Origin of the sequence: Gordonibacter sp. An230, assembly GCF_002159915.1 — a bacterium.
In the GTDB taxonomy this organism is placed as follows: Bacteria; Actinomycetota; Coriobacteriia; order Coriobacteriales; family Eggerthellaceae; genus Rubneribacter.
In genome coordinates this window covers 1-52,720 of record NZ_NFJP01000027.1, presented here as the reverse complement: position 1 = coordinate 52,720, position 52,720 = coordinate 1, and the positions used below count along the sequence as shown (strand labels likewise).

Here is a 52,720-nt window from a genome sequence, read left to right as displayed (position 1 = left end):
CCTCCCTCCCTCCCTCTTTCTTTCCTTCGTGCTGCCATGCTTTGCGCTCGTTGCCCTCCGCGAGGGATGCGGGGCGACTGCGACGATCATGGCTTTCCGTCGAGGGGGTCATCGTTAAGCGGCGCGGATCGCGTTTCGTGCATAGGTTTTCATCGATTCGCGCCGTCTCTTTTTCGGTTTTCCGAATAATCCCAGGTTGAAGAAAGCGAGGATCGTGCGCATCGCCTTATATCTATGCACGAAACGCGATCCGCGCCATTTCGAGGCGCTTGCCGCGTCTTTCGTGGAAGGGAAGGCGAAGACCGACGTTCGCGCGATGCGCGCGGCATGCGGAGGCCCGTACGCATCGACCCTCGATCGCTTCTTGCTCCTCGTGCGCTTCGGACCTGCTTCGGTTTTCCTTCCTGCCATGCGGGAGGTACAATGCGTTCGAAGCGTCCGCAAGGGGCGCACTCGTGTCCGCCGCCCGCAGAAAGGAGCCTTTCATGGCCGCCCGCACAACTCTCGATGCCGCCGCATGCGCGCTTCGGCGCGGCGAGGCGGTCATCTTTCCCACGGACACGGTGTACGGTCTGGGGATATCCGTGGAGGCGGCCTCGGGGCCCGACGTGCTGTATGCGTTGAAGGAGCGGGATCGCGGAAAGCCCATCGCTTGGCTCGTCGGAGATCCCGCCGACCTCGATCGTTACGGTTGCGATGTGCCCTCCATCGCGCGTCGCGCGGCCGCAGCTTTCTGGCCAGGGCCGCTCACGCTCATCGTGCGCGCTTCGGATGCGGTGCCGCCTGCATTCCGCTCGGCCGCTGACACCGTCGGCCTGCGTATGCCTGATGACGCGTGCGCGCTTTCGCTTATCGACGCTGCGGGCGCGCCGCTGGCCACCACGTCGGCGAATCCTTCCGGGCAGGCGGCTCCGTGCACGTTCGACGAGATCGACGAGGCACTGCTCGCTCGGGTGCCCGCCGTGCGCGCGGAGGACGTCTTCGCAGCAGGGCCTGCGGCTCGTGCGGGCGCTTCCGTGCGGGCCGCCTCTCCCAGCGGCCTTGCTTCCACCGTTCTCGATTGCTCTGTCGCATGCCCGCGCGTGCTGCGCGAAGGGGCCGTCGCGCTTTCCGCCATCGAGGCGCTGCCGTCGGATGCGGACGGAGTCGAGGGAGGGGAGGGACGGCCATGGTAGCCGCCGGCCCGGATAGTGCGCGCAGCGAGGTGGAGTATCCCTCGGTTGATGGAACGACCCACGTCAAAGGGTTGATATGGCGGCTTTCCGAAGCTGCTTCGGACACCGTCCCGCCGCGCGGCATCGTGCAGATCGTCCACGGCATGTCCGAGCATGTCGCGCGCTATGACGAGTTCGCGCGCTGTCTCGCCCGCCGAGGGTTCGTCGTGTGCGGCGAGGATCACGTGGGCCACGGGCGTACGGCCGCCACGGCGGACGATCTCGGTCATATCCCGCTCGAAGGCGGCAAAGACCTCCTCATCGCCAACGTTCATGCACTGCGCCTGCTCGTCGCAGCGCGTTTTGCGCCGCAGACCCCGTACTTCCTGTTCGGCCATTCGATGGGCAGCTTCATCGTGCGCGCCTACCTCGCGCGCCATGCCGCGGGCCTGGCCGGAGCCGTCATCTGCGGCACCGGCCAGCAGCCCCGCGCGCTTTCCGCGGCGGGGAACCTGCTCGCGCGCCTCATCGCACGCGCGAAGGGGGAGCGCCATCGCAGCACGCTCATCGATCGCATGGGGGCGGGCTCCTTCGGCAGGCGCATCAAGGGCGCGCGCACGCCCTTCGACTGGCTATCCGTCGATCCGGCTGTGGTGGACGCCTATCTGTCGGACGAGCTGTGCGGTGCGATGTTCACCGTGGGCGGCTATGCGGCCCTCACCGACCTCACCGGCGAGGTCGCCGCTCCTTCGTGCGCGGCGCGGGTGCCGCGCGATCTGCCGCTGCTGTTCATTGCCGGTGCGGAGGATCCGGTGGGGGATGAGGGGCGGGGCGTTCGCGCGGCGGCGGCCCTCATGCGCCGTGCGGGCGTCGAGAGCGTCGAGGAGGTCGTCTACGAAGGCATGCGCCACGAGATTCTGAATGAGCCGGGGCGCGACCAGGTGATCGAGGATGTGGCGTGCTGGCTAAAGGCGCATGCGCCGGGCTGCGGCGCTGCCCCAGGGCGCGCATGCGCACCATTCGCGCAGGACGACCATGCCGATGCCCCGCTCGTCGACGCCGCTGCCTCCGGCGCGGCTGCTGCATCTTTCGGTCGGCCCGCTCCTGTGGGGCGAGGCGCGGCTTCCCGAGGAAAGGATCGCCTGTGACTGTTCGCTACGTCATAGCGCTCGACCAGGGCACCACCTCGTCGCGCGCCATGCTCGTCGATGCCGACGGGCGCGTCGTCGATGCGGTGCAGAACCCGTTCCCGCAGCGCTACCCGCAGCCGGGCTGGGTGGAGCACGACCCGCTGGACATCCTGTCGTCCCAGCTGGGGGCCCTGGCCGAGCTCACGGTGTCGCACGGGCTGGGGCCCGCCGACATCGATGCCATCGGCATCACGAACCAGCGCGAGACCACCGTCGTGTGGAACCGCGAGACGGGCCGGCCCGTGGGCAACGCCATCGTGTGGCAGTGCCGCCGCACGGCCCCCATCGTGGAGGAGCTCTGCGGCGATGCGGCCGTCGCCCGTCGCATCGCGGACACCACCGGCCTCGTGCCCGACGCCTACTTCTCGGCCAGCAAGGTGAAATGGCTGCTGGACAACGTTCCCGGCGCCCGTGCCGACGCCGAGGCCGGCAAGCTCGCGTTCGGCACCGTGGACAGCTGGCTCGTGTGGTCGCTCACGGACGGGCAGGTGCATGCCACCGACGTCACGAACGCCAGCCGCACCATGCTCTACGACATCCACGAGATGCGCTGGGACCCGTGGCTGCTCGACCTGTTCGGCATACCCGCCTCGATGCTTCCCGACGTGCGCCCCTCGTCGGCCGACTACGGCGTGACGGCGAACCCCGGCGTGGTGCGCGGCGTGCCCATCCGCGGTGTGGCGGGCGACCAGCAGGCCGCGCTCTTCGGCCAGTGCTGCTTCGAGGCGGGGCAGGCGAAGAACACGTACGGCACCGGCTGCTTTTTGCTCATGCACACGGGGCGCGAGGCGTGCCGCTCCACCCACCGGTTGGTCACGACGCTGGCCGCCTCCGCGCCCGGCGCGCCCGGGCCCGAATACGCGCTCGAGGGCAGCGTGTTCATGGCCGGCGCCCTCTTGCAGTGGCTGCGCGACGAGCTGGGCCTCATCGACGACGTGGCCGAGACGTGCGCCATCGCGCGCAGCGTGCCCGACACGGGCGGCGTGTACGTGGTGCCGGCCTTCACCGGGCTCGGCGCGCCGTACTGGGACGCCGAGGCGCGCGGCGCCATCTACGGCCTCACGCGCGGGACGAACCGCGCCCACATCGTGCGCGCCGCGCTGGAGTCGCTGGCCTACCAGGTGCACGACCTGGCCGTGGCCATGGAGGCCGATGCGGGGATGCCGCTCAAGGTGCTCAAGGTGGACGGCGGCGCGTCGGCGAACGATTTTCTCATGCAGTTCCAAAGCGACCTCTTGCGCACGCCGCTGCACCGTCCCCAGAATACGGAGACGACGGCGCTCGGCGCAGCCTACCTGGCCGGCTTGGGAACCGGCTTCTGGGAGGACACCGCCCGCCTCGCCGACCTGCGCTCCTCGGACACGGTCTACGCGCCGGGCATGGAGGACGCCCGCCATGCCCGCCTGCTGGAGGGCTGGGCGCGCGCCGTGCGGCGCACGATGGTGCCCTGATCGGGCGGAGCGAGCCGAAGAACCCACCACTACGAAAGGAACCGCCCATGAACATCAGCATCGCCAGCGACCACGCGGGCTTCGAGCAGAAGCAGGCGCTCGTGGACTACCTGGCCGCGCAGGGCCACGACGTGATCGACCGCGGCCCGGACACCGACGACCGCGTGGACTACCCGGACTTCGCCGAGCTCGTAGCCCGCGACGTGGCGGGCGGGGCGGCCGAGCGCGGCGTGCTCGTGTGCGGCACGGGCATCGGCATGGCCGTGGCCGCGAACAAGGTGGACGGCATCCGCGCCGTGAACGTGGTCACCCCGCAGTTCGCCGAGCTGTCGCGCGAGCACAACGACGCGAACGTCGTCACGCTCTCCGGTCGCTTCGTGGACGAGGAGACGAACCGCGCCATCCTCGACGCGTTTCTCGCCACTCCCTTCGGGGAGGGCCGCCACGCCGGCCGCGTGGAGAAGATCATGGCCCTCGAAGCCAAGTGAGGCCGAACCGACGGCCCGCGCCTGCTCAACCGGCGCGGGCCGTTGTGCTAGCATAAGCCGCATCATCAGCGACGCCGCCTTTCGCGCGACCCGCGCCCGTATCCCGAAAGGAACCGCCATGCCCTTGACCTACCTGCCCGAGCAAGACCCCGCCGTCGCCGACGCCCTGCGCCAGGAGCTCGCCCGCGAACGCGACTCCGTGGAGCTCATCGCGTCGGAGAACTTCACGTCGCCCGCCGTGCTCGAGGCCGTGGGCAGCGTGCTCACGAACAAGTACGCCGAGGGCTACCCGCGCAAGCGCTACTACGGCGGCTGCGAGAAGGTCGATATCGTGGAGGACCTCGCCCGCGAGCGCGCCTGCGCCCTCTTCGGCGCGAACTTCGCGAACGTGCAGCCCCACTGCGGAGCGAACGCGAACCTGGGCGCGTACGAGGCGCTCATCGAGCTGGGCGACACGGTGCTCGGCATGAGCCTGGCCGAGGGCGGCCACCTCACGCACGGCTCTCCGGTGAACTTCTCGGGCCGCCACTACCATTTCGCCAGCTACGGCGTGGATCCCGAGACGGAGACGATCAACTACGACGAGGTGGAGCGCATCGCCAAGGAGGTCCGCCCGAAGCTCATCGTGGGCGGCGCGAGCGCCTACCCGCGCATCATCGACTTCGAGCGCATGGGCGCCATCGCGCGCGAGGTGGGCGCGTACTTCATGGTGGACATGGCCCACATCGCCGGCCTCGTGGCCGCAGGCGCGCACCCCAGCCCCGTGCCGCACGCCGACGTCGTCACCTCCACCAGCCACAAGACCCTACGCGGCCCGCGCGGCGGCTTCATCCTCGCAAACGACGAGGACATCGCCAAGCGCGTGGACAAGGCCGTGTTCCCCGGCTCCCAGGGCGGCCCGCTCATGCACGTCATCGCCGGCAAGGCCGTCGCGTTCGGCGAGGCCGCGCAACCTTCGTACAAAGAGTACATCGGCCATGTGGTGGAGAACGCCGCGCGCCTCGGCCAGGGCATGATGGACGGCGGCCTGCGCCTCGTGTCCGGCGGCACCGACAACCACCTGTGCCTCGTGGACCTCACGCCCGCCGACGTCACCGGCAAGGACGCCGAGAAGCTCTTGGAGAGCGTGGGCCTCACGGTGAACAAGAACGCCATCCCGGGCGAGCCGCGCAGCCCCTTCGTCACGAGCGGCATCCGCGTGGGCTCCGCCGCCGCCACCACGCGCGGCTTCACCGCGGAGGACTTCTACGAGGTGGGCCAGCTCATCGCCTACGCCGTGTTCAACGCCGATGACGAGGCGAAGCTCGCCGACGTCCGCGCCAAGGTGGACGCTCTGCTCGCCGCCCACCCGCTTTATCCCGGGCTCGACTACTAGGCATTCCGCCGTCCTGACGGGCGGCGGAACTGCCCGACGCTGCAGCCTCCCGCAGCACCCCGCTTTGCCGCTTTTGGCCTTGCGCGACAAGCGCGCAAGGCGCGACCGCTCGGGCGCATAGCGTTGCACAGAACAAGCCACTGGCTTGTTCAGCACGCGCGAAGCACGCTCGGCCGCGCAACACGGCAATTCGGGGCGCTGCGGAAGCCCTCGCTGACTTCACTTGACCTGCGTGAAAGGATTTGCCCATGACGAACCGCTACGACCGCGTCACCGTCGTCGACCATCCCATGGTGCAGCACAAGCTGTCCAAGCTGCGCAGCAAGGACACGTCCTCGAAGGACTTCCGCGCCCTCGTGCGCGAGCTCGCCCTGTTCGAGGGCTACGAGGCCACGCGCGACCTCGCCCTCGAGGACGTGGAGGTGGAAACGCCCATCTGCAAGACCACGTGCAAGCAGGTGGCCGGCAAGAAGATGGTCATCGTTCCCATCCTGCGCGCCGGCCTCGGCATGGTGGAGGGCGTGCAGGAGCTCATGCCCTCGACGTTCGTGGGGCACCTCGGCATGTACCGCGACCCCGAGACGCACGAGCCGCACGAGTACTACGCGAAGATGCCCGACAGCATCGCCGAGCGCGACGTGCTCGTGGTGGACCCCATGCTCGCCACCGGCGGCTCGGCCGTGGCCGCCATCCAGTACCTGCGCAAGATCGGCGTGAAGAACGTCAAACTCATGGTGCTCGTGGCGGCTCCCGCCGGCATCGAGGCCGTGCTCGCCGCCGACCCCGACGTGCGCATCTACACCTGCGCCATCGACGAGGGGTTGAACGACCATGCCTACATCGTCCCCGGCCTCGGAGACGCCGGCGACCGCATCTTCGGCACGAAATAGCGTCCGGAGACTGTTGTTTCCCTGGCTATGCGTCCGAGCGGGGACAGAAGCGTCCTGCCGGACGGTGGAACTGCTCGACGCTGCGAAGCGTCGATGCGCCCGATCCCGCCCGCCCTCGCGTGTAAAAGCACGCTCGCTCGCGAAACGGGGCGATCTCGGACACCTCGACGCTTCTCGCTGACTTTGCTGGACCAGGAAGGATGAAAACCATGACCGAGCCGCTTGACCACCGTCCCAGCTGGGACGAGTACTTCATGAAGCTGGCGAACGAGGTGGCCACGCGCACCACGTGCATGCGGCGCGGGGTGGGGGCCGTCATCGTGAAAGATCGCCGCATCCTGGCCACGGGCTACAACGGCGTGCCCACCGGCATGCGCCACTGCGCCGAGACGGGCTGTTTGCGCCAACAGCTCGGCGTGCCGAGCGGCCAGCGCCACGAGATCTGCCGCGGTCTGCACGCCGAGCAGAACGCCATCATCCAGGCGGCGCGCTACGGCATCAACATCACGGGCGCGTCTATCTATGTGAACACGCAGCCCTGCGTCGTGTGCGCGAAGATGCTCATCAACGCCGGCATCGAGGAGATCGTCTACCAAAATCCGTACCCCGACGAGCTGGCTATGTCCATGCTCGAAGAGGCCGGCATGAAGCTGCGCGTGTTCGAAGGGTGACGCGGAAGGGGAGCGCTGGAGGTTCTGCTTCGGTGTCAGTCCGCTTTCCCGTTTCGCTTCCGTTCCTTCATGGCATTTGAAGCTTTCGTCGAATCCTTCTTTCGCGACACGGTAAAGAATCGGCTGATTTCCGACGATATTGCACCGTGCCGTTAGCTCCGAGGCGTTCTTGCGCGCGTTGCGGTAAATAAATGGGAGTTTTTTCGAAATAATGTACCGAAACGAAGGGGAAAGAGGCTTTCCCAGGCGCTTTGAGTTGTCTTCGCGCGGCTTGTGGTACAATATCGGAAAATTTCAGCCGATTCATTACCGAAGCGGCTCCTCTTAGGGTCGCGGTGCGGAAACGTCCGGTTGGCGACCGCGGGGGTGGCTTTGCTTGCTTGCAAATGACGGATCGGTAATCGCCGTATTCGGAAGGACGCGGCGGCTGAGGCGACGCCGCTTTTCGCGCTCGCCTCTCGGCGCGAGAATCGCCCGCTTGCGACATCGCAAGGCCCTTCATGTCGCCCGCATCGTTCGTCTGCCGGCAAAATCCCAGGAGGGGAATATGGACGCGCATGGCAACGCAGTGGGAGCCTCCTTTTCTGGGCCTTGCGAAGCGCTCGCTCGTCTGTTCGTAGCCCGCGCCGCCCGCGTCTGCCGCTTGTCGTCCGCGCCCAAGCCATTGCTTGCGTGCGACGATTTGCGCGGCGCATCGAGCCCCGCGCTGATTCGTCGCCCTCTATGCCAATCCGAAATCGACACGGGCTCGTGTTCGCCCAGTATCGAGTCGAGCTTCCCTGGCCGGGCGCTTCGGAAGTCCCCTTCTCGCCCGAAGGACGGGGCCTTCCGAAGCGTTGGCAGGATCTCGCTCGGCGGGCTGACCCGGCCTCTGCCAATCCTGGCTTAACATGGAGTCGTCGCCCGCGCATCGAAAATATGCGGTTATTGGGATCATGTCGCCCGCTTTATGCAGTTTTCTGCCCGGTTTTAAGACCGCTCGCCCGATTTTTGTAGGAATTTGTTACCTTATCGTGAGCGGGGCGGTAAGTTCGGCTATCATACGTTACGGCTTGATAGGATTCGCACGCGCATGCCGTGCGGCCGGCGGGAAAGCAGGACATGGCAGCAGCTATCGTGGTGGGCGCGCTCTTTGGCATCGCGGGGTTTTTGCCCCTGGTCGCAGGGCTGCGTATGACGAGACGAGTAACCGATACCAGCAACCTGGGGCACGCAGGGGCCCTGCTTCTTGGCGTGCTGGTCTCGGTTATCGTGATTTTCGCCGCCGCCATCGCCTGCGTGGCCCTCGCGCGCGATCTGGTTTTGCCGTTCGTTCTCGCCGAGGTTGCGGCCCTGTGCATTGCGGCCGTGGCCTTCGGTTTCAGTAAACTGGTGCGGAAGTAGGATGGAAAGGTAAGACACGTGAACCCTCTTGAGTCCCTTGCGGAGCAGGTGCCCCATCTCCAGCATTCGTTCGATTCGGCTTTCGTGTTCGGCTCGGGGTCGTTCGGCATGACCCAGTACGTGCTGTGGATGATCATCTGCTTCCTCATCACGCTCGCGGTGGTGCTCGCCGCCTCCAAGCGTCTCACGCTCATCCCCACGAACAAATTCGCGAGCATGGTCGAGTACGGCTACGAGTTCGTGAAGAAGGACATGGGGGAGAGCGCCATCGGCCACGGCTACAAGAGGCACCTGCCGTTTCTGGCCACGCTGTTCTTCTTCATCCTCATCAGCAACTTCGTGGGGCTCATTCCGGGCTGCAAGACGCCCACCGGCTCCATCTCCATCACCTGGGCGCTGGCGGCCATCTCGTTCGTGTACTTCATCTACTGGGGCATCAGGGCCAAGGGGCTCGGCGGCTACCTCAAGTCGTTCGCTCCGTCGGGCCTGCCCGTGGTCATGGTCCCGCTCGTGTGGTTCCTCGAGCTGTTCTCGACGGTGCTGCGCGTGCTGACGCTCGCCGTGCGACTGTACGGCAACATGTTCGCGGGCCACATGGTGCTCGGTATCTTCGCGCTGCTCACGAGCATGTTCATCGGCAGCGCCATACAGGGGGCGCCGGTGGACGGGGCCATCTCTATCGCTTGGGTGCTGTTCCTGTTCGCCATGTACGCGCTCGAGGTGCTCGTCGCGTTTCTGCAGGCGTACGTGTTCACCATCCTGAGCGCCGTGTACATCGGCCTCGCCACGTCCGACCACTAGGTCGCATCCGCGCGGCGCACCCGCCGCACCCGTTTCGGTTCCTTCGGCATGCAACGCCGTGGACATAGTCGTACTGGAGTCTTTGGGAGAGGCCCAAAGACGGTAAAGGAGGAGACACATGGACGGAACTCTCGTCATCGACGCTCTGAAGCTCGTGGGCTACGGCCTGTCGACGATCGGCCCTGGCCTGGGCATCGGCATCGCCTGCTACGGCTGCTGCGTCGCAACCGCCCGCCAGCCCGAACTGCAGGGCCGCCTGTTCACGAACTTCATCATCGGCGCCGCTCTCGCCGAGGCCCTCGGCCTCATCGGCTTCGTGCTTACCTTCATCGTGTAGAACGAGCCTCATTCGGACATTCGCCGTTTAAGGCTAAAAGGAGGTACGTACGTGAAAGCTAGAGCGAAAGAGGCACGGCACCGCATCGGCCTCGCCGTCATCGGCGGCGTGGGCGCGACGGCGGCCTTCCCTGCGCTCGCGTTCGCCAGCGAGGGCGAATCGGGCGGCATCAGCGCGATCCTGCCTGATCCGCTGGAATTCGTCCCCATGCTCGTCATCTTCATCGTCCTGTGGGCCGTCCTCGCCAAGGTCGGCTGGCCGAAGTTCGAGGCCATGCTGGAGAAGCGCGAAGAGACGATCAAGGATTCCCTCGAGAAGTCCGAGCAGGCCCGCATCGAGAGCGAGCGCGTGCTCGAGGAGTACAAGCGCCAGCTCGAGGACGCGAAGGCCCAGGCCGCCCAGATCGTCGCCGACGCCAAGAAGACCGGCGAGGCCGTGAAGGCCGACATCACCGACAAGGCGCAGGCCGAGGCCGCCACGATGATCGAGAAGGCCCATGCCGCCATCGAGGCGGAGAAGAAGGCCGCCATCTCCGATCTGCAGGGCTCGGTTGCCGACCTGTCCGTCGCCGTCGCTTCCCGCCTGATCGGCGAGGATCTGAGCGACGAGGCGCACCGCAAGGTCATCGAGCGCTACGTGAACGAGGCGGGCAGTTTCAATGCCAACTAGCCGCCATGTTCTCAGGGAAAAGGTCGCGGCGTATGCGTCGGCCCTTCTGGACGGCGCATACGAGGCAGGTGGCCAAGACGCCGTGCTCGAGGTCCGCGACCAGGCCGAGCGCGTCATGCGCGCCGCGCGTTCGAACATGGACCTCTCCAGCGCCTTGGAGGACAGCTCCTATACGCCCGAGCAGAGAAACGGCCTTGCGCGCAGCGTGTTCGCGCAATGCCATCCGGTCCTCGTGGACGTTCTGGCCGTCATGGCCGAGCGCGGGGACTTCGCGTTGCTGTCGCGCGTATGGGCCAGCTACGGAGAGCAGCTCGAACGCAAGCTGAACGTCACCGTCGTCGACGTCACGACCGTCGTCGAGCTGGACGATCATCTGCGCGAGGTCATTGTAAGGAAAGCCGAAGCCGACTTGGGCACCAAGGTCGTGTTGCGCGAGCACATCGACAAGTCCCTGCTCGGCGGCATATTGATGAGTGCGAACGGCAAGCGCATCGACGCAAGCGTCCTGTCGCAGCTGGAAAACGCTCGCAACGTGCTCAAACTATCAACAGATGGAGGTGAATGCTAGTGACTGAAATCACCGCGAAGTCTATTGACGAGGCACTGCGCCAGCAGCTCGACGCGCTCAACACGAGCGTCGAATCCCGCGAGGTCGGCACGGTCATCCAGATCGGCGACGGCATCGCGCGCGTCGACGGGCTGAAAGACGCCATGGCGGGCGAGCTGCTCGAGTTCGTCGGTTCCGACGGCCAGACCGTCTACGGCATGGCCCAGAACCTCGAAGAGGACGAAGTCGGTGCCGTGCTTTTGGGTGACGTCACCGCAATCAAGGAGAACGACCAGGTCAAGACGACCGGTCGTCTGGTTCAGGTGCCTTCGGGTAAGGGCTTGCTCGGCCGCGTGGTGAACCCGCTCGGAGTGCCGATCGACGGCAAGGGCCCCATCCAGGCCGAGGGCATGCGCCCGGTGGAGTTCAAGGCCCCCGGCGTCATCTACCGCCAGCCCGTCGAGGAGCCGATGCAGACCGGCATCCTGGCCGTGGACTCGATGATCCCGATCGGCCGCGGTCAGCGCGAGCTCATCATCGGCGACCGCCAGACCGGCAAGACCGCCATCGCGGTCGACGCCATCATCAACCAAAAGGGCAAGGGCATGATCTGCATCTACGTCGCCGTGGGCCAGAAGGCTTCCACGGTGGCCGGCGTGGTGGAGACGCTTGAGAAGCACGGCGCGATGGAGTACACGATCATCGTGAACGCCTCCGCGTCCGACTCTGCCCCCTTGCAGTACATCGCCCCGATGGCGGGTGCCGCCATGGGCGAGTACTTCATCTACACGGGCGAGAACGGCGAGGTGGCCGGTCCGGAGAACCCGGGCCGTCATGTGCTGTGCATCTACGACGACCTGACCAAGCAGGCCGTGGCCTACCGCCAGATGTCGCTCACGCTGCGCCGCCCGCCGGGACGTGAAGCGTATCCGGGCGACATCTTCTATCTGCACTCCCGTCTGCTGGAGCGCGCAGTGAAGATGTCCGACGAGATGGGCGCGGGTTCGCTCACGGCGCTCCCGATCATCGAGACGCAGGCCGGCGACGTGTCCGCCTACATCCCGACGAACGTCATCTCCATCACCGACGGCCAGATCTACCTGCAGACCGACCTGTTCTTCCAGGGCCAGCGCCCCGCTGTCGACGTCGGCATCTCCGTGTCGCGCGTCGGCGGGTCCGCGCAGGTGAAGGCCATGAAGCAGGTTGCCGGCACACTGCGCCTCGATCTGGCCGCCTACCGCGAGCTCAAGGCGTTCACGCAGTTCGGCAGCGACCTGGACAAGGCCACGCAAGACCAGCTGAACCGCGGCGCCCATATGACCGAGCTTCTGAAGCAGGGCCGCTACAACCCGATGCCCGTCATGGACCAGGCGGTCGCCATCTACGCGGGCGGCCACGGCTACCTCGACGACATCCCGGTCGGCGACGTCGTGCGCTTCCGCGGCGAGCTCATCGACTACCTCCACGCCTCCAAGGCCGAGGTGTTCGAGGCGCTTGAGAAGGAACGCAAGTTCACCGACGCCATCGAGACGGATCTGAACGCGGCGATCGAGGCGTTCAAGCTGCAGTTCGCTCCCTCGGCGTAAAGGCGGTGGATGATGCCCAACCTTCACGACATAGAACGGCGTATCAACTCCGTCTCCTCGACGAAGCAGATCACGCGCACCATGGAGATGGTGGCCGCGGCGAAGATCCGCCGCGCGAACGAGCGTGTGCAGGACGCCACGCCCTACTCCGAGTCCATGGTCGAGATGCTGGCCGACGTCGCCAAGCGTGTAGGTGGCTCCGAGAACGCGCTTTTGCGCGCGCATGACGAGGTCAAGAACGTGCTCGTGGTGGTCGTCGTGTCGGACCGCGGTCTGGCCGGCGGCTTCAACAGCAACGTGCTGCGGCACGTCGACCGCCTTATGAGGGACAGGCAAGCGGCGGGCGCGGCCGTGAAGGTCGTCGCCTGCGGCAAGAAGGCCGTCGGGTACTACACCTACCGCAAGGTGGAGCCGGTGCTCAAGTTCGCGGACCTGTCCGCCGACCCCACGGTGGAGGAGGCCTCGGCCATCGCCGCCTTGGCCATCGACGGGTACGTGAACGGCGAGATCGACGAGGTCGTCGTCGTGTACAACCATGCGAAGAACGCCGCCGAGCAGCAGCTTCGCGAGGAGCGCGTGCTGCCGGTGGACGCTTCGGCGCTCGAAGCCGGCGCCGCGACGGGGGAGGGCTCGAAGCTCGAGAGCGACGTGATCTTCGAGCCGAGCGCCGACGCCGTCTTGGATCGTCTGCTGCCGGCCTACGTGCGCACGACGCTCTACCATGCGCTCATCGACTCGGCTGCGGCCGAGCAGGGCGCGCGCCGCAACGCCATGATGTCGGCGACGGACAACGCCACCGAAATGGTCGAAACGCTGACCAGACTGTATAACCGCGTACGCCAGGGCGCTATCACGACGGAGATCTCCGAGATCGTCGGTGGCGCAGCGGCTTTGGAGGAATAAATGGCTGAACACATGTTTTCGAAGGAGGAGCTCGAAGCCACCAAAGGCGCGGCGGGGCGCATCGTGCGCATCGTCGGCCCGGTCGTGGACGTCGAGTTCCCTCCCGATCAGCTGCCGGCGATCTACAACGCGCTGACGGTTGATGCGAAGACCTCCGCGGGCGACCTTCACGTCGTCCTCGAGGTCGAGACCCACCTGCCGGGCAACCTCGTCCGCTCGGTGGCCATGAGCTCGACGGACGGCCTCGTCCGCGGGCTCGAGGTCGTCGACACGGGCCATCCCATCATGATGCCGGTCGGCCCTGAGACGCTCGGCCGCATCTGGAACGTGATGGGCGAGCCGGTCGACGAGAAGCCCATGCCCGAAGTGTCGGGCTACATGCCCATCCACCGTCCGGCTCCCGACTACGACGAGCTGACCACGACGACCGAGATCTTCGAGACCGGCATCAAGGCCATCGACCTCGTCGAGCCCTTCGTCAAGGGCGGCAAGACGGGACTCTTCGGCGGTGCCGGCGTGGGCAAGACCGTCATCATCCAGGAGCTCATCAACAACCTGGCCCAGGAGCACGGCGGCACGTCGGTGTTCACGGGCGTGGGCGAGCGCACCCGCGAGGGCACCGACCTGTACCTCGAGATGAGCGACTCGGGCGTCATCAACAAGACCTGCCTCGTGTACGGTCAGATGAACGAGCCTCCGGGAGCGCGTCTGCGCGTGGGCCTCGCGGGCCTCACCGAGGCCGAGTACTTCCGCGATCAGGGCCAAGACGTGCTTCTGTTCGTGGACAACATCTTCCGCTTCACGCAGGCCGGCTCCGAGGTGTCCGCGCTTCTGGGCCGCATGCCCTCCGCCGTGGGCTACCAACCCACGCTGGCCACCGAGATGGGCGATCTGCAGGAGCGCATCACGTCGACCTCCACCGGCTCCATCACGTCGGTGCAGGCCGTGTACGTGCCCGCCGACGACCTGACCGACCCGGCGCCGGCCACGACGTTCACGCACCTCGACGCGAAGACGGTTCTGTCCCGCTCCATCGCGGAGCTGGGCATCTACCCGGCCGTCGACCCGCTGGAGTCCACCTCCCGCGCGCTCGACCCGCAGATCGTGGGCGAGGAGCATTACCGCGTGGCGACGGGCATCCAGGAGCTTCTGCAGAACTACAAGGACCTGCAGGACATCATCGCCATCCTCGGCATGGACGAGCTGTCCGAAGAGCAGAAACTCGTCGTGAACCGCGCCCGCAAGGCGCAGCAGTTCTTCGGCCAGTGCTTCCATGTGGCCGAGCAGTTCACGGGCCTGCCGGGCAAGTACGTGAAGCTCGAGGACACCATCCGCTCCTTCGCCGCCATCCTGGACGGCGAGTGCGACGAGATCCCCGAGCAGTGCTTCCGCTTGAAGGGCTCCATCGACGACGTCTACGCAGCGTACGAAGAGATGAAGAAGGAAGCGTAAATGGCTGGGTTCATGTGCGACATCGTGACGCCGAGGGCCAGGCTCGTCTCCGAGGAGGCGACGCTGGTCGTCGTGCCCGGCGTCGAGGGCGAGATGGGCTTTCTCGCGGGCCATGCGCCTCTCGTGTCGGTGCTGGCCGACGGCGAGGTGCGCATGAGCGCTGCCGACGGCGAGGTGAGGCGCTACGCCTTGCAGGGCGGCTACGTGGAGGTGGGCGACGGCAAGGTGATCATCCTCGCCGACCGCGCGCTCCCCTCGGCCGACATCGATGTCGCTCAGGTGCGCGAGCGCCTGGCAGCCATCGAGGCCGAGCTTGCGACGCTCTCCGAGCAGGAGGCCGCCAAGACGACGCTTCCCGCCGACAAGGCGTGGTGCGACGTCCAGCTCAAGGTCGCCCAGGCCGCGTAAGGCGCGAGCGCTCCACGATCCGCAGCGTGCGATCGTTTGGCAACGCGAGCGTTCGATGCGCTGCGGTTGTGAAAAGAAGCGAAGGAAGGCTCCCGCGAGGGGGCCTTCCTTGCGTTCGCGCCCGTTGTCGCCCGAAAGACACGATTTTGGTCGCGAAACCGTGTCTTTCGGGCGACAACGGGCGCGAGGCGCTCCGTCCGCAACCTTCTTTTGAAAACCATCGTTTGTTCGATGCGGGGAACAAGGGATGCTGGTATCATGGCAACGACACAAGAGCGCATCTGCGACCGATTCGAGGCACAAGATATGGCATTCGTTCACCTGCACAACCACACCGAGTACTCCCTGCTCGACGGCCACACGCACATCTACGACATGGTCAGACGCGCCGCCGATCTCGACATGCCGGCGGTCGCGGTCACCGACCACGGCGTGATGTCCGGGGTGCCGCAGTTGTGCGAGATGTGCGACAAGGTGGAGGCCGAGACGGGCAAGCGCGTCAAGCCCATCTACGGCTGCGAGGTGTACTTCACCACCGACGAGGAGCTGCGCAAGGACGTCAAACCCAAACTCTACCACCTGCTTCTGCTGGCCAAGACGAACGAGGGGTACCACAACCTCGTGAAGCTCGTCAGCGAGTCGCACGTCGATAACTTCTACTACAAGCCGCGCACCACGTTCTCCATGCTGCAGAAGTACGGAAAGGGCATCATCGGCTCGTCGGCGTGCATCGCGGGCATCATTCCGAAACTGCTCGACAACCGCCAGTTCGACGAGGCGGTGGCGTGGGCCAACAAGTTCGCCAGCTGCTTCGAACCGGGCGACTTCTACATCGAATTGCAGAACCAGGGCATCCGCACGGATGCGGGATTCACGCAGACCGAGCTCAACCACATGCTCACCGACGTGGCGAAGGCCGCCGGCCTCAAGACCATCGCCACGAACGATTTCCACTATCTCACGAAAGAGGACGCGAAGGCCCAGGACTACCTGCTGTGCATCAGCTCGGGCGCGGCCGTGAACGACACGAACCGGCTGCGTTTCGAGAACGATCAGTTCTACATGAAGACCGAGGAGGAGATGCGTACTGCCCTCAAGGACTTCCCCGAGGCGTGCGACACCACGGTGGAGGTGGCCGAGAAGTGCGACGTCGTGCTCGAGCGCGATTCCATTCTGCCGCGGTTCCCCCTGCCCGAGGGCGAGACGGAGGAGAGCTGGTTTCGCAAGCGTGTGCAGGAGGGCCTCGTCAAGTGCTATGGCGACCCGGTGCCTCCGGAGGCCCAGGAGCGCGCCGACTACGAGATGGGCATCATCATCCAGCAGGGCTTCCCGGCGTACTTCCTCATCGTGCAGGAGTACATCGAGTGGGCGCGCAGCCAGGGCATCGGCGTCGGTCCGGGCCGCGGCTCGGCCGCAGGCGCCATCGTGGCCTACGCCATGGGCATCACCGCCCTCGACCCGCTTTCGAACGGGCTGCTGTTCGAGCGCTTCCTGTCTCCCGAGCGCGTGGAGATGCCCGATATCGACGTCGACTTCGAGCAGGGTCGCCGCGAAGAGGTGATCAACCACATCAAGGACGTGTACGGAGAGGACCACGTGTCCCAGGTCATCACGTTCGGCACCCTCCAGGCGAAAAACGCCGTGCGCGACGCCGCGCGCGTGATGGACTATCCCTACGGCGTGGGCGACCGCATCTGCAAGATGATCGGCGACGAGCTGGGCATCACCATCGACAAGGCGCTCGAGACGAACCCCGACCTCAAGAAGGCCTACGAGACCGAAGAGGACGTGAGGGTCATCATCGACGCCGCGCGCTCCATCGAGGGTCATATACGCGGTGAGGGCGTGCACGCGTGCGCCACCATCATCTGCCGCGATCCCATGAGCGATCACGTGCCCATGAAGCGCGACACCAAAGGCGGCGGCATCATCACCCAGTACGACGGCCACTACACGCCCGATCTGGGGCTTCTGAAGATGGACTTCCTCGGCCTGCGCACGCTCGACGTGCTGACGATGGCGTGCCGCAACGTCGAGCGGCGCTTCGGCACGAAGATCGTGCCCGAGGAGATCCCCATCGACGACGAGAAGGCGTTCGCGCTCATGCGTTCCGGCAACATGGACGGCCTGTTCCAGGTGGAGGGCGCGCTGTACGTGGGCCTGTTCTCCCGTCTGCCACCGCATCGTTTCTCGGACATCGTCGCCTCCATCGCGCTCAACCGTCCGGGCCCGCTCGAGTCCGGCATGGTGGACGACTACGTGAAGGTGGCCAGCGGCAAGACCGCCATCCACTACTACGACGAGCGTCTTCGCCCCATCTTGGAGGAGACGTACGGCACCATGGTCTACCAAGAGCAGATCATGCAGATATCCATGGCCATGAGCGGCTTCTCGGCCGGCAAGGCCGACAAGCTGCGCAAGGCCATGGGCAAGAAGAAGCTCGATGTCATGCGCGCGCTGCAGGAGGATTGGAACACCGGCGCCGTGGAGAACGGCTATTCGCTCGAGATCGCCAAGCAGATCTGGGACGATGCGGAGAAGTTCGCGAAGTACGCGTTCAACAAATCGCACTCGGCCGCCTACGCGATCCTCGTCATGCGCACGGCGTATCTGAAGGCTCACTACCCGAACGACTTCATGGCTGCCGTGCTGTCGTCCTACATGGGCAACACCGACCGCCTCATCCGCTACATTTCCAGCTGCAACCACAACGGCACGCCGGTGCTGCCGCCGGACATCAACTCCTCGAACGCGGAGTTCACGCCCACCGACGACGGCATCCGCTTCGGCTTGGTGGGCGTGCGCGGCGTGGGTGCGAACGTGGCCGAGGCCATCATCGCCGAGCGCGAGGCCAACGGCCCGTACACGAGCCTGCACGACTTCGTGAACCGCCTCGACGCGAAGTGCTACAACCGCAAGACGCTCGAAGCTCTCATCAAAGGCGGGGCGTTCGATTCGACGGGCTACACGCGCAAGCAGCTCATGTACTTCGTGGACGAGACGCCGCTTCTTGAGAGCGCTTCCAAGCGCCAGAAGGACCGCGATAGGGGCCAGGTGTCGATGTTCGACCTGTTCGCCGACGATCCCGACTCGGGCTTCGAGGAGGAGGTGCCGAAGCCGGACGGCGTCGAGTGGCCGAAGCGCCAGCTTCTGTCCTACGAGAAGGAGATCATGAAGATCTACGTCTCGGATCACCCCCTGCGTCCGTACGAGAACGCCATCGCGCGCATGACGAAGTACCAGCTGGGCGACTTGGCCGAGCGCACGAAGGAGATCAAGTCCGCGGTGTTCGTGGGCATGATCTCGAACGTGGTGACGAAGCTCACGAAACGCGGCACGAAGATGGCCACGTTCACGCTGGAGGACACGACGGGGCACATCGAGGCCATCTGCTTCAAGTACGACGAGAACGCCGAGGCCATCCAGGAAGACGCCATCGTGAAGGTCAAGGGCAAGTTCGAGCACAACGACCGCGGCAACCAGATCATGGCGTTCGAGGTGGAGGCCATCGAATTGAGCGATGCCGACGCGCGCCCCTCGCACCTTGAGCTGCGCGTGCCCATGGCCGACTTCGACCAGGCGAAGTCGCTGCGGCTCAACCGCATCCTGCGCTCGTATCCGGGGCGGGACGGGGTGGTGCTGTTCGTTCAGCAGAACGACGGCCACAAGTTCCGCGCCGAGCTGCCTGTGTCGGTGGACTCCCGCAGCCCCATCATGCGCTCCGAGCTTCAGGAGCTTTTCGGAACCCAGGTGTGGCGAGCCTCGTAAGGGTCTGCCGTTCCGAGACGGACGGGGGAGCGGTTTGGCGCTGCGAAGCGCCGCAACGCTTCCCGCTGGCGTTGCGAACGACCTGTGCGCGCATATAACAGTTTGGCAAGCGGCGGGCGGCTCGGTCTTGCGGATCGAGCCGCTTCGTTTATCATTACGGGCTATGAATACGCATACCATGACACCCATTCCCTCGGCCAACGCAGCGCGCGAGCGCGATGACGCGCATGCGGCCGTTGCCGACAAACCCGTCCGCGAGCACACGCTTGCGCTCACGCTCTCCTACAACGGCGCGCCGTTCGCCGGGTTCGCCCGGCAACCTGGGCAGCTGACCGTGCAAGGCGATCTTGAAGACGCTTTGCGACTGCTGTTCAAGCGCGATGTGGAGACGACGTGCGCCGGGCGCACCGATGCCGGCGTGCATGCGCTCGGCCAAGTGGTGAGCTTCGATGTGAACGACCTCGATCTGGGAGGGCGCTCGCTTCCCTCGCTGCGCCGCTCGCTCAACGCGCTCACGCACGACGCCGTCACCGTGCGGGAGGTGGAGCCGAAGAAGCCCGGCTTCTCGGCCCGCTTCGACGCCCAGGCGCGCGAGTACCACTATCATCTGTGCGTGGACTCGACGAGCCCTATCTTCATGAAGGACTTCTCGTGGTTCGTGCCCGGTGGGCTGGACATCACGGCCATGGAGGCCGGGGCGCGCCATCTGCTCGGCGAGCACGACTTCAAGAGCTTCTGCATGGCGGCCTCTGCTGAAGGCAAGCCGACGCACCGCAACATCCGCGAGATATCATTCCATCCCGAGACGGTGATGGGCGAGAACATCATGGCCATCAAGGTGGTGGGCAACGCGTTTCTGCACTCGATGGTGCGCACCGTCGTGGGCACGCTCGTGATGGTGGGCCGGGGACAACGCGACGCCGCCTGGGTGAAAGAGGTGCTCGAGGCGCGCGATCGTCGCGCGGCGGGCGAGAACGCCCCTGCTCAGGGATTGGTCTTCTGGAGGGTCATCTACTGACATGCTACAATAGGGCCTTCCAAGAAAAGGCGGCTTGCATGTTCGGTGGTTCAACGGAAAAGCGCGTGGCGCGCGAGGTGGAGAGGATCGTGTCCTTGAAAGAGGATCTGGACGCCCGCTCGTGGAGCCGCGTGCTCGAGATCGGCAGGCTTTTGGAGCGGGCAGACGACGAAGCGCTCGCAGAGCGCGGAAGCGAGCTTGCGTCCATCGCCCAGTCGAACCTGTCGTTGCGCTCTCGCTTAGGGGTCGGCTTTCAAACGTCGTCAGCGCAGATGATGGCATCGGGGATGGAAGTGTTCGAAGGCGGCCTTGCCGCTGCAGCGCTTGACGGCGCACGCGGCGAGGAGGCTGTCGCAGATGACGACGCCTCGGAGGTTGCGACGGATGCGCGGGACGAGGGGTCTGCGGATGCAGGAGCCGTGACGGTCGAAGGTGCCGCGGGGGAGGAGCCAAGTGCCATGGTTGAAGCCGAGGCGAATGAAGAGTCGGACGCAGCGCGCATCGCCTCGGCGGCGGTGCCGGAGGGCGAAGGGCCTGAGTCTTGGGGGCAGGGCGAGGGCGTGCCTCCTTGCTCCGTTTCGGGTTCCTCGTTCGTGCGGGAGGCCGTTCGAGAGGCCGTCGAAGGCGCCGCAGACGGCGGGGAGGGGGGCGTGGAGGATCCGGAGGGTTCTGCGGAAGAGCCGGAAGGCTTCTCTCCCGCGGGCGAAGGCGCCCTGCCCGCGCCCGCGCCGACGCGAGCCGAGCGCTTCGCCCGCTTCCGGCACCTGTACGAGAGCCGCGACGGCGGCCTGTGCGTGTTCGAGGACGAGCACGGCCATCTCGTGGCCGTCGACGCGTCGAAGCTCGCCTGAACGAAGAAGGCCCCGCGAAGGGGCCTTCTTTCACGCTGCGGGCTTTTCGGGCACGGCGCGGTCCACGAAGTAGATGCGGTACCACATGAGGAACATGTAGACGATCCAGATCTTGCGCGAGCGGTCGGCGCCGGCCTTGTGCTCGTCGAGCAGTCGCACCAGCTCGTCGGTGTTGAAGAACGCCTCTGCCTCCGGGCCGGTGAACCACTCCTTCAGCAGGGCGTAATAGCGATCCTGCCGCAACCAGTTCACCACGGGCACGGGAAATCCCAGCTTCTCCTTCTGCGCCCAGTCGTGCGGGATGGCGCGCTCGGACGCCTCGCGCAGGGCGATCTTCGTCTGCTCGGCGTTCACTTTGAGCGCAAGCGGCACGGTGCGCGCGACGTCGAACACCTGCGTGTCCAGGAAGGGCACGCGGCTTTCCAGCGAGTGGGCCATCGACATCTTGTCGGTTTTGAGCAGGATGTCGCCCACCAGCCAGAAGTGCAGGTCGACGTACTGCATGCGCGTCGTCTCGTCGAGGTGTGCCACCTCGGCGTACATGGGGGCGGTGAGGCTTTGCGGCGTGGGGACGGCCGCGCCTGCGGCGGCACCCGCAGCGGAACCCGCGTTTGCGTCCGTGCCCGCCGCGCGCTTGCCGGCGCGCAGCCGCTCGCGCTCCTCGGGGCTGAACGCCACGCCGTTCGCGTTCGTGTAGTACCAGTCCTCGGGCGTCTCGCTCGCGCGCTCGAGGTAGTTCGCGCCGCGCACGCCGAGCGCGCGGGCCGCCTTCGACGCGCCGCGCAGCAGGCCCTTCGGCACCCAGGCCAGCTTCTCGTTGGCGAACGGCGTCTGGTAGATGCGGTAGCCGCCGAAGAACTCGTCGGCCCCTTCGCCGGACAGCACCGCCTTCACGCGCTTCGCGGCGATCTGGTCCACGAAGTACAGCGCCACGGCGCTCGGGTCGGCCGAGGGTTCGTCCATGTGCCACTGCACGCGCGGCAGGCTCTCCCAGTACTCGTCCTCGCCGATGTGCTTGGAGTCGTTCTCGATGCCCAGTTCGTCGGCCAGCTCACGCGCCCAGCTGATCTCGTCGCGCTCGTCCTCGTACTCGGCGAAGCCCACGGTGAACGTCTTGATGTCCGGGTTCTCCTTCGCCAGGCACGCCGCCATGTAGCTGGAGTCGATGCCGCTCGAAAGGAACGACCCCACCTCCACGTCGGCCACGTTGTGGTAGCGAACGCTCTCGCGCAGCGCTTTGTCGATGGCATCCACGGTGTCCTTCCGGCTGCGCCGCTCGTCGAAATCGTAGGCGGGGCGCCAGTAGCGGCGCATCTCGACGGTGCCGTCGGCGCGTACGGTGAGGCAGTGCGCCGGGGGCAGCTTGAAGATGCCCTTGAAGAACGTCTCGTCGAGCGCGCTGAACTGGAAGCACAGGTACTGCTCCAGCGCGTCCTCGTTGAGCTTGCGCTCGTAGGCGGGGTGCTCCAGGATGCACTTGATCTCGGAAGCGAAGATGAATCGGGGGGCGGTTGCCGCGCTGGTCCCCGCGCTGCCGTCAGCCGCGCCCGCGCATGCCGTTGCGCTGCCCGCCTCGGCGCTCTCGCCCGCCGTTGCATCCGCGCTGCCGCCTTTCCCCTTCTGCACCGTGTAGTAGAACGGTTTGATGCCGAAGAAATCCCGCGCGCAGAACAGCTCGCGTGTCTCGCGGTTCCAGATGGCGAACGCGAACATGCCGCGCAGCCGCAAAAGGACGTCTTCGCCCCAGGCGAGGTAGCCCGTGAGCAGCACTTCGGTGTCTGAGTGCGTCTTGAACGCCCAGCCTTGCGCCTCCAGCTCGGCGCGCAGGTCGCGGTAGTTGTAGATCTCGCCGTTGAACACGATGGCGTACTGTCCGGTGGCCGCCGCGTCCTCCGCTCCCGCGAGCGGGGTGCCGTCGAGCGCGAGCGCCGGCGAGGTGGTGCGGGCGTCGCGGCCGCCGTCGGCGCGCACCATCGGCTGGTTGCCGCCTTCGAGGTCGATGAGCGACAGCCTCCGGTGCCCCAGTGCCACGCCTCCGTCGAGGTACTGCCCCTCGCCGTCGGGGCCGCGATGCGCCATGATGTCGCACATGGCCTTCAGGATGGGCAGGTCGCCTTGCGAGGCGCCGGTGAATCCGCAGATGCCGCACATGGGTGGGTTCTCCTTGTCCGTCTTTTCCTTCGCGCATCATGATAGCGTGACGATGTCTGCTCTGTCGGGTCGCGTTGTCGCCCGTGTGAAAAAAACATCGCCGCAATCGGGTCGTTTGCCGTTACAATTACTGTTTCGGGCCATGATGCGGAGGCGGGCTGCGAACAAGCGCCCCTTCCGCTTTTGCCGCGGCGGAGCCGCGGCGCCTTTCCTTGCAGGTTTCGTTTCGACATGGAGGTTTTTCGCGATGGCTTCAACCGGCGCGCCCCTGCGCTCGCTCTGGTCGAGCAAGTGGGCGTTCATTTTGGCGGCGGCGGCGTCCGCCGTGGGCTTGGGCAACCTGTGGCGCTTCCCCTATTTGGCGGCGAAATACGGCGGCGGGGCGTTCCTCATCACCTATATGGTGCTCGTGGTGACGTTCGGATTCTCGCTCATGATGCTGGAGGTGGCCATCGGCCGCAAGACGGGGCAGAGCGCCATCGGAGCGTTCAGGACGCTGAGCAAGAAATACGCGTTCATCGGCTTCTTCACGTCCGTTATCCCGTTCGTCATCGTGCCGTATTACTGCGTGATCGGCGGCTGGGTGACGAAGTACGCGGCGGCCTATCTGCTTGATGGTCCGGCCGCGCTGGCCGATGGGGGCGCGTATTTCGCCAGCTTCACGTCGAACAACCCCGAAAGCTATCTGTGGATGCTGCTGTTTTTGGCGGCGACGTTCATTGTCGTGGGCCTTGGCGTGAAAGGCGGCATCGAGAAGGCGAACAAGGTTCTCATGCCCATCCTCATCCTCATGACGATCGGCTTGGCGGCGTACGTGCTCACGATGCCGGGCGCGCTCGACGGCTTGGCGTACTACCTGACGCCCGACATGAGCAAGTTCGGCCCCGAGCTGGTGATCGCGGCGATGGGGCAGATGTTCTACAGCTTGAGCTTGGCGATGGGCATCATGATCACCTACGGCTCGTACCTCGGCAAGAAGGACAATTTGGAGCAGTCGGTGCGCCGCATCGAGCTGTTCGATGCCGGTTTCGCCTTCTTGGCCGGTTTGGTGATCGTGCCCACGGCGTTCGCGGCTATGGGGTCGAGCGAGGCCGTGGCGGCGAAATCGGGCCCGTCGCTCATGTTCGTCATTCTGCCCGACATCTTCAACCGCATGGGGGACGTGGCGGTGCTCGTCGGGTTCCTGTTCTTCCTGCTGGTGATCTTCGCGGCGCTCACTTCGGCGATATCGCTCACCGAGACGTGCGTGTCCATCGTGGCGGATTCGCTGCGGTGGAGCCGCCGCAAGGCGTTCGCCGCCGTGGTGGCGTTCATCGCCTGTGCGGCCGTGGTGGTGAATCTCGGTTACAACCAGCTGTCGTTCATCCAGCCGTTCGGCGAGGGAACGGCCATCCTCGATTTCCTTGACTTCATCTCGAACTCCGTGATGATGCCCATCGCAGCTTTGATGGCGTGCGTGTTCGTGGGGTGGATCGTGAAGCCGAAGGTGGTCGTCGACGAGGTGAAGTCGTCCGGGCCGTTCAAGTCCGAGAAGCTGTTCGTCGTTATGATCAAGTACATCGCACCCGTGCTGGTGACGGTCATTTTGATCGCGTACGTGGCCCAGCAGTTCGGCTTCTTCGTGATGTAGCCGGACGCACCCCTTCGCCCGCACGGGCGAAGGGGTGCTATCATGAAGCGGTGTCTTTCGAAAGGAACTCTCATGTCGCTATCCATCGGTATCGTCGGCCTGCCCAACGTGGGCAAGTCCACGCTGTTCACGGCCCTCACCAACAAGGGCGGCCTTGCGGCCAACTACCCGTTCGCCACCATCGAACCGAACGTGGGCGTGGTGCCCGTGCCCGACGCGCGGCTCGACGCGCTGGCCGCCATCGACCATCCGGCGCGCATCGTGCCGGCCACCGTGGAGTTCGTGGACATCGCAGGGCTCGTGGCGGGCGCGAGCCAGGGCGAGGGGCTGGGCAACCAGTTTTTGGCGAACATCCGCGAGACGGACGCCATCTGCGAGGTGGTGCGCTTCTTCGGCGACCCCGACGTGGTGCACGTGGCGGGGCGCGTTGACCCGCAGTCCGACGTGGAGACGATCAAGACCGAGCTGGTGCTGGCCGACATGGCCACGGTGGAGAAGGCCATCCCGCGCCTTGAGAAGGAAGCCAAGCGCGACAAGGCGGGCGCGGCCAAGCTGGCCGCGGCGAAGAAGGCGCTGGAAGGGCTGAACGAGGGCCATCGCGCGCGCACGCTCGATTTGACGGACGAGGAGCGCGAAGCCCTTTACGACCTGCATCTGCTCACGATGAAGCCGATGCTCTACATCGCGAACGTGGACGAGGACCAGCTGGACGCCGACCTGCCCGAGATCGACGGCTGCCAGCCGGTGCCCATCTCGGCGAAGGTGGAGGCCGACCTGGCCGAGCTCGACCCCGCCGAGGCGAAGGAGTACCTGGAGGCCATGGGGCTTGCGGAGAGCGGCCTTGCGCGCCTCGTGCGCGAGGCGTACAAGCTTTTGGGGTTGCAGAGCTACTTCACGAGCGGCGAGACGGAGACGCGCGCGTGGACCATCCCCATCGGCGCGAAAGCGCCGCAAGCCGCCGGCGTCATCCACACCGACTTCGAGCGCGGCTTCATCAAGGCCGAGACGGCCGCCTACACCGACTACGTGGAGCTGGGCGGCGAGGCCGGGTGCCGTGCGGCCGGCAAGCTGCGCCAAGAGGGCAAGGACTACGTCGTGCAGGACGGCGACGTGATGCACTTCAAGTTCAATGTGTGAGGGAGCTGTGGAAGGAAGACGGGACATAGATTCCCTCCTTGAGGCGGCTGTGTCGTGCATGAGGAAGCGCAACATCGCGGCGGCTGTTCTGTTCGGCTCCTTCGCGAAAGGCGCGGCGCATTCTACAAGCGACATCGATATCGCCGTATGGCCTGGCAGGGGTTGGACGGTTCGCGATTGGGATGCCCTGCAGGACGACCTCGAGGCGCTCCCGACGCTCAAGAAGTGGGATATCGTTCGCATGAACGGGCTGGTGAGCCCAATGCTGAAGGAGGCGATCGACCGTGACGGAATCGTCTTATACGGATCGTCTGGCCAATCTTAACGGCTTGATCTGGGAGCTTGGCCAAGCGTACGACAAGCCTGTGTTCGAAGACACCTATGTGCTCTCCGGCTTGCTCAGCAAGTTCAAGCTCGCCTTCGACCTTTCATGGAAGCTCATGAAAGACGTGCTGATCCAGCGCTACGGCATCGTCGACTGGGCGAAGGGGAGTCCCCGCGAGGCCATCGAGCAGGCGGCTTACAACGGCATCATCGAGGATGACGCGCGCTGGAACGAGATGCGCCTTGTGCGTAACGAGCTTTCCCACAACTACAACGCCGAGTTCGCACTCGACTGTGCCCGCAGAGTGCTCGACGATTGGATTCCCTTCCTGCAAGCGTTCGGGAAGGACATCAACGCGAAGGTGGACGCATGGCGAGCGCAGGAGGAATCTTCCGGCCAGGGCGGGGAAGAGGGTTAGCCTATGGCATGTGCCGCTTGGCCGCGGCTCCTGCTTTCGGCAGCGACGTAACGAAGAGGCCGTGCTTTCGGCGAATTTGTCTAGGGTGCGATTCGCATGAGGGGATGGGGCTTTGGATGAAAAGCAGGGGCGGGCCGAAGCCATCGCAGGGTGGATTCGTGCTCAATGGGGTTTTACTCGCCTCGCTTCCTCAAAGACGAAAAGGCTTCACCTGTTGTTTTTGGCGCTTCGGCCAGAACCGCTGTCGCTTCGCCAGGCTTTGCGTTTGAAGTGTTCGGATCGATGCCGGAGAGGGGGAGTGCGCGAAGATGCCTGCGCAGACGCTCGGCGCTTGGTTTGAACGATGCGTACGTCAATCCACCCGATATGGCTCCGCCTATCACGGGAACGATCTTGCTGACTGTTTTGGAAAGCGCGTTCTTGGTGAGGTTGACGCCTATCGCCCGCAAGATTTTTTTCGCCAAAGGGTACCATGACGTTTTCGTGAGGGCTTGTCTTTCTATCGCCTTTGCGACGCTGGCTTTTGCGACATCTGTTGCGAACTTTGTGACCCGGGATGCTGCGCCTCCGACACCAAGCATCACACCCATGAGGATGACGAGTTCCAGAATGGTTTGGTCGTCTATCTCGTTGTCGCTGTCAAGGAAGGTTTGCCAGCCGTACAGATAGGCAAGTTTCTGCTCGACGCGCATGACGTGCGCGAAATACTGTGCGAGGTCTGCGGGAACCGTCCCTGCAAGTGCTATGCCGCCGGGAATGCCCGCTGCGAAGGAAATCGCAGCGCACTTCCTCGTTTCGAAATCGATGACAGCGCGCGCAGCTGCATCGACTTCTTGAGGGGCGGCACCGGCAGAGATCGGGCTTGTGGCGATGGCGAGGTCGGGATCGGTGGAGGGACTGTGCTTTTTCAATTCCGCGCGAAGAAATGCGGCGCGATCGATTTTCACGCCTGTGAGCGAAACTGCGCGCCGGATGACCGCGTATGCGAACTCTTCCGCTTCGTCGTTGTGTCTGCTTTGCCCGATGGGGGATCCGGGGATTGCGGCCGAAGCGTTCGCGGACGCAGCCCCTCTGTCCGTTTCGCTCTGCGGTTTGGGGGCGAGCGCGCTGTCTGGAACTCTTTGATCGTCCATATCCCAATCCTCCATCCTCTCTAAACGGGGCCTTTGCCTGATGGGCATCAACGCCGGTCGCTTGCTAACGTGGTTTTGCGACGTTGAGCGTGATGGACTGGACGCTTTGCGTGGCAACGAGGCTGTCGTATTCCTTTCCTTCGGAATCCGTTCCAAAAGTCATGGATATCTCCGTATTTGGCTCAATGCTCTGCCCGGTAACGACGTATTGGCTCATCATCTCTATGTCGGAGGGGTCGATGTAGGATCCGTCGTCGGAGACAAGTTCAAGTTTCACGTTTCCTTTGCCATAGTAGTCGCGGTAATCTCCGGCCATGGAGATGTATCCGGCAGAGGCGACGTTCATTCCGACGTAATCTTTCACATAACGGACGTACTTGTCGGGGGAAGGAAGTATCGGCGTCAGGTTGACATCAATAGCCTTGCTTTGCCCCGGTTTCTCCACGGCAAGCACTATGTCGTTGTAATTGGCGACATCTACGAGGTTGCTGTATTCCCCTCCGTCCGGATCTTTTGCATATGTGAGTTTGATTTCCGTGTTGGGAGCGAGGTTCTGGCCGGTTACGACATATTCAGCCAACTGCTCGTTGTTGCCGGGGTCAAGGTAGGTCCCGTCGCTCGAAACGAATACGATTCTGACGTTCGCATCTCCGTATGCATCTCGCCGATCACCCGCCATCGATTCATATCCTACCGAAGCGGCATTCATTCCCTTGTAGTTTTTAACGTACCAAGTGTATTTGTCCGGAGAAGGTTTGATTTCCATTGCGTCTTGCCTTGCGGCAGACGGGCCTTCTGAAAGCTGCTCTTTTTGCGCTGATGATGACTGGTCGATTGCCGTGTTGCTGCATGATGCAAGTGCCATTGCCATGATGGCAGACAGCGCAAATGATGCGACTACGGAAACCCTTTTCTTCATAATCCGGCCTCTCTTTTGCTTTGGAATATGCCTTGCGGTTTTGGGGAGCGCTTTTACGATAGGCAAATACCAGCTCGATTTCCTCAGTTGCCAACTGAATTTTGAGGGGGGCGGGGAAGAATCGAAGGCGGCTTTGCGGCTCTCACCACACCTGCACATACACGTCGATGCTGCTGTAGGCAGGCACTTTGCCGCCGGCGACTTCGAAGGAGACGCTTCTTTCTGCTGTCGGGCGGTTGGCAAAACCGATTGCGCCATAGACGATGTACCCTGATTCGTCGCGCAAAATTACCGTTACGGCTATCTGCCCCATGCCGGCGCTTTCGTACTCGCCGCTTTCCAGGGAGGCCTCGCCAGTGAAGTTCACGCCGCCGAAGCCGTCGGGCACTGCGGAAACGTTGCTCGTTTGAAAGGTTGGCTCGGTGCCTGTTGGTTGGGATAAAGCCCAGTCATGAGGTTCTATGGGGGCGAACTCCACGAAGTCCGGTGCCGTGCCGTTGCCGGCAATGCCTCCGAAATAGAGTGTTTGACCCGGTTGAGCAACGGAAACGATCTGATCTTGGGAAAAGAGGATGCTCCCGTTTTCGTCTCGGCCGGTTATCGTTACGCCGGGGTAGGTGATGGCGAATTCGGACGTGTTGTTGTAGATTCCCACACCGTAGCATATATAACCTGAAGATTCGACACACCACCCCGATTCGGCAACTTCAAGCAGTCCGGAAGTCGATGTGGCGCCTCCTGTGACATCGGCGGGATTTTGGTCGAAGGGGTTGCTCGATGAGCTTTCCGAGCGGATTTCCGAAGTGTTTTCGACCTCGGTGCCTATGTGTCGAAGGCTGAGTCTGTCCAAGAGGGGTTTCACGCCGAGCGCGATCATCGCGATACCCGCTGCGACGATTGCGATAGCTGCAACCCCGATAACAACCCCTCGTGCGATTTTATGGCGTCGGGTCTGCGATGCGGAAGAGCGCGACCGCGCGTTCGGCGCGTCGGCGGGAGCTCCCTGCGGAGTCGTCACGCTCGAAGCGCTCGGGACGCTCGTCGTAGCTGCTGCGTCCAAAGCATGTTCGGCGGCGTCGGCGAGCTCGGCGGGGGTCTGGCAGCGCATGCTCGGCTCGAAAGCGCTTCCCCGTCGTACGACGTCGGCGAGGGCGGGCGGCACCGTTGCGGCATCCGAGAGCAGCCGATTGTAGGCGTCGTTGTCGGGCTTGGCTCCGGTGAGCAGATAGCCCAGCACGCAGGCGAGGGCGTGGACGTCGGTGCGTCCATCGACGTTCGCGAAGCCGTACTGCTCTGGCGCGGCGAAGCCCCAGGTGCCGAAGGATCCGATATCGTCGGTGGGATTCTGGCCGATCGAACGCGCTATCCCCAGATCGATGAGGTGCGCCCCGTCGGCTGCGAGGATGACGTTGGCGGGCGAGATGTCGCAGTGCACTATCCCGTGCGCGTGCAGGTCGGCGGTCGCCTCGCAGAGGTCGCGCACCACCTGCACCGCCTCCTGCGGCGAGAAGCGCCCGCGAGCGGCCATCGCGTGCTCGAGCGTGTCGCCGGGAACATAATCGTAGACGACTGCGAACCGGTCGGGCATCTCGTAGGTGGCCGCCACCCGCGGCAGACGCGGGCAGGCGCATTCCGCGAGCGCGGCCCACGCGCCGCGGTTCGCAAACGAAGAGGGGATTTTCTTGCGCACGAACGGGCCCGACCCGTCGATGGTCACGCGTTCCGTTGTTCCTGTGCGCCCTTCGGCGAGCACGCGCTCCACCCGATAAGCATCATCGATGCCCATCGCGTGCATGACCCGCTCCTCGTTCAACCTGGCTATCCTCGTTCTCGGCATGTGTTTCGGAATCACCTCCCGCGCCGGACGCTCGCGGTCGCAGACGCCGCGGAGCCGCCTTCGGTCGAAGCGGTCTCCGGAAAGGTGATGAGCCAGATTGTAGACGGACTTCGTCCGTCGTTCCTCAGCCCGCAACTGAATTTCTCCCGCCACTGGGATGACGCCGACGCTGCGAAGCGGGCGCAGGGTCTTTCAATCGGGCTGCGAAGGGTCCGGTGCGGGCCGTGCATGCGTCTCACCTGAGCGCGTTTGTGCCGAGCAGCGTCTTCTCGCCGAAGCGCCACAGCTCGTCATCGCAGGCGGTGCGGGTGAGCCCGCGATCCATGCACCATGCGATGATGGCGTCGCGGCGCACCTTGGGCCACAGTTCGGCCACTCCTGCCAGCCGCAGCAGCCGCTGGGCCTCGCGCAGCGTGCAGCGAACGCCGAATGCGAGCATGATGGCGTTGTCCCGGCCGGGACGGCTCTTTCCGGCGAAGATATCGTAGACCACTGTCGGATTGAGCCCGGAGGCGCGCACCACTTCGGCACGTTTGATTCCCTTCGCGGCTAGCAGCTCGTGCAGGTAGTTGGAGAGGCTGCGGTCGAACGTGGTCCCTTCGTCGAGGTATGCCTTCGGGCTTGCCGCCGCGAGCAGTCGTGCGAGCAGGTCTTCTGTCAAACGCTCTTCGGTCACGGTGGTCCTCCTGGCGTGCATGCGTTGTCGTAATGTCACGGGCGCTTGTCGGAATGTGGTACAGTTCCATGATACTCGATATCGCAAGACACCTTCTCGAACGGTTTGGCGAGGGCGGGCGCGGATATCGGCTTCGACGGCTTGCCGGGGCGAGGGCTTGTGCGGGTGCGCCGCGCGACTCGGTTTCGGAGACGGCGAGGTGCGGCAGGTGCGGCGAGAGAAGGAGCGGACATGACGAAGCGTGCGGAAGGCGGGCGTTCGGTGGGTCCCGGCCAAGAGGCGGGGGTCGAGCCGCTGGCGGCGTTTCTCGCGCGCACGCCGCGGTTTGCGGTGGCGTTCTCGGGCGGGTGCGACTCGTCGTATTTGCTGGCGGCAGCGCTGCGGGCGGGCTGCGCCGTGAAGGCCTACGCCGTGCGCACGGCCTTCCAGCCCGCTTTCGAGATCGCCGACGCGCGGCGGCTGGCCGCCGATCTGGGAGCCGATTTCGAGCTGATCGACGCCGACGTGCTCGCGCGGGGCGAGGTGTGCGCGAACGGGCCCGACCGCTGCTACCGCTGCAAGCGCTTCATCTTCTCGACCATCCGCGAGCGCATGGCGGCCGACGGCTATGAAGTGCTGGCCGATGGCACGAACGCGAGCGACGACCCCGCGCGCAGACCGGGCTTTCGCGCACTCGCCGAACTGGGCGTGGCGTCGCCCCTGCGTCGCGCGGGCATGACGAAGGACGACGTGCGCTCCGCGTCGCGCGCCCTCGGGCTGTTCACGGCCGACAAGCCCAGCTTCTCGTGTTTGGCGGTGCACGTGCCGGCAGGGGAGCGCCTTACGCAGAAGGCCCTCGACGACGCCGCGGCGCGCGTCGGCGTTGCGGACGGACGGCGTCCCCGGCCGCGCGCGGTGCTCGAGACGGACCGTCTCCTCCTGCGCGAGATGACCCAGGACGATTTCCCCGCGCTCTGCTCGATGCTGCAGGATCCCGAGGTCATGTACGCTTACGAGGGCCCGTTTTCGGATGCGGAGGCGCAGGAGTGGCTTGACAGGCAGCGGGCGCGCTATCGCGACGACGGCATCGGATTGTGGGCGGTTGCGCTCAAGGAGACGGGCGAGATGGTCGGCCAGTGCGGCCTCACGTGGCAGGACTGCGCCGGGCGGCGCGTGCTCGAGGTGGGCTACCTCTTCTGCCGCGCGTTCTGGCACCGCGGTTTCGCCACCGAGGCGGCCCGCGCATGCCGCGACTACGCGTTTCGCGAGCTGGGCGCCGACGAGGTGTTCTCCATCATCCGCGACACGAACGCGCCGTCTCTGCGCGTGGCCGCCCGCAACGATATGACCTACCGCCTCACGTTCACCAAGCACTACCGCGGCGTCGCCATGCCCCATTTGGCCCACTCCATAACTCGCTGCGAATGGGAGCGGCTGCAGGGTCGCTGACGGGCCTTCCGGAAAGGCTTCGGGGCCGTGTTTGCCGCTGCGGGCGGCCGCATCCGCGCTCCGGTGGATCATTCGGGAACCTTGCGCGAAAGCCGCGTGGATCTTGCGGGCGACTTTCGCGGGGTCCCTGCGGATCTCACGCGATTCCAATGCGGTTCAAGCATGAAGCTTGCAAAAAGTAATCCCAGATCAAGTGCTATATTTGCGCTGGAAAAGACAGGGGTTGCGTGTTAGAATCTTCCGCGTCGGCGATGTCCGTGCCCGGCGGGTGGCGCCTCGAGAGAGGAGGAACCCTATGGATAGTTTCAACGTGGTCGCAGGAGTATGCTCCGTGCTGTCGTTTCTCATGGCGGCAGCCGACTGGGTGAGGCGAAGGCGGAAGACGAAGGGCAGCGCGAAAGCGAAAAAAATAGGCGGCTAGAGAGGCAACTCTAACCGCCCAATCTACCCAGCGTCACCCGTCCGGAGCTTACAACCTCACGGGCATCGCCGATGCCTTCATTATACATATCGGCCCGCACGGTGCAAGGCCGTCCGCGAACATCGCGGAGAAAGCGCGTCGGGAGGAGCGGCTGGGCGGCGGGGTGCTATGATCGAGGCGGGCAGGGTTCGAGCGAAAGGGGCGGGAATGGCGGGCATCGAGGCGGCACAGGCGGCGCGGGAGGCGCTACGGCGGCATTTCGGATACGGAAGCTTCCGGCCGGGGCAGGAGGGCGTGGTCTCGGCCATCCTTGGCGGCCGCGACGCGCTGGCGGTCATGCCCACGGGCGCGGGCAAGTCGATCTGCTATCAGGTGCCCGGCATCGTGCTGGACGGCCTCACGCTTGTGATCAGCCCGCTCGTGTCGCTCATGGGCGATCAGGTGCGCGCGCTCATCGACGCGGGCGTGCGCGGGGCGTATCTGAACTCCACGCTCACGCCCGGCCAGCAGGCCACCGTGCTGCGCCGTGCGGCGCAAGGGGCCTACCAGATCATGTACGTGGCGCCCGAGCGCCTTTCCGATCCGCGCTTCCTCGAGTTCGCCCAAGCCGCGCGCGTCCCGCTCGTGGCTGTGGACGAGGCGCACTGCGTGTCGCAGTGGGGGCAGGATTTCCGCCCGTCGTACCTCGCCATCGGCGACTTCATCGCGCAGCTGCCCACGCGTCCGGTCGTCGCGGCGCTCACCGCCACGGCCACCGCGCGCGTGCGGCGCGACATCGTGCGCCTTCTGGGTTTGCGCGACCCCTACGAGGCGGTGACCGGGTTCGACCGCCCGAACCTCTTCTTCGGCGTGGAGCGCTTGGAGCCGAAGCGCAAGCTGGCCCGCATCGCCTCCTACGCGCTGGAACACGCCGCGGAAAGCGGCATCGTCTACTGCTCCACGCGCAAGGATGTGGAGAAGCTGCACGAAGCGCTGGTGGCGGCCGGCGTGCGCGCGACGCGCTACCACGCGGGGCTTTCCACGGCCGAGCGGCAGGAGAACCAGCGCGCGTTCATCGCCGACGACGCGCCGGTGATGGTGGCCACGAACGCGTTCGGCATGGGCATCGACAAATCGAACGTGCGCTACGTCATCCACCACAACATGCCCGGATCCATCGAGGCGTACTACCAGGAGGCGGGCCGCGCCGGGCGCGACGGCGAACCGAGCGAGTGCCTGCTGTTCTGGAGCGACGGAGACGTATCCACCTGCCGCTTCTTCATCGAGCGGGAGCTGGGCAACGAGGAGCTTTCACCTGTGGAGGTCGATGTCGTGCGTGCCTCGCGTCGCCGCCTCTTAGAGGCGATGTGCGGCTACTGCCTGACGACGGGCTGCCTGCGCAAGTACATCCTGGAGTATTTCGGGGAGCGCGAGCGGGAGGAGGAGGCGGAAGGGGGAGCCGCCGAGGAAAGCGGCGCGAACGGCGGGTCCGCCTCGGTGGAGAAGGCCGACGGAACCTGCTGCTCTAACTGCTCGGGAGACTTCGAGGCGGTGGACGTGACCGAGATGGCGCGGGCCGTGGTGCGGTGCGTGCACGAGCTGCGCGGGCGGTTCGGCAAGGGCGTCGTGGCCGACGTGGTGCGCGGCGCGGACACCGCGAAGGTGCGGGAGCTGCGCCTTGACGCGGCGGCCAGCTACGGCACGGCCGACGCGCCCGCCGCGCAGCTGAAAGAGGTCATCGAGCTTCTGGCGGCGGCGGGCTACCTCGACATCACGGAGGGATCGTACCCGGTAGTGGGCTTGGGCGCGCGCTTCCGCGAGGTGGGCGGCGAGGGCTTCAAGTTGGAGATGAAACGCGTGGCGCGCAAGCCCGCCCGCACCGGTGCGGGCGCGGGGCGGGTGTTCGGCGGTTCCGGCTCCGCGGCGTCCTCCGAGGCCGACCCTGCGCTGTTCGAACGGCTGCGCGCCCTGCGCAAGCGCATCGCCGATGCGGCCGAAGTGCCGCCCTACATCGTGTTCTCCGATGCGGCCCTGCGCGACATGTGCGCGAAGCTGCCCGCCACCGACGACGAATTCCTCGAGGTCAGCGGCGTGGGGGCTACGAAGCTCGCTCGATACGGTGAGGCTTTCCTCTCTGAAATCGCCGCATACGGCCGCGAGCGCGGCATCGAAGGGGAGTGAGCGGGCGAAAGGCGGGGTCTGCGGGAGGATGGGCGATCCGGCGCGTTCGGTCGCTGCGCGGGCGTGGAAGTCCGCGAGGGACGGGGTAGGGTCGCCCTTGACGTCAAGATGTCCGTTCAGTGTTGGTCCATTGTGTCGAGCAGGTCGAGAAGCTGCTGCTTGCTGTGAATGTCAAGCTTGCCGTAGATGTTCTTCACGTAGGTGCGCACGGTGTTTTCGGAAATGAACAGCTTTTCGCCAATGGCGGTCTTGCTACGGCCCTGCGCCAGGTGGCGGACCACTTCGCATTCGCGTTCGGTGAGGAAGCGCCTTTCCCGTAGCAAAGCGAGTTTCGCATCGAGGGGGTCGGTCAGCGCAGGGGGCTCCTTCTTCGAGGAGCCGAACGCCGCCTGAGCGGTTCGAACCTGATCGCTCGGATGGAGCAGTTCGGCGAACAGGGGACGGGCAACGGGCGTTTTATCGCTGAGGAGGAAAGCCATGCTCGCAGCCAGCAGAAGAACGATGACGGCGGCGACGGCCATCGCCGCTTCGGTGCGGGGCTCGGCGGCCCAGATGAGCGCTCGGCCCGTCTCGCGCGGCGCGATATGGGCGACCCACGCCAGACCCAGCACAATGGGGGCGGGCAGACTCGTGTGGCGGGCGAGATCGTAGCAACTGAACCACAGAAGCCCGACGGCGAAGGTGTTCGCCACCGCCACCGCTGCCGCACCCCAAGGCTCCACGTTCGGCTGCGCGGCGGCCAACGTGAGCGCTCCCAAGACGATGAAGGTCATCGAGACGTTCCACAATGCCGAGAACCCCAGCCTTCTTTTGGCAACGAGCGCTCGCCAGATCACGTATGCGCAGAGGATGGCGACAGACGCCTGATGGATCGCTTGAAAAGGCGTGGGAAGATCGATGGACGAGCCGTGGGGAAACCCTCTGGCCATGCCGAGCGCGAGGTTGAACAGGACGATGCCGAATATGAGGCGGACGAACGTCGAGCGCGGCTCCTCGTCGTACACGGTGTCGCGTGGGGCGTCGAGGTTCCGCTCGTCGAGAAACCTCTCGGCCCGTTCGTAGGCCAGATACGAAAGCGGCGGCATGAGCATGGCCAAGAGATAGGTGACGTTCTCGGGCATGAGCCCAAGGAGGAATCCGACCAGCGCGCTCGCTCCGAGCGAGGCGAACGCGTACAACAGGGCCTCGTCGGTCGAAAGTCGCACGTACAGGCATATCCACCGCCCGCCGCCCCAGGCGATGCCGAACCCGGCCAGAAGGCATGCGGTCCACAGCAGCGAAGGGGAGGGGGCCGCCGTGTTGGCGAGGAAGAGCGCGCTCGCAAGGGTCATGGCCGCTATCGACGCGGCGAACAGGCGGCTGCGGGCGCGCTCGGTGAACTCGCGTTTCATGACGAGGGAGATGAGGGCGAGGATGACCATGACGCGAAACAGGTTCGACGCTATGGTGACGATGCCCGAATCGGTGGAGAGGTAGCGGTCGTAGAGATTGCATTGGATCCAGATGCGAACCGCCACGAGCCCGAACAGACTAAGGGAAAGCGCCGGGGCGCACGCGATGATGCGCCCCAAAGCGCTCTCTTTCCTCTGAGCGTCCATGCCCCTCCTCGACCGTTCGCCGTAACGGGGAAAGCATATCACAACGTTGGGCTCTAACTCGGCTTGTCAAGGCTCGGAAGGGAAGCCGGGTTTCAGCTTGGAGCGTTTACCTGGAGATGCCGAGGTAGGCGACGGCGCTTTCGGCTGCGCGATGCCCGAACACGTTGATGTCGCAGATGGCGTTGCCTCCCAGCCGGTTGCCTCCGTGGATGCCCCCGGTCACCTCTCCTGCTGCGAACAGGCCGGGGATGGCGTTTCCCGCGGTGTCGAGCACCTTCGCTTCCGTGTCGATGCGCACGCCTCCCATGGTGTGGTGGATGCCTGGCGCCACCTTGACGGCGTAAAACGGCGGCTCGTCGATGGGGTAGCGGCTTTTCCAGCGTCCGAGCGGATCGTCTGCTCCCGAAGAGATGGCCCCGTTGTACGCCTCCATCGTAGCCAGGAACGACTCAGGGACGGTCTCCATCTGGGCGGCCAGGCCCTCAAGCGTGTCGGCCGAAAGGGCAAGCCCCTTCTTCTCGAACTTCTCTTTGATGCTCTTGTTCTCGTCGTACACCTTTCGGTCGAATACGGCGTACGCCCAACCGCCCGGCTGTTCCCATTCCGCAGCCGATACCACGTCGCGCGTGAGCAGCTCGTCGGTGAAACGGTTTCCCTCGCTGTTCACGAGCACCGCGCCGTCTCCGCGGATGCCTTCGCTCAGCAGGATGGACGTGCTCTGTTCCACGGTGGGGTGCACCTGGATCTGCTCGATGTCCACGACGTCGGCGCCCACCGCCTGCGCGATCAGGATGCCCTCGCCTTGAGCGCCCGGTTGATTCGTGGTCACGGCGTTCAGAAGCTCGGGGCGGTACTGCGCGAGCATTTCGTGGTTCGCTCCGAATCCACCGGAGGCCACGATGACGACCGGGGCGCGGTATTCGGTGACGTGGCCGTTTCGGTCGTCGAGGGCCCGCACGCCTGCCACCTTGCCCTCTTCCATGATGATCTCCTTGGCCGATGTGCGGGTGGCGATTTCGATGCCCTGCTCTTGGCAGCGCGCGCAGAGGTGCTTCACCAGGTATTTGCCCACGGCGCTGCCGTCTTCGGGGCGGTGGATGCGCGGCACGCTCGCGCCCCCGGATGTGGAGAGCTTCGTGAGGGGCATGCCCCGCTCGGCCAAGCGCTCGAGCGCCTCGTTCGAGTGCTCGCACATGTAGGTGACGAGATCCGGGTTTCCCAGATTGTGGCCTCCTGTGAGCGTGTCCTCGACGAAGAGCTCGACGCTGTCCTCGATGCCCTCATCGGATTGCGGTTGCGTGCAGCAGGCGTTCATGCCCCCTTCGGCGAAACAGGTGTTCCCGCCCGGCACGAACATCTTCTCCAGCACCATAACGCGCGCCCCCGCATCGCTCGCTCCCAGGGCCGCCGTCATGCCCGCCCCTCCTGCTCCGACGATGACGATGTCGAACGTTCCTCCCGAATGCACCTCGCTCGCGTCTGCCGCGCGCGGGGCGCAGCCCGTTAAGCCTCCCAATCCAAGCGCTGCGAGCGCGGATGCCCCAAGCGCGCCGGCAAGGAGCGTGCGGCGGTCGATGGGCCGATGCGGATGGCTTTCGGCACCTTTCAAGACCTGCTCTTGTTCTTGGCGCATGATGGAATCCCCTTTCTTCGAACGCGGCTGGCGCGAACGGCCGACCGCATGCCTTGCAACAAAGGGAAAGGCTAGGCCGAATCGCGTTTTCGCGGCAGCGAAGATACGGGGGAGTCCTACACCCGAATCGGGTGGTTTCTGGTTGATTCAGCTTTTTCCTCAGGACGGGCGACTTTTCCTGACGAAGGAAGGCGGGCGGCTCGCCTCTTCCCCTACTTTCCGCCGAGGGCCTTCACGACGTCCTCGGCCGACGCGCCCAGACCGTCGGAGAGGGCCGAGGGGACGGTGACCACGGTGCCCCGGACTTCTTGATACTCTCGTACAGAAGGTGCATCGTGCGGATCTTCAAGGCGGCCTCGTTGCCGTCGTAGACGCCGCTTGCGCTCGCGATCATCTCGGAGATGTCCTCCTCGGCGCTGGCCAACACGAGGCGCGCGTTCTTTTCGCGCTCGGCCTGGGCTTCGAGCGACATGACCTCCTGCAGCTCGGCGGGGATGACGATGTCGCGCACCTTCACCGACAGGATGGCGATGCCCCATGGCTCCGTCTCGCGTTCGATGGACTCTTTGAGTTCCTTGTCCAGCTGCTCGCGCGACAGCGCCACCTCGGCCACGCTCATGCGCCCGATGGCGTCGCGCATGGCGGTCTGCGCAACATAGAGGACGGCGGCGGGGTAGTCCTCCACCTCCATGCACGCCTTCTGCGCGTCCCACACCATCCAGAACAGCACCGCGTCGATGTCCACGGGCACAAGGTCGGAGGTGAGCGTCTTCTCGGCGCCGAACGGCGTGGTCACGGTGCGCAGGTCCACATGGCACGCGGCCTGCTCCACGATGGGCACCATGAAGATGAGGCCCGGCCCTGCCACGCGGTTGAACGCGCCGAAACGGCAGATGACCACGCGCTCCCACTCCATGGCGATGTGGATGCACAGCGCGAGCGCCACGGCCAAGACGAGCGCCAGCGCAAGCACCCACGGCCCCATGATGCCGAACCCGAAATACGCCACGGCCACCACGGCCGCGAACACGGCGGCCGCGAGCGCGAGCGAGAACAAAACGACGCCGTTTCTCGTGGCCTTCATGGGCGCGAACGGAGCGGATGCGGGCTCCACAAGGGCCGTCTGGCCGGACGGGCGCTCTGCCGGGGCGGGTTTCGTGCGGTGTGCGTTCATGGCTTCCTCCGATGCGGTCGATCGTGCGGACGGCGGCCGAAGGCCGCTCACGCGTCCCCTTTGAATCCCTCGAGCGCCTTCGCGAAGCGGCGCTCCACGTCGTCTGCGGTCATCCCCAGCTCAAGGCATTGACGGATGGCTTCGACGAGCACGGCGTCGCCCGACGTCACGTCCTCTTCGGCGTCGCCCTCCTTGCTGACGAACGCCCCGCGTCCGCGCTTCGAGCTGATGTAGCCGTCGTGCTCGAGGCTCGTGTACACCTTGTTCACCGTGTGGTAGTTCACATTGAGGTCGGCGGCCAGCGCCCGCACCGTGGGCAGACGGTCGCCGTTTCGGTAGTGGCCTGAGTCGATGAGGTACATGAGGCGGTTGCGCAGCTGAACCCAGATGGGTATGCCGCTGCGTTCGTCCACCTCGATCAGGGCCACGTCCTCACCTTTCCTCGCACCTTCGGGATCCATCGCCGAGCCGCCCGTCTCGCGCTACGTCCAGGGCACGTTGACGATGCAGTACCGCAGGAAGAAGCCGCCTGCCAGCACCAAGGGCACGGCGGCGGCAGCCAGCGCGACGCGACCGCATCCAGTGTAGGAGAAATCGAGGGCGAGCGGGAGCGCGAGCGCGCACGCGACGAACCCAATCCAGAAGAACCACATGCCCGGGCCGAACAGGAACGCTTCCACCGCCTCGGCCTGCCCCGATCCGAATGCAGCCGAGGCCAGATAGGCTGTCAGCACAAGCGCTTCGACTGCGATGACCACGCTGTCGGCCCGCGCGAGCGCGCGCAGAAGACGCGGCGCGCGGCGCGCATCGGGCAGCGCCGCCGCCATCGTGCAGGCGACGCCCACGGAAAGCGACGAGCAGGTGAACAGTGCGGGCAGGAGGGGGCTTCCCCATAGGGGAACGAACCCGATCTGCGCGAGCAGGACACCGGTGTAGGCGGTGGTGGCCAGGCCGAGCGCAAGGGCTGCCCACTCGAGTGCCCGCACGAGGACGACGGGCGTCCGCGCGCTTCCGAACAGCGCGACGCCGCCGAGCGCCGCCGCGCAAACGATGGTGGCCGCCAGCACGTACGAGCCGAACGTCAGCACGGAGGCCGTGGGGAGCGCGAGCACGTACAGGAATCGCTCGGGACGCCCGAGCTCGAACAGCAGGCAGAGCGCGCCCAGGACGAGCGCGACGGTCGCTGCGAGGTAGCCGCGCGCGAAGAGGGGCCGCGAGAGCTCGTCGGTCCAGGCGAGGCGATCGCTCCGGCCGAGCCTGGATCGGTGGGCGAACAGCAGGTCGCATGCGGCCAGCACCGCCGCCGCTCCCGCGCCGCCGCCTCCGAGGAACAGGTACCAGATGATCGAGTCGCCGAACACGGATCCTCCCTACGCCCGCCTCTGCGCTTTCGCGCGGCGATCGCGGTTTCGCTTCGCCGCGAGGCCCGCGGCTGCGGCCAGCGCCGCCGCGGCCGCTCCCGCGCCGGCCACGACTGCGGGGTTTCCCTCGCCGACGCGGCCGTCGGCGGTCTGCGATCGCGATGCGGGCGCGTAGTAGCGCTCGGTCACCACGCGCCCTATGTCGAGCCCGCGCCCGCCGTCGGCGTAGAGGACGCCCGTGCCGGGGACGGGCCGCGCGCCCGTTTCGGCGGCGAAGGCGCTCGCGGGGCTTTCAGGGTCGTCGAGGTCGCCGAAGGCGCGCGCCTCCACAGGGCATGCCTCCACACAGGCCGGAAGCAGCCCGACCTGCACGCGCTCGATGCAGAAGGTGCACTTCTCGGCCACGCCCACACGCCCTTCTCCTTCTATCTCGTAGGGAGCGGGCGACGGCGCGCCGAAGTGCCACGCGTCTTCGCGGTTGAGGGTCCGCGCGCCGTAGGGGCAAGCCGTCAGGCACACGCCGCAGCCGATGCAGCGCGCCTCGTCGATGCCCACTGTGCCATCGTCGCGCTTGTGGCTGGCGGCGGTGGGGCACACGCTGACGCAAAGGGGCTCGTCGCAATGCAGGCAGGCGTGGGGGAGGAAGGCGCGATCGGCATCGGGCCAGCGGCCCCATTCGAGCGCGTCGACCGCGCACCACGCCACGCCGGGCCTGAGCGCATGGTGCATCTGGCATGCCACCACGCAGGTTTGGCAGCCGGTGCAGCGCGCCATGTCGATGGCCATGCCGAACCTCGTCACGTCGCCTCCTTCGATTCCCTCGAAGGCATTCTACCAGGTGCCGGGCGAAGGCGCCATCGTCGGCGCTCCGCCGTGCGGCTCGTCAGCCGAGCAGCTGTTTCACGAGCGCGCGGTCCTCGCGCAGGTGCGCGACGAGGAGGAGCGCGACGCCGCGGTAGAAGTCCGTCCGGGCGGTTCGCCCCATGGCCTCGGCGAACGCGGGCACCCAGTTCAGAAGATGCCGGTCGAGAAAGCTCGCCTGCTTCGACAGCAGGTCGTCTGCGGTCTCTTCGTCGTTCGCCGAGGCCGCCTCGGCCGTGCGCGCGGCGAGCGTCTGCATGAACTCGAGCTCGAGCGCCACGTGGTCCTCTCCGAGCCGCCACGCGTCGGCGGCCCTCACGCCCTCGGCGCGAAAGAGGGCGCGCACCTCGTCGCGGGCCCCGTCCATTCGCAGGTGCTCTTTGGAGGTGTGCACCGACTCGTTGGGGTAGGGGGCCACGCTCTCCGAGCGCTTGCGCACGACGAACAGGCGCGCGAAGTCGACGGCCAGGTCCGTGAGCGCGCGCTGCGCGTCGCCGCTCTCGTTCCCGATTCCGGCCAGGTAGCCTCCCATGAGGCGGTTGCCCTCGTCGAGATCCGCGCTGTACGCGGCGATGGGGAGATCCGCAGCGTTGTCGCGTCTGCCCGGGTCGTTCGCGTCGTTCACGCCGTTCGGGCCGTTCGGGCGAACGGCTTCGTCCGCGGCGAAGGGCAGCGCGCGCAGTTCGGCGAGCAGCTCCTCGTCCACCTCTCGGTTGAGCAGGCGCGCGAGCAGCCCGTAAGCGGTCGTGCGGCCTTCGAGCACGCTGCACAGCATCTCGTCCATGTTCGCTCCTTCCTCCATCGCCCTTCGTCGTCCTTCATCGATCTCGCTTCTCGCGGTCGCCCCCGAGGGCGTCTTCGACGCCGTGCGACCGGCGGGAACCCGTTCGGCGCCGGCTCTCGGCCGCGCAAGGGAGAACGGGCTCCCGTCGATCCGGCCTTTCCGCCCTTGTACGGCGGGCCGTCCCGACCTCGCGCCGAGGGTGCGGCGCGAGGTCGGGGGAGGGGCCGAGCGCTAGATCTTCTCGATCTCGCAGAGGGCGTCTTTGAAGGTGGGGAAGCCCGATATGGGGTCGAACGTGCGGTCGATGAGCAGGCACGAGTTCGCCTGCTCCCAGCCGTGGAGTATCTCCACGTTGCCGGGGTGCAGCATGTTCGTGACCTCCACCTTGGCCTGGATCTCGCCCAGCTGGTTGAACATGCGCGCCCGGTCGCCGTCGGCAAGCCCGCGCGCTTCGGCGTCCTCGTGGCTCATGCGGATGAGCGGCTCGGGCATGAACTGGTTGAGCCAGGGCGTGTGGCGGTACTTGCTGTGCACGTACCACGGCACGCGGTTGCCCGTGGTGAGGATGAGCGGGTACTGCTCGAAGAGCTCGGGCGTGGACACGGGGCTCACCGAGGGCTCCTCGTAGACGGGCAGCCCCTCGAAGCCCAGCTGCTCGAGCATGCCCGATTTGAACTCGACTTTGCCCGACACCGTGCCGAACCCGGTTTGCTCGTACTGCCTCGGTTGCCACTCGCCCGACATCGGCAGTTCGTAGACGCCGGGCAGGGCGGCCTGGATGTCCTCAACCGTGGCGCCCGATCCGCCGGCGTCGAGGTAGGCTTGCATGCACGCATGCAGGTCGCCGTGGAAGCACTCCTCCTCGAAGCCGAGCGCGCAGCCCAGGTCGAGCAGAAACTGCCAGTCCTCCTTGGCTTCGCCGGCGGGCTCCATGGCGGCTTGGCTGCCGATGATGCCGTTCGGTTGCGCCTGGAAGGGGGCGACGCGCTCCCAGCACACGGCGGCGGGCAGCACCATGTCCATGTAGTCGTGCGTCCAGGGGTTCAGGTGAATGTCGCAGGCCACGGCGAAGTCGAGCGTGGAGACGGCCTCCTGCAGAAGCGGGGTCTGGGCGAAGTTCATGAGGTTCGTCCCCAAGAACAGCCCCGCGTGGATGAGCCCGTCGTTGATGTACTCGAGCAGGCCGTTGTTCTGGTAGTACGTCGACATGGCCGACCACACGGGCCAGCGGTCGACGCCGGCGCGGCCGGGTGCGAGCTCGGCGATCTTGTCGGCCAGCTGGAACGCCGAGTCGTCCGTTCCGGTGACGCCCGGGGCCACGGTGCGGCAACCCTCGTAGTCCCAGTAGCCCATGAGGGCCGGCAGCAGCGTGATGGCACGGGTGCTCTGCACGCCGTTGGTGTGGTGCGTGGTGGAGTGCGGGCTCACCCACATGGTGCCGGCGCCCGCCTCGGCCCACATGCGCGCCGCCTCGCGGATCTTGTCGGCGGGCACCCAGGTGATCTCCTCGGCCTTCTCGGGCGTGAACTCCTTCACGTACTCGGCGTACTCGGAGAAGCCCTCGGTCCAGTTCTCGACGAAGTCGTGGTTGTAGAGATCCTCCTCTATGATGACGTTCGCCATGGCCAGCGCCAGCGCGCCGTCCGTGCCGGGGCGCGGCTGCAGGTAGAGGTCGGCCAGCTGCACCGCGGTGGGGGTGAGGCGCGTGTCGATGACGATGTACTTGCATCCTGCGCGCTTGGCGTCGAGCATGCCCTTGTACGCGGTGGGCTGGGGATACATCGACCAGGCGATGTTGGAGCCCCACTGCAGGTGCACCTTCGTCTGGGCGGCGGGCATGGTCATGATGGTGTTGCCGTAGTTCAGGATGCTTGCCATGGCCAGGGCGAAGGCGCATTGCGCGCCGCCCCACGACACGTTCGGCGTGCCGAAGAGCGCGGCCACGCGGCAAAACACCGGCAGGTGCTCCTTCGGGTCGCCCGAATGGAACGTGACCGACGCCGCGCCGTAGGTCTCCTTGGCCTTGTTGAACTCCGAAGCGATCGTCTCAAGCGCCTCGTCCCAGCCGATGCGCTCCCATTTCGGATCCTCTCCGATGCCCTTTTTGGGATTCGTGCGCTTCACGGGGTACAGCAGGCGGTTCGGATCGTAGACGTTCTGCAGGCTCGTGAGGCCCTTGAGGCAGGGCTTGGGCTTGGAGTGCTGGTCGTTGCCCTCCACGCGCACGAGCTTGCCGTCCTTCACGGTACCCTTGAGGCCGCAGAACACGGACTGGTTGCACATGGGGCAGGACGTGTAGACGTACGTCTCGCCGCCCGCCTCCTCGGCGAAAGCGTCCTCGGGGGCCGCCGCCTCAAGGCCGCCCGCGGCCAGCGCGGCCGTGCCGAGCGCCGCCGCTCCCACGAACGCGCGCCGCGAGAAGGTGATGTCGTTCAGGCTCTTCATGCTACTCGTCCTTTCCCTCGACGCGGTCGGCCGCCTTCTTCCCCCGGGCGTTGCCGGCCGCGAAGCCCGCGCCGGCCGCGACCGCGGCCACCGCCACGGCGCCGACGCCGATGACCGCCGCGTTCGGCGCCTGCTGCTCGCCGACGGGCCCTGCGGGCTCCGCTTCGTCGGCGATGATGTTCGGCACGTTCGAGACGTTGGTCATAAGCGCCTCGCGCAGGTTGAGGTCGTGGCCTCCCTTCACATAATACAGCGACGTGCCGCGCAGGTTCTCGGCGTTGTTCTGCTCGATGTAGGCGCTGACGTCGCTTGCGGGATCCTCCACGTCGCCGAACACGCGCGCCCCCATCGGACAGGCCTCCGCGCAGTGGGGCTGCAGGCCGTCGTCCACGCGGTCGGAGCAGAAGACGCACTTCTCGGCCACATCGGCGTGCGGGGCGCCGTAGCTTTCGTAGGGGGCCGGTTCGGCGGCGTCGAAGTTCCAGTTGTCTTTGAAGCTGATGGTGCGCGCCGCATACGGGCACACCATGACGCACGCGCCGCAGGCCAGGCACGCGTCGTAGTCCACCGTGACGATGCCGTCGTCGCGCTGTGCGCTGGCGCCGGTGGGGCAGACGTTCACGCACGGGGCGTCGTCGCAGTGCATGCAGGAATGGATGAGGTAGAAGCGGTCGACGTCGGGGTAGGCGCCCTGCTCGACGGCGTCGACGGAGCACCATTTCACCCCCGGCCTCTGATTGTTGTGCATCTGGCACGTCACCACGCAGGTTTGGCACCCCGTGCAGCGCGTCAGATCGATCACCATGCCGTACTTGGCCATGGTTCCCCCTTTCTCGCGATGTTTCTCGTCTCGTCCTTGCGTTCGCGCGTCCGACTGGGCTTGCTCCAGCGCAGATGCGCAGGCGGGTCGTCGCACGTGCTCGCCCTCCCTTCGGTCCCCTGCACCCGCCCTTATTTGTTCTATCGTTATATTATTCTATATTACTATAATAATCAAGAGAACTTAAAAGGAGGCGGGGACCGGTGGCCAAGCTTTTTTGGAGGGGGTCGTCGTGGGCTGGAGTTTTCGGTTGGGGCGCGTGCTCCGGAGGCGTCGCTAATATCGACTTGGGACGGCGGACGGCGTGCGGCGGGTTCCCCGTCGGCATGACCGACAGGGGAGGGGCATTTCTCGGCGGCATCCGCCATCCTTTGCGGGACGGTCGTCGCGGCGCGTCGAACCGGGAGGAATCGGCCGAAGCCGGGCGCCCGACGCTTCGACGACCCCGAGTCGGGGCTCTTGCGAACGCTGCGGCCCTGGCCGCTTGCGCCCAGGTTTCGTCGCGCGCAGGCGGCCGGAAGGGCCTTGCGGCGGTGGAAGCGCGTTCGGCAACAGCGCCCTCTCGTTTCGTCGGCGGGCCTGCGCGGCGTGCGACTTGCCCTCCCTCCTTGCGAAATGCCGCGTCGGCTGGCTCCCGCATCGCCGAGGGGCGCAAGGTCTGCTATCATTGTTGGGTCATGTTTTCACCCGCTCCACCAACGTCGGCCGATCATGCTCGCGGCGGCGTTGCGTCAAAACGAGAGAAGGAAAGAGCAGTCCTATGGCCCAACACCTCACCGAGCGCGACGTCCGCGGCATCGCGGAGTACGCGCGCATCGGGCTGGATGCCGACGAGGTGGCGCAGATGACCGCCGACCTCAACGCCATCATCGACAGCCTGAAGCCCATCACCGAGTACGACCTTGCGGGCGTCGAGCCCACGTTCCACCCCATCGGAGGCCTCTCGAACGTCATGCGCGAGGATGTGGAGGAGCCCGGCTTCGCACAGGAGGTTGCGCTGGGGAACGCGCCGAAGCAGCAGGACGGGTGCTTCCTCGTCCCGTCCATCTTGGGCGAAGGGGGTGATCGCTGATGGGCGCCGCGTCCGAGCGCGCCTTCCCGGCGATGGGCGCACGCGAGATCCGAGCCGGCCTCGCCGCGCGCGAGTTCAGCGCCCGCGAGATCGCCGAAGCGTCGCTTTCGCGCGTGCGCGCCCTTGACGGAGCGACGCACGCCTATCTCGAGACGACTGAGCGCCTCGCGCTCGACCAGGCGGAACGTATCGATGCGGCCGTCGCCGCGGGCGAGCTTGCCGCATGCGGCCCGCTTGCGGGCGTGCCCGTGGCGTTCAAGGACAACATGAACCTAGCCGGCACGCACACCACGTGCTCGTCGCGGATGCTCGCGGGGTATGTGTCGCCCTACACGGCCACGTGCGTCGCGCGCACCATCGAGGCCGGCGGCATACCGCTCGGCAAGCTCAACATGGACGAGTTCGCGTTCGGTTCCTCCACGGAGACGAGCGCGTTCGGCCCGAGCAAAAACCCCTGGGATCTCGAACGCGTGCCCGGCGGCTCGTCGGGCGGAAGCGCCGCCGCCGTGGCAGCCGGGCTCGCTACCGTCGCGCTCGGTTCCGACACGGGCGGCTCCATCCGTCAGCCCGGCAGCTTCTGCGGCACGGTGGCCGTGAAGCCCACTTATGGCGTGGTCTCGCGCTACGGCGTGGTGGCGTTCGGCAGTTCGCTCGACCAAGTGGGGCCGTTCGCTCGCTCGGTGGCCGACGCCGCGCTGGCGTGCAACGCGATCGCCAGCCGCGACGCGCTCGACTGCACGAGCCAGGATGTCGGTGTCGATTTCACGGCGAACCTCGCCGAAGGCGTGCGCGGCATGCGCATCGGCGTCGTGCCCGCGTTCATGGATGCGCAGGGTCTCACGTCGGAGGTCAAGGCCAAGGTGGTGGAGGCCGCCGAGCATCTGCGCGCGCTCGGCGCCGAGATCGTGGAGGTGGATCTGCCCAACGCGCAGGCCGCTATGAGCGCCTACTACGTGCTCGGTCCCTGCGAGGCCTTCTCGAACCTCGCCCGTTTCGACTCGGTGCGTTACGGCTACCGCGATCTTGGCCATGCCGACCTCGGCAGCCAGTACGAGGCAAGTCGTGCGAAGGGCTTCGGCCCCGAGGCGCGCCGCCGTATCATGCTGGGCAGCTACCTGCTGTCCGCCGGCGTGTACGAAACCTACTATTACCCTGCGCAGCAGGTGCGCACGCTCATCACGCAGGACTACGCGCGCGCCTACGAGCTGGTGGACTGCATCCTCGCGCCCGTGTCGCCTCGCACGGCGTTTCGGTTCGGCGAAGTGTCCGACCCCACCGACATGTACTTGTCCGACATGTTCACCATCTCCATAAACATCGCGGGCAACGGCGGCATGAGCATGCCCGTGGGCCTTGGCTCGAACACGGGTCTGCCCGTGGGCGTGCAGCTCGTTTCGCCGCAGTTCAAGGACGAGAACATGCTGCGCGTTGCCGCCGCTCTCGAGACGGTGTACGGCTCCGCTCCCGTTGCGCCGGGCTTCGCGCCCGATGCCGGGGAACCGCTCGGCAGGCCGGCGGCGCTGCCCGACGCGGCACAGGCCGTCGCGGGAGTCGATCTGCCGGGGCTGGTCGGTGCGGACGGAAAGGCGGGTGAGTAGCGTGCGGAAGCTCGAGGAGGTACTGCGCGACTGGGAGGCCGTCATCGGTCTGGAGATCCATGCGGAGCTGACGACGCTTCGGACGAAGATGTTCTGCGGTTGCAAGCTGGAGTACGGCGCGCCGCCGAACACGCACACCTGCCCCGTGTGCCTGGGGCTGCCGGGCGCCCTGCCCGTGCCGAACAAGGCGGCTATCGAGTCCATCGTGCTGGCGGGTCTCGCCACGAACTGCGACATCGAGCGCCGCAGCATGTTCTACCGCAAGAACTACATGTACCCCGACATGGCAAAGAACTTCCAAACCACCCAAGGGCCGGTGGCATTTTGCATGCGCGGGCACCTCGACCTCGCGGTGGACGGCCCTGCCGCGAGGGAGCGTGTGGACATGGCCGGCCTGTCCGAGGGCGAGGCGCGAGGCAACCTCGTGCGAACGGCCGACGGCTACACGGCGCATGTGGGGATCACGCGCATCCACATGGAGGAGGACGCGGGCAAGATGGTGCATGTGGGCGGCGGGGAAGGGCGCATCGCCGGGGCCACGCACTCGCTCGTCGACTACAACCGCGCGGGCACGCCGCTCATCGAGCTGGTGACCGAGCCCGACCTGCGCACGCCCGAGGAGGCGCGCCTGTTCATGCAGAAGCTGCGTCAGATCTACCTCGCCTTGCGGATCTCCGACTGCTCGATGGAGGAGGGGAGCCTGCGCTGCGACGGCAACGTGAGCCTGCGCCGCCGCGGCGAGGCGGCCTTCGGCGTGAAGACCGAGCTCAAGAACATGAACAGCTTCAAAAACCTCCACGACGGACTGGCCTACGAGATATGCCGCCAGGCCGAGGTGCTCGAGGAGGGCGGGCGCGTCTTCCAGGAGACGCGGCATTGGGACCCCACATCCAAGCGCACCATCGTCATGCGCACGAAGGAGACGGCTGACGATTACCGCCTGTTTCCCGAGCCCGACCTCGCTCCCTACGATCTGTCGGAGGAGTTCATCGAGCGCGTGCGCGCGAAGCTGCCCGAGCTGCCCGATGCGCGCGCGGCGCGCATCGGGCGCGACTTCGGGCTTTCGTCCTACGACGCACGCCATCTGCTGGACAACGCCGAGGTGGCGTCGTTCTTCGAGGCGTGCATGGACGAGGCCGCTGCCGAGGCGGGTGAGCTTGCGAAGCCGGTGGCGAACCTGCTCATCAACGACGTGACCGCGTACCTGAACGCCCATGCGGGCGAGGCGCTCGCCGACCTTCCGCTCACGCCGGCGCGCATCGTAGAGCTCACGCGCCTTGTGGCCGAGGACGCCATCTCGTCCAAGCAGGGCAAGGAGGTGTTCGCGGCCGTTGTCGCCGAGGACAAGGATCCCGCCGCCGTCGTGGAGGAGCGCGGCATGCGGCAGGTGTCCGACACCGGCGCCATCGAGGCCGTGGTGGATGCCGTCTTGGCCGCCAACCCCGACAAGGTCGAGCAGTATCGCGGCGGAAAGACAGGGCTCATCGGGTTTTTCGTGGGGCAGTGCATGAAGGAGACGCACGGTCAGGGCAACCCGAAGGTCATTAACGAGCTTCTGGCGAAGAAGCTCGGGTAGGAAGCCGCCTTCGCTGCGCGCTGGGGCGTGCGGGGGCGGGCGACGAGAAGCAGAAGGAGGCTTATGGAAGAGATGCTCATCGGGCTGACCAGCCAGGTCAGCGATTTTCTGTACACCTACATCCTGGTGATTTTGCTCGTATTCACGGGGGTCTCGTTCACCATCCGCACCAAGGCGGTTCAGATCCGCTATTTCAAGGACATGTTCACGCAGCTGACCGAGCGCAAGCACGTGAAGGGCGAGCGATCCATCTCGTCGTTCCAGGCGCTCATGGTGTCAACCGCCAGCCGCGTGGGCACCGGCAACATCGCCGGCATCGCCACGGCCGTGGCCACGGGCGGCCCGGGCGCGGTGTTCTGGATGTGGGCCATGGCCGTGGTGGGCGCGGCGTCGGCGTTCGTCGAGTCCACGCTCGCGCAGATATGGAAGGTCCGCGGCAAAGACGGCGAGTTCCGTGGCGGTCCGGCGTACTACATCGAGCGAGCGCTCGGCAAGCGGTGGCTCGGAGTGCTGTTCGCCGTCCTGCTCATCATCTGCTACGCGTACGGCTTCAACGGGCTGCAAGCCTTCAACATGGCGAGCGCGCTGGAGTATTATATTCCCGACTACGCAACGAGCGGCGCCGCCGTGGCGCTGGGCATCGTGCTCGTGGTCATGACCGCTTTTGTCATCTTCGGCGGATCGAAGCGCATCAGCGTCATCACCTCCATCATCGTGCCCATCATGGCCATCGCCTACATCGGCTTGGCTGTCGTCATCACCGTCATGAACATCGGACTTCTTCCGCAGGTGTTCTCCGTGATCTTTGCCTCGGCGTTCGACTTCCAGGCCATTTTCGGCGGATTCGCCGGCTCGGTCATCATGCTGGGCATCAAGCGAGGGCTGTTCTCGAACGAGGCCGGCATGGGCTCGGCGCCGAACGCCGCGGCCACGGCCAGCGTGTCCCATCCGGTGAAGCAAGGCCTCGTGCAGAGCCTGTCGGTGTACATCGACACGCTCGTCATCTGCACCTGCTCGGCGTTCATGGTGCTGATCTTCTACGTGCAGTCGGGCAATACGTTCGGCGACCTCAACGGCATGCCGCTCGTGCAGATGGCCGTGAACGCAGGCGTGGGCGAGATGGGCATCCACTTCGTCACGTTCGCCATCTTCGCGTTCGCGTTCTCGAGTCTCATCGGCAACTACTTCTACGCCGAGGGCAACATCCGCTTCATCACGAAGAGCACGACGGCTCTCACGGTGTTCCGCCTCACGTGCTTGGCCGCCATCATGGTGGGCTGCCTGAACAACTTCACGCTCGCATGGAACTTCGCCGACATCACCATGGGACTCATGGCCGTCGTGAACCTCGTGGCCATCCTGCTCTTGGGCAAATGGGCGCTCAAGGCCCTCGACGACTACACCGCTCAGCGCAAACGGGGAGAGGATCCGGTGTTCGTGGCCGAGCGCATCGAGGGCATGCCGAAGACCGAGTGCTGGCACATGGACAAGGTCAAGGACTACGGCGAGCCGCCGGTGAAAGAGTACCTCGACGAGGCGCTCGACGCCGAGCATGTCTGACGCTTCTCCCGATAGCGGAAAACCGGAGATGCCCTTCGGACGGCGCGGGAGGGGATCCGGTATGGACGAAGGCGGCAAGCGTCGTGACGACTGGCGGAAGCGCGAGGAGCGTGCGGAAGCGGGCGACCTCGTCCGCTCGCCGGACGAGCAGAGCTGGCATGATCGGGCATTGCGGACCGCCTCTCCCTCATCGTGCTCTGCTCTGCGGAGTTTGTTCTTGTGTGGCTTTCCGGCTGGGATGTCGATGCGAAGGCGGCCGTGACGCTGCTCATGGTGGCGCGGTCATGCGCTTCGATCTCGCTATGGCGCGGTCTGGTTCTGCGAATGCGGGGATGACCGCCGTCATCTGTTCTCGCGCAGCGTCCGCCTCCTACGAGGAGGCGGACGCTTTTCGTGGGTGCGTCGTCCGCGAAGATGACGCACGTCGGCTTGCAATCGATTGCGGTCGCGAGTCGAAGTCGCTAGCTGCGCCGACCTTCTGCGCTCTTCGCCTGACGTGTCGGCCGCGTTGCGCGGAGCATTGCTGGTGCGAGTTCGAATCTTTCCGTTGTTTCTTGCCGTGGTCGCTCTTGCGTTGGCTGCTGTGGCAACGAGCCAACGCTTTTCCGCCGATGTTTCACTGATTTGCGTATGCCCGAGGTCGAGATTGCCGGCTTTCGACTTGTGGCGCGGTGCGTTTCGGTTGCTTCGGTCGAAATCGAAAGGGCTCCGTGGGGCCGTTGCCGTTGGGTCCCGCATCTGACGTTTGGCGATCATGTGCCCAAAGTGGGTGCATCTCGAAATCCAACGGATTTGGGTCGTACTCTTGTCGAGTGCGCTGGCGATGAGGCATTTTGCCAATGCTTGTAGAAAACGCATTTAAGGGGGGCTTTCGAGCGCTTGTCGGTTGTCGGACAAACGCCAAGCGCGGACCTGCGACGGCATTGCATCGTGGTTTGTCCGCCGACGGTCGGTTTTCCGTCGGCTGCCGCGAGGGTGGTGCGGATGTCGGGGGGGGGGGGCGGTTTTTTCGTGACTGCTCGACGTCGCCGCCCTTTATGATGTCGGTGCGCTATCATTCG

44 protein-coding genes are annotated in these 52,720 nt (G+C 65.7%); 30 read left to right on the top strand and 14 right to left on the bottom strand.

Features of this window, described 5'->3' with window-relative positions:
* Positions 1-485 precede the first annotated feature (485 nt).
* The 19 genes from B5F40_RS12795 to B5F40_RS12705 all read left to right on the top strand — a co-directional run bounded on the left by B5F40_RS12795 (position 486) and on the right by B5F40_RS12705 (position 20,942).
* Positions 486-1,175, top strand: a complete 690-nt coding sequence (locus B5F40_RS12795) for an L-threonylcarbamoyladenylate synthase (protein ID WP_087194672.1) — start codon at positions 486-488, stop codon at positions 1,173-1,175.
* Positions 1,169-2,302, top strand: coding sequence for an alpha/beta fold hydrolase (locus B5F40_RS12790; protein WP_087194671.1), 1,134 nt, complete (start codon positions 1,169-1,171; stop codon positions 2,300-2,302). The genes B5F40_RS12795 and B5F40_RS12790 overlap by 7 nt, the downstream gene beginning before the upstream one ends.
* A 50-nt stretch (positions 2,303-2,352) precedes the next feature.
* Positions 2,353-3,795: a glycerol kinase GlpK gene (gene glpK / locus B5F40_RS12785; protein WP_446718599.1), complete on the top strand. Its 1,443-nt coding sequence runs from the start codon at positions 2,353-2,355 to the stop codon at positions 3,793-3,795.
* Positions 3,796-3,842: 47 nt separating this feature from the next.
* Entirely contained in the window at positions 3,843-4,283 is a 441-nt protein-coding gene (gene rpiB / locus B5F40_RS12780) for a ribose 5-phosphate isomerase B (RefSeq protein WP_087194669.1), read from the top strand.
* Positions 4,284-4,401: 118 nt separating this feature from the next.
* Complete coding sequence (gene glyA, locus B5F40_RS12775; protein ID WP_087194668.1) at positions 4,402-5,658, top strand: serine hydroxymethyltransferase; 1,257 nt, start codon at positions 4,402-4,404, stop codon at positions 5,656-5,658.
* A gap of 248 nt (positions 5,659-5,906) precedes the next feature.
* Complete coding sequence (upp, locus tag B5F40_RS12770; protein ID WP_087194667.1) at positions 5,907-6,548, top strand: uracil phosphoribosyltransferase; 642 nt, start codon at positions 5,907-5,909, stop codon at positions 6,546-6,548.
* Between the two features lie 209 nt (positions 6,549-6,757).
* Complete coding sequence (locus B5F40_RS12765) at positions 6,758-7,219, top strand: deoxycytidylate deaminase (protein WP_087194666.1); 462 nt, start codon at positions 6,758-6,760, stop codon at positions 7,217-7,219.
* A 1,101-nt stretch (positions 7,220-8,320) separates the two neighbouring features.
* On the top strand, positions 8,321-8,602 hold the full coding sequence (locus B5F40_RS12760; protein ID WP_087194665.1) for a hypothetical protein: 282 nt from the start codon (positions 8,321-8,323) through the stop codon (positions 8,600-8,602).
* Positions 8,603-8,620: 18 nt separating this feature from the next.
* Entirely contained in the window at positions 8,621-9,403 is a 783-nt protein-coding gene (gene atpB / locus B5F40_RS12755; protein ID WP_087194664.1) for a F0F1 ATP synthase subunit A, read from the top strand.
* Positions 9,404-9,521: 118 nt separating this feature from the next.
* Positions 9,522-9,740 (top strand): ATP synthase F0 subunit C, encoded by a 219-nt coding sequence (atpE, locus tag B5F40_RS12750; RefSeq protein WP_087194663.1) that lies wholly within the window; start codon positions 9,522-9,524, stop codon positions 9,738-9,740.
* Positions 9,741-9,791: 51 nt separating this feature from the next.
* Complete coding sequence (gene atpF, locus B5F40_RS12745; RefSeq protein WP_087194662.1) at positions 9,792-10,409, top strand: F0F1 ATP synthase subunit B; 618 nt, start codon at positions 9,792-9,794, stop codon at positions 10,407-10,409.
* Positions 10,399-10,977, top strand: a complete 579-nt coding sequence (gene atpH, locus B5F40_RS12740) for an ATP synthase F1 subunit delta (protein ID WP_087194661.1) — start codon at positions 10,399-10,401, stop codon at positions 10,975-10,977. Before atpF ends, atpH begins: the two co-directional genes overlap by 11 nt.
* Positions 10,971-12,542: a F0F1 ATP synthase subunit alpha gene (gene atpA, locus B5F40_RS12735; RefSeq protein ID WP_204217400.1), complete on the top strand. Its 1,572-nt coding sequence runs from the start codon at positions 10,971-10,973 to the stop codon at positions 12,540-12,542. The genes atpH and atpA overlap by 7 nt, the downstream gene beginning before the upstream one ends.
* 12 nt (positions 12,543-12,554) lie before the next feature.
* The gene (atpG, locus tag B5F40_RS12730) at positions 12,555-13,445 is read left to right on the top strand and encodes an ATP synthase F1 subunit gamma (RefSeq protein WP_087194676.1); all 891 of its coding nucleotides are present in this window, start codon (positions 12,555-12,557) and stop codon (positions 13,443-13,445) included.
* On the top strand, positions 13,446-14,897 hold the full coding sequence (atpD, locus tag B5F40_RS12725; RefSeq protein ID WP_087194659.1) for a F0F1 ATP synthase subunit beta: 1,452 nt from the start codon (positions 13,446-13,448) through the stop codon (positions 14,895-14,897).
* Positions 14,898-15,305, top strand: a complete 408-nt coding sequence (gene atpC, locus B5F40_RS12720) for an ATP synthase F1 subunit epsilon (RefSeq protein WP_087194658.1) — start codon at positions 14,898-14,900, stop codon at positions 15,303-15,305. It abuts the gene before it with no gap.
* Between the two features lie 306 nt (positions 15,306-15,611).
* Positions 15,612-19,073, top strand: a complete 3,462-nt coding sequence (gene dnaE, locus B5F40_RS12715) for a DNA polymerase III subunit alpha (protein ID WP_087194675.1) — start codon at positions 15,612-15,614, stop codon at positions 19,071-19,073.
* A gap of 178 nt (positions 19,074-19,251) precedes the next feature.
* Complete coding sequence (gene truA / locus B5F40_RS12710; protein ID WP_338049456.1) at positions 19,252-20,091, top strand: tRNA pseudouridine(38-40) synthase TruA; 840 nt, start codon at positions 19,252-19,254, stop codon at positions 20,089-20,091.
* Positions 20,092-20,129: 38 nt separating this feature from the next.
* Complete coding sequence (locus tag B5F40_RS12705; protein WP_087194656.1) at positions 20,130-20,942, top strand: hypothetical protein; 813 nt, start codon at positions 20,130-20,132, stop codon at positions 20,940-20,942.
* 30 nt (positions 20,943-20,972) lie between these two features.
* Here B5F40_RS12705 and asnB read toward each other — a convergent pair whose 3' ends face one another.
* The gene (gene asnB, locus B5F40_RS12700; protein WP_087194655.1) at positions 20,973-23,093 is read right to left on the bottom strand and encodes an asparagine synthase (glutamine-hydrolyzing); all 2,121 of its coding nucleotides are present in this window, start codon (positions 23,091-23,093) and stop codon (positions 20,973-20,975) included.
* Positions 23,094-23,340: 247 nt separating this feature from the next.
* Here asnB and B5F40_RS12695 point away from each other — a divergent pair, with 247 nt between their 5' ends.
* The 4 genes from B5F40_RS12695 (at position 23,341) to B5F40_RS12680 (ending at position 26,603) form a co-directional block, all read left to right on the top strand.
* Positions 23,341-24,723 (top strand): sodium-dependent transporter, encoded by a 1,383-nt coding sequence (locus tag B5F40_RS12695; RefSeq protein WP_087194654.1) that lies wholly within the window; start codon positions 23,341-23,343, stop codon positions 24,721-24,723.
* A gap of 72 nt (positions 24,724-24,795) precedes the next feature.
* Positions 24,796-25,860: a redox-regulated ATPase YchF gene (gene ychF / locus B5F40_RS12690; protein ID WP_087194653.1), complete on the top strand. Its 1,065-nt coding sequence runs from the start codon at positions 24,796-24,798 to the stop codon at positions 25,858-25,860.
* 58 nt (positions 25,861-25,918) lie between these two features.
* A complete protein-coding gene (locus tag B5F40_RS12685; RefSeq protein ID WP_162610981.1) occupies positions 25,919-26,185 on the top strand; it encodes a nucleotidyltransferase family protein in 267 nt (88 codons plus the stop codon).
* Positions 26,145-26,603 carry an HI0074 family nucleotidyltransferase substrate-binding subunit gene (locus B5F40_RS12680; RefSeq protein WP_087194651.1) on the top strand — a complete coding sequence of 153 codons (459 nt, stop codon included), beginning with the start codon at positions 26,145-26,147 and terminating at the stop codon, positions 26,601-26,603. The genes B5F40_RS12685 and B5F40_RS12680 overlap by 41 nt, the downstream gene beginning before the upstream one ends.
* A 173-nt stretch (positions 26,604-26,776) precedes the next feature.
* Here B5F40_RS12680 and B5F40_RS12675 read toward each other — a convergent pair whose 3' ends face one another.
* The 4 genes from B5F40_RS12675 to B5F40_RS12660 all read right to left on the bottom strand — a co-directional run bounded on the left by B5F40_RS12675 (position 26,777) and on the right by B5F40_RS12660 (position 31,168).
* Positions 26,777-27,736 carry a hypothetical protein gene (locus tag B5F40_RS12675; protein WP_087194650.1) on the bottom strand — a complete coding sequence of 320 codons (960 nt, stop codon included), beginning with the start codon at positions 27,734-27,736 and terminating at the stop codon, positions 26,777-26,779.
* 64 nt (positions 27,737-27,800) lie between these two features.
* Positions 27,801-28,655, bottom strand: coding sequence for a hypothetical protein (locus tag B5F40_RS12670; protein WP_129589862.1), 855 nt, complete (start codon positions 28,653-28,655; stop codon positions 27,801-27,803).
* Between the two features lie 142 nt (positions 28,656-28,797).
* Positions 28,798-30,450 carry a serine/threonine-protein kinase gene (locus tag B5F40_RS12665; protein WP_162610980.1) on the bottom strand — a complete coding sequence of 551 codons (1,653 nt, stop codon included), beginning with the start codon at positions 30,448-30,450 and terminating at the stop codon, positions 28,798-28,800.
* A 277-nt stretch (positions 30,451-30,727) separates the two neighbouring features.
* Positions 30,728-31,168 carry a helix-turn-helix domain-containing protein gene (locus tag B5F40_RS12660; protein ID WP_204217399.1) on the bottom strand — a complete coding sequence of 147 codons (441 nt, stop codon included), beginning with the start codon at positions 31,166-31,168 and terminating at the stop codon, positions 30,728-30,730.
* 231 nt (positions 31,169-31,399) lie between these two features.
* Here B5F40_RS12660 and B5F40_RS16720 point away from each other — a divergent pair, with 231 nt between their 5' ends.
* From B5F40_RS16720 to B5F40_RS12645, 3 genes are all read left to right on the top strand, one after another.
* Positions 31,400-32,596 carry a GNAT family N-acetyltransferase gene (locus tag B5F40_RS16720; protein ID WP_239443051.1) on the top strand — a complete coding sequence of 399 codons (1,197 nt, stop codon included), beginning with the start codon at positions 31,400-31,402 and terminating at the stop codon, positions 32,594-32,596.
* A 295-nt stretch (positions 32,597-32,891) separates the two neighbouring features.
* Complete coding sequence (locus B5F40_RS16840; RefSeq protein ID WP_255396424.1) at positions 32,892-33,017, top strand: hypothetical protein; 126 nt, start codon at positions 32,892-32,894, stop codon at positions 33,015-33,017.
* A 207-nt stretch (positions 33,018-33,224) separates the two neighbouring features.
* On the top strand, positions 33,225-35,177 hold the full coding sequence (locus B5F40_RS12645; protein ID WP_087194646.1) for a RecQ family ATP-dependent DNA helicase: 1,953 nt from the start codon (positions 33,225-33,227) through the stop codon (positions 35,175-35,177).
* Positions 35,178-35,293: 116 nt separating this feature from the next.
* Here the strand turns inward: B5F40_RS12645 and B5F40_RS12640 are convergent, their stop codons facing one another.
* From B5F40_RS12640 to B5F40_RS12600, 9 genes are all read right to left on the bottom strand, one after another.
* A complete protein-coding gene (locus B5F40_RS12640) occupies positions 35,294-36,775 on the bottom strand; it encodes a LuxR C-terminal-related transcriptional regulator (protein WP_087194645.1) in 1,482 nt (493 codons plus the stop codon).
* 106 nt (positions 36,776-36,881) lie between these two features.
* Entirely contained in the window at positions 36,882-38,408 is a 1,527-nt protein-coding gene (locus B5F40_RS12635) for an FAD-dependent oxidoreductase (RefSeq protein ID WP_087194644.1), read from the bottom strand.
* 232 nt (positions 38,409-38,640) lie between these two features.
* A complete protein-coding gene (locus tag B5F40_RS12630; protein ID WP_239443050.1) occupies positions 38,641-39,582 on the bottom strand; it encodes a slipin family protein in 942 nt (313 codons plus the stop codon).
* Between the two features lie 47 nt (positions 39,583-39,629).
* On the bottom strand, positions 39,630-40,010 hold the full coding sequence (locus B5F40_RS12625) for a GntR family transcriptional regulator (protein WP_171899985.1): 381 nt from the start codon (positions 40,008-40,010) through the stop codon (positions 39,630-39,632).
* A 54-nt stretch (positions 40,011-40,064) separates the two neighbouring features.
* Complete coding sequence (gene nrfD, locus B5F40_RS12620; protein ID WP_087194642.1) at positions 40,065-40,943, bottom strand: NrfD/PsrC family molybdoenzyme membrane anchor subunit; 879 nt, start codon at positions 40,941-40,943, stop codon at positions 40,065-40,067.
* Positions 40,944-40,952: 9 nt separating this feature from the next.
* The gene (locus B5F40_RS12615; RefSeq protein WP_087194641.1) at positions 40,953-41,744 is read right to left on the bottom strand and encodes a 4Fe-4S dicluster domain-containing protein; all 792 of its coding nucleotides are present in this window, start codon (positions 41,742-41,744) and stop codon (positions 40,953-40,955) included.
* An 82-nt stretch (positions 41,745-41,826) separates the two neighbouring features.
* Positions 41,827-42,588 carry a TorD/DmsD family molecular chaperone gene (locus B5F40_RS12610; protein WP_162610979.1) on the bottom strand — a complete coding sequence of 254 codons (762 nt, stop codon included), beginning with the start codon at positions 42,586-42,588 and terminating at the stop codon, positions 41,827-41,829.
* 231 nt (positions 42,589-42,819) lie between these two features.
* Complete coding sequence (locus tag B5F40_RS12605) at positions 42,820-45,033, bottom strand: molybdopterin-containing oxidoreductase family protein (protein WP_087194639.1); 2,214 nt, start codon at positions 45,031-45,033, stop codon at positions 42,820-42,822.
* A gap of 1 nt (position 45,034) precedes the next feature.
* A complete protein-coding gene (locus tag B5F40_RS12600; RefSeq protein ID WP_087194638.1) occupies positions 45,035-45,853 on the bottom strand; it encodes a 4Fe-4S dicluster domain-containing protein in 819 nt (272 codons plus the stop codon).
* A gap of 760 nt (positions 45,854-46,613) precedes the next feature.
* Between B5F40_RS12600 and gatC the strand changes: the two genes are divergently transcribed.
* From gatC to B5F40_RS12580, 4 genes are all read left to right on the top strand, one after another.
* Positions 46,614-46,925: an Asp-tRNA(Asn)/Glu-tRNA(Gln) amidotransferase subunit GatC gene (gene gatC, locus B5F40_RS12595; protein WP_087194637.1), complete on the top strand. Its 312-nt coding sequence runs from the start codon at positions 46,614-46,616 to the stop codon at positions 46,923-46,925.
* Positions 46,925-48,523, top strand: a complete 1,599-nt coding sequence (gene gatA / locus B5F40_RS12590; RefSeq protein WP_087194636.1) for an Asp-tRNA(Asn)/Glu-tRNA(Gln) amidotransferase subunit GatA — start codon at positions 46,925-46,927, stop codon at positions 48,521-48,523. Before gatC ends, gatA begins: the two co-directional genes overlap by 1 nt.
* 1 nt (position 48,524) lies before the next feature.
* The gene (gatB, locus tag B5F40_RS12585) at positions 48,525-50,099 is read left to right on the top strand and encodes an Asp-tRNA(Asn)/Glu-tRNA(Gln) amidotransferase subunit GatB (protein WP_087194635.1); all 1,575 of its coding nucleotides are present in this window, start codon (positions 48,525-48,527) and stop codon (positions 50,097-50,099) included.
* 63 nt (positions 50,100-50,162) lie between these two features.
* Positions 50,163-51,659, top strand: coding sequence for an alanine/glycine:cation symporter family protein (locus B5F40_RS12580; RefSeq protein ID WP_087194634.1), 1,497 nt, complete (start codon positions 50,163-50,165; stop codon positions 51,657-51,659).
* Positions 51,660-52,720: the final 1,061 nt, after the last annotated feature.

Coding starts and splice junctions, on each gene's coding strand:
- upp (WP_087194667.1), top strand. CDS start 5,907: ATGACGAACCGCTACGACCGCGTCACCGTCGTCGACCATCCCATGGTG.
- B5F40_RS12790 (WP_087194671.1), top strand. CDS start 1,169: ATGGTAGCCGCCGGCCCGGATAGTGCGCGCAGCGAGGTGGAGTATCCC.
- atpE (WP_087194663.1), top strand. CDS start 9,522: ATGGACGGAACTCTCGTCATCGACGCTCTGAAGCTCGTGGGCTACGGC.
- atpD (WP_087194659.1), top strand. CDS start 13,446: ATGGCTGAACACATGTTTTCGAAGGAGGAGCTCGAAGCCACCAAAGGC.
- B5F40_RS12760 (WP_087194665.1), top strand. CDS start 8,321: ATGGCAGCAGCTATCGTGGTGGGCGCGCTCTTTGGCATCGCGGGGTTT.
- truA (WP_338049456.1), top strand. CDS start 19,252: ATGACACCCATTCCCTCGGCCAACGCAGCGCGCGAGCGCGATGACGCG.
- glyA (WP_087194668.1), top strand. CDS start 4,402: ATGCCCTTGACCTACCTGCCCGAGCAAGACCCCGCCGTCGCCGACGCC.
- B5F40_RS12645 (WP_087194646.1), top strand. CDS start 33,225: ATGGCGGGCATCGAGGCGGCACAGGCGGCGCGGGAGGCGCTACGGCGG.
- B5F40_RS12705 (WP_087194656.1), top strand. CDS start 20,130: ATGTTCGGTGGTTCAACGGAAAAGCGCGTGGCGCGCGAGGTGGAGAGG.
- gatC (WP_087194637.1), top strand. CDS start 46,614: ATGGCCCAACACCTCACCGAGCGCGACGTCCGCGGCATCGCGGAGTAC.
- B5F40_RS12640 (WP_087194645.1), bottom strand. CDS start 36,775: ATGGACGCTCAGAGGAAAGAGAGCGCTTTGGGGCGCATCATCGCGTGC.
- B5F40_RS12665 (WP_162610980.1), bottom strand. CDS start 30,450: ATGCACGCGATGGGCATCGATGATGCTTATCGGGTGGAGCGCGTGCTC.
- B5F40_RS12765 (WP_087194666.1), top strand. CDS start 6,758: ATGACCGAGCCGCTTGACCACCGTCCCAGCTGGGACGAGTACTTCATG.
- rpiB (WP_087194669.1), top strand. CDS start 3,843: ATGAACATCAGCATCGCCAGCGACCACGCGGGCTTCGAGCAGAAGCAG.
- atpH (WP_087194661.1), top strand. CDS start 10,399: ATGCCAACTAGCCGCCATGTTCTCAGGGAAAAGGTCGCGGCGTATGCG.
- B5F40_RS12670 (WP_129589862.1), bottom strand. CDS start 28,655: ATGAAGAAAAGGGTTTCCGTAGTCGCATCATTTGCGCTGTCTGCCATC.
- B5F40_RS12605 (WP_087194639.1), bottom strand. CDS start 45,033: ATGAAGAGCCTGAACGACATCACCTTCTCGCGGCGCGCGTTCGTGGGA.
- gatA (WP_087194636.1), top strand. CDS start 46,925: ATGGGCGCCGCGTCCGAGCGCGCCTTCCCGGCGATGGGCGCACGCGAG.
- asnB (WP_087194655.1), bottom strand. CDS start 23,093: ATGTGCGGCATCTGCGGATTCACCGGCGCCTCGCAAGGCGACCTGCCC.
- B5F40_RS12685 (WP_162610981.1), top strand. CDS start 25,919: ATGAGGAAGCGCAACATCGCGGCGGCTGTTCTGTTCGGCTCCTTCGCG.
- B5F40_RS12675 (WP_087194650.1), bottom strand. CDS start 27,736: ATGGACGATCAAAGAGTTCCAGACAGCGCGCTCGCCCCCAAACCGCAG.
- dnaE (WP_087194675.1), top strand. CDS start 15,612: ATGGCATTCGTTCACCTGCACAACCACACCGAGTACTCCCTGCTCGAC.
- B5F40_RS12635 (WP_087194644.1), bottom strand. CDS start 38,408: ATGCGCCAAGAACAAGAGCAGGTCTTGAAAGGTGCCGAAAGCCATCCG.
- ychF (WP_087194653.1), top strand. CDS start 24,796: ATGTCGCTATCCATCGGTATCGTCGGCCTGCCCAACGTGGGCAAGTCC.
- atpG (WP_087194676.1), top strand. CDS start 12,555: ATGCCCAACCTTCACGACATAGAACGGCGTATCAACTCCGTCTCCTCG.
- atpA (WP_204217400.1), top strand. CDS start 10,971: ATGCTAGTGACTGAAATCACCGCGAAGTCTATTGACGAGGCACTGCGC.
- B5F40_RS12600 (WP_087194638.1), bottom strand. CDS start 45,853: ATGGCCAAGTACGGCATGGTGATCGATCTGACGCGCTGCACGGGGTGC.
- B5F40_RS16720 (WP_239443051.1), top strand. CDS start 31,400: ATGACGAAGCGTGCGGAAGGCGGGCGTTCGGTGGGTCCCGGCCAAGAG.
- atpC (WP_087194658.1), top strand. CDS start 14,898: ATGGCTGGGTTCATGTGCGACATCGTGACGCCGAGGGCCAGGCTCGTC.
- B5F40_RS12630 (WP_239443050.1), bottom strand. CDS start 39,582: ATGAACGCACACCGCACGAAACCCGCCCCGGCAGAGCGCCCGTCCGGC.
- B5F40_RS12795 (WP_087194672.1), top strand. CDS start 486: ATGGCCGCCCGCACAACTCTCGATGCCGCCGCATGCGCGCTTCGGCGC.
- glpK (WP_446718599.1), top strand. CDS start 2,353: ATGCTCGTCGATGCCGACGGGCGCGTCGTCGATGCGGTGCAGAACCCG.
- B5F40_RS12580 (WP_087194634.1), top strand. CDS start 50,163: ATGGAAGAGATGCTCATCGGGCTGACCAGCCAGGTCAGCGATTTTCTG.
- B5F40_RS16840 (WP_255396424.1), top strand. CDS start 32,892: ATGGATAGTTTCAACGTGGTCGCAGGAGTATGCTCCGTGCTGTCGTTT.
- B5F40_RS12610 (WP_162610979.1), bottom strand. CDS start 42,588: ATGGACGAGATGCTGTGCAGCGTGCTCGAAGGCCGCACGACCGCTTAC.
- B5F40_RS12695 (WP_087194654.1), top strand. CDS start 23,341: ATGGCTTCAACCGGCGCGCCCCTGCGCTCGCTCTGGTCGAGCAAGTGG.